This window comes from Rhodanobacter sp. MP7CTX1 (assembly GCF_014205795.1).
Classification (GTDB): Bacteria; Pseudomonadota; Gammaproteobacteria; order Xanthomonadales; family Rhodanobacteraceae; genus Rhodanobacter.
This window is the reverse complement of the sequence record NZ_JACHCN010000017.1, coordinates 1-57,147: the sequence shown is the minus strand read 5'-3', so window position 1 is coordinate 57,147 and position 57,147 is coordinate 1. Positions and strand designations below refer to the sequence as shown.

Annotated in this window: 53 protein-coding genes and 1 tRNA gene (1 of these 54 only partly in view); 25 read left to right on the top strand and 29 right to left on the bottom strand. The window is 62.9% G+C overall.

Translation table 11 applies throughout. The annotated features are described in order from the left end of the window. On the bottom strand, window positions 1-31 hold the 5' end (the start) of the coding sequence (locus HDE77_RS17380; protein WP_343206131.1) for an AraC family transcriptional regulator. The gene continues 680 nt to the left of window position 1, outside the view; the window shows 31 of its 711 coding nt (coding positions 1-31); the start codon lies at window positions 29-31; its stop codon lies off the left edge, out of view. A 394-nt stretch (window positions 32-425) separates the two neighbouring features. Between HDE77_RS17380 and HDE77_RS17375 the strand changes: the two genes are divergently transcribed. From HDE77_RS17375 to HDE77_RS17365, 3 genes are all read left to right on the top strand, one after another. Next, the gene (locus HDE77_RS17375) at window positions 426-1,853 is read left to right on the top strand and encodes an amidohydrolase family protein (protein ID WP_184419181.1); all 1,428 of its coding nucleotides are present in this window, start codon (window positions 426-428) and stop codon (window positions 1,851-1,853) included. 247 nt (window positions 1,854-2,100) lie between these two features. Further along, entirely contained in the window at window positions 2,101-3,528 is a 1,428-nt protein-coding gene (locus tag HDE77_RS17370) for a putative sulfate exporter family transporter (protein ID WP_184419180.1), read from the top strand. Further along, the gene (locus tag HDE77_RS17365) at window positions 3,525-3,773 is read left to right on the top strand and encodes a hypothetical protein (RefSeq protein ID WP_221444343.1); all 249 of its coding nucleotides are present in this window, start codon (window positions 3,525-3,527) and stop codon (window positions 3,771-3,773) included. The genes HDE77_RS17370 and HDE77_RS17365 overlap by 4 nt, the downstream gene beginning before the upstream one ends. 35 nt (window positions 3,774-3,808) lie before the next feature. Here HDE77_RS17365 and yjgA read toward each other — a convergent pair whose 3' ends face one another. Together yjgA and HDE77_RS17355 are read right to left on the bottom strand one after the other, a co-directional pair. After that, window positions 3,809-4,360, bottom strand: a complete 552-nt coding sequence (yjgA, locus tag HDE77_RS17360) for a ribosome biogenesis factor YjgA (protein ID WP_184419179.1) — start codon at window positions 4,358-4,360, stop codon at window positions 3,809-3,811. A gap of 28 nt (window positions 4,361-4,388) precedes the next feature. Then, on the bottom strand, window positions 4,389-4,628 hold the full coding sequence (locus HDE77_RS17355) for a DUF1653 domain-containing protein (protein WP_184419178.1): 240 nt from the start codon (window positions 4,626-4,628) through the stop codon (window positions 4,389-4,391). Window positions 4,629-4,781: 153 nt separating this feature from the next. Here HDE77_RS17355 and pmbA point away from each other — a divergent pair, with 153 nt between their 5' ends. Both pmbA and HDE77_RS17345 read left to right on the top strand, forming a co-directional pair. Beyond that, window positions 4,782-6,146: a metalloprotease PmbA gene (pmbA, locus tag HDE77_RS17350; RefSeq protein ID WP_184419227.1), complete on the top strand. Its 1,365-nt coding sequence runs from the start codon at window positions 4,782-4,784 to the stop codon at window positions 6,144-6,146. Window positions 6,147-6,265: 119 nt separating this feature from the next. Continuing rightward, window positions 6,266-6,703 carry a DUF4870 domain-containing protein gene (locus HDE77_RS17345; RefSeq protein ID WP_184419177.1) on the top strand — a complete coding sequence of 146 codons (438 nt, stop codon included), beginning with the start codon at window positions 6,266-6,268 and terminating at the stop codon, window positions 6,701-6,703. A 99-nt stretch (window positions 6,704-6,802) separates the two neighbouring features. Here HDE77_RS17345 and HDE77_RS17340 read toward each other — a convergent pair whose 3' ends face one another. The 5 genes from HDE77_RS17340 to HDE77_RS17320 all read right to left on the bottom strand — a co-directional run bounded on the left by HDE77_RS17340 (window position 6,803) and on the right by HDE77_RS17320 (window position 11,450). After that, window positions 6,803-7,702: a farnesyl diphosphate synthase gene (locus HDE77_RS17340; RefSeq protein ID WP_255482789.1), complete on the bottom strand. Its 900-nt coding sequence runs from the start codon at window positions 7,700-7,702 to the stop codon at window positions 6,803-6,805. Beyond that, window positions 7,686-7,943 (bottom strand): exodeoxyribonuclease VII small subunit, encoded by a 258-nt coding sequence (locus HDE77_RS17335; RefSeq protein WP_184419175.1) that lies wholly within the window; start codon window positions 7,941-7,943, stop codon window positions 7,686-7,688. The genes HDE77_RS17340 and HDE77_RS17335 overlap by 17 nt, the downstream gene beginning before the upstream one ends. A 326-nt stretch (window positions 7,944-8,269) precedes the next feature. Next, window positions 8,270-9,571, bottom strand: a complete 1,302-nt coding sequence (tilS, locus tag HDE77_RS17330) for a tRNA lysidine(34) synthetase TilS (RefSeq protein WP_184419174.1) — start codon at window positions 9,569-9,571, stop codon at window positions 8,270-8,272. After that, a complete protein-coding gene (locus HDE77_RS17325; protein WP_184419173.1) occupies window positions 9,568-10,311 on the bottom strand; it encodes an NYN domain-containing protein in 744 nt (247 codons plus the stop codon). The genes tilS and HDE77_RS17325 overlap by 4 nt, the downstream gene beginning before the upstream one ends. 182 nt (window positions 10,312-10,493) lie before the next feature. Next, on the bottom strand, window positions 10,494-11,450 hold the full coding sequence (locus tag HDE77_RS17320) for an acetyl-CoA carboxylase carboxyltransferase subunit alpha (RefSeq protein WP_184419172.1): 957 nt from the start codon (window positions 11,448-11,450) through the stop codon (window positions 10,494-10,496). Window positions 11,451-11,630: 180 nt separating this feature from the next. Here HDE77_RS17320 and HDE77_RS17315 point away from each other — a divergent pair, with 180 nt between their 5' ends. Beyond that, window positions 11,631-12,011, top strand: coding sequence for a YajD family HNH nuclease (locus HDE77_RS17315; protein ID WP_184419171.1), 381 nt, complete (start codon window positions 11,631-11,633; stop codon window positions 12,009-12,011). A gap of 118 nt (window positions 12,012-12,129) precedes the next feature. On the opposite strand, the gene dnaE is transcribed toward HDE77_RS17315, so the two are convergent. The 16 genes from dnaE to rpsB form a co-directional block, all read right to left on the bottom strand. After that, window positions 12,130-15,678 carry a DNA polymerase III subunit alpha gene (gene dnaE, locus HDE77_RS17310; RefSeq protein WP_184419226.1) on the bottom strand — a complete coding sequence of 1,183 codons (3,549 nt, stop codon included), beginning with the start codon at window positions 15,676-15,678 and terminating at the stop codon, window positions 12,130-12,132. A gap of 201 nt (window positions 15,679-15,879) precedes the next feature. Next, entirely contained in the window at window positions 15,880-16,086 is a 207-nt protein-coding gene (locus HDE77_RS17305; RefSeq protein WP_184419170.1) for a hypothetical protein, read from the bottom strand. A 351-nt stretch (window positions 16,087-16,437) separates the two neighbouring features. Then, the gene (gene rnhB, locus HDE77_RS17300) at window positions 16,438-17,100 is read right to left on the bottom strand and encodes a ribonuclease HII (protein WP_184419169.1); all 663 of its coding nucleotides are present in this window, start codon (window positions 17,098-17,100) and stop codon (window positions 16,438-16,440) included. Beyond that, on the bottom strand, window positions 17,087-18,304 hold the full coding sequence (lpxB, locus tag HDE77_RS17295; RefSeq protein WP_255482788.1) for a lipid-A-disaccharide synthase: 1,218 nt from the start codon (window positions 18,302-18,304) through the stop codon (window positions 17,087-17,089). Before lpxB ends, rnhB begins: the two co-directional genes overlap by 14 nt. A 74-nt stretch (window positions 18,305-18,378) precedes the next feature. Beyond that, entirely contained in the window at window positions 18,379-19,152 is a 774-nt protein-coding gene (gene lpxA, locus HDE77_RS17290; RefSeq protein ID WP_184419168.1) for an acyl-ACP--UDP-N-acetylglucosamine O-acyltransferase, read from the bottom strand. Next, complete coding sequence (fabZ, locus tag HDE77_RS17285; RefSeq protein ID WP_184419167.1) at window positions 19,149-19,622, bottom strand: 3-hydroxyacyl-ACP dehydratase FabZ; 474 nt, start codon at window positions 19,620-19,622, stop codon at window positions 19,149-19,151. Before fabZ ends, lpxA begins: the two co-directional genes overlap by 4 nt. Further along, the gene (gene lpxD / locus HDE77_RS17280) at window positions 19,615-20,661 is read right to left on the bottom strand and encodes a UDP-3-O-(3-hydroxymyristoyl)glucosamine N-acyltransferase (RefSeq protein ID WP_184419166.1); all 1,047 of its coding nucleotides are present in this window, start codon (window positions 20,659-20,661) and stop codon (window positions 19,615-19,617) included. Before lpxD ends, fabZ begins: the two co-directional genes overlap by 8 nt. Window positions 20,662-20,770: 109 nt before the next feature. After that, window positions 20,771-23,182, bottom strand: a complete 2,412-nt coding sequence (gene bamA, locus HDE77_RS17275; protein ID WP_184419165.1) for an outer membrane protein assembly factor BamA — start codon at window positions 23,180-23,182, stop codon at window positions 20,771-20,773. Between the two features lie 195 nt (window positions 23,183-23,377). Then, window positions 23,378-24,724: an RIP metalloprotease RseP gene (gene rseP, locus HDE77_RS17270; RefSeq protein WP_184419164.1), complete on the bottom strand. Its 1,347-nt coding sequence runs from the start codon at window positions 24,722-24,724 to the stop codon at window positions 23,378-23,380. Window positions 24,725-24,760: 36 nt separating this feature from the next. Next, a complete protein-coding gene (locus HDE77_RS17265; RefSeq protein WP_184419163.1) occupies window positions 24,761-25,948 on the bottom strand; it encodes a 1-deoxy-D-xylulose-5-phosphate reductoisomerase in 1,188 nt (395 codons plus the stop codon). 2 nt (window positions 25,949-25,950) lie between these two features. Then, window positions 25,951-26,769: a phosphatidate cytidylyltransferase gene (locus HDE77_RS17260; RefSeq protein ID WP_184419162.1), complete on the bottom strand. Its 819-nt coding sequence runs from the start codon at window positions 26,767-26,769 to the stop codon at window positions 25,951-25,953. Window positions 26,770-26,777: 8 nt separating this feature from the next. After that, entirely contained in the window at window positions 26,778-27,524 is a 747-nt protein-coding gene (gene uppS, locus HDE77_RS17255) for a polyprenyl diphosphate synthase (RefSeq protein WP_184419161.1), read from the bottom strand. A 145-nt stretch (window positions 27,525-27,669) separates the two neighbouring features. After that, entirely contained in the window at window positions 27,670-28,227 is a 558-nt protein-coding gene (frr, locus tag HDE77_RS17250) for a ribosome recycling factor (protein ID WP_184419160.1), read from the bottom strand. Between the two features lie 58 nt (window positions 28,228-28,285). Beyond that, window positions 28,286-29,008, bottom strand: coding sequence for a UMP kinase (gene pyrH, locus HDE77_RS17245; protein ID WP_184419159.1), 723 nt, complete (start codon window positions 29,006-29,008; stop codon window positions 28,286-28,288). A 251-nt stretch (window positions 29,009-29,259) separates the two neighbouring features. Beyond that, complete coding sequence (gene tsf, locus HDE77_RS17240; protein ID WP_184419158.1) at window positions 29,260-30,141, bottom strand: translation elongation factor Ts; 882 nt, start codon at window positions 30,139-30,141, stop codon at window positions 29,260-29,262. A gap of 65 nt (window positions 30,142-30,206) precedes the next feature. Then, on the bottom strand, window positions 30,207-31,094 hold the full coding sequence (gene rpsB, locus HDE77_RS17235) for a 30S ribosomal protein S2 (RefSeq protein WP_184419157.1): 888 nt from the start codon (window positions 31,092-31,094) through the stop codon (window positions 30,207-30,209). A gap of 350 nt (window positions 31,095-31,444) precedes the next feature. Here rpsB and map point away from each other — a divergent pair, with 350 nt between their 5' ends. The 12 genes from map to HDE77_RS17175 all read left to right on the top strand — a co-directional run bounded on the left by map (window position 31,445) and on the right by HDE77_RS17175 (window position 43,582). Beyond that, window positions 31,445-32,209 carry a type I methionyl aminopeptidase gene (map, locus tag HDE77_RS17230; protein ID WP_184419156.1) on the top strand — a complete coding sequence of 255 codons (765 nt, stop codon included), beginning with the start codon at window positions 31,445-31,447 and terminating at the stop codon, window positions 32,207-32,209. Between the two features lie 112 nt (window positions 32,210-32,321). Then, complete coding sequence (gene glnD / locus HDE77_RS17225) at window positions 32,322-34,970, top strand: [protein-PII] uridylyltransferase (protein ID WP_184419155.1); 2,649 nt, start codon at window positions 32,322-32,324, stop codon at window positions 34,968-34,970. Window positions 34,971-35,098: 128 nt separating this feature from the next. Then, window positions 35,099-35,548 (top strand): CopD family protein, encoded by a 450-nt coding sequence (locus HDE77_RS17220; protein ID WP_184419154.1) that lies wholly within the window; start codon window positions 35,099-35,101, stop codon window positions 35,546-35,548. A gap of 205 nt (window positions 35,549-35,753) precedes the next feature. After that, window positions 35,754-37,655: a threonine--tRNA ligase gene (gene thrS, locus HDE77_RS17215; RefSeq protein WP_184419153.1), complete on the top strand. Its 1,902-nt coding sequence runs from the start codon at window positions 35,754-35,756 to the stop codon at window positions 37,653-37,655. Window positions 37,656-37,684: 29 nt separating this feature from the next. Then, complete coding sequence (infC, locus tag HDE77_RS17210; protein WP_083743671.1) at window positions 37,685-38,227, top strand: translation initiation factor IF-3; 543 nt, start codon at window positions 37,685-37,687, stop codon at window positions 38,225-38,227. A gap of 401 nt (window positions 38,228-38,628) precedes the next feature. After that, window positions 38,629-38,826, top strand: a complete 198-nt coding sequence (rpmI, locus tag HDE77_RS17205) for a 50S ribosomal protein L35 (protein ID WP_077445148.1) — start codon at window positions 38,629-38,631, stop codon at window positions 38,824-38,826. Window positions 38,827-38,842: 16 nt separating this feature from the next. Then, entirely contained in the window at window positions 38,843-39,202 is a 360-nt protein-coding gene (gene rplT, locus HDE77_RS17200) for a 50S ribosomal protein L20 (RefSeq protein WP_072757645.1), read from the top strand. 127 nt (window positions 39,203-39,329) lie between these two features. After that, window positions 39,330-40,325 (top strand): phenylalanine--tRNA ligase subunit alpha, encoded by a 996-nt coding sequence (gene pheS, locus HDE77_RS17195; protein ID WP_184419152.1) that lies wholly within the window; start codon window positions 39,330-39,332, stop codon window positions 40,323-40,325. A 111-nt stretch (window positions 40,326-40,436) separates the two neighbouring features. Then, window positions 40,437-42,815 (top strand): phenylalanine--tRNA ligase subunit beta, encoded by a 2,379-nt coding sequence (gene pheT / locus HDE77_RS17190; protein ID WP_184419151.1) that lies wholly within the window; start codon window positions 40,437-40,439, stop codon window positions 42,813-42,815. A gap of 1 nt (window position 42,816) precedes the next feature. Further along, a complete protein-coding gene (gene ihfA / locus HDE77_RS17185; protein ID WP_184419150.1) occupies window positions 42,817-43,116 on the top strand; it encodes an integration host factor subunit alpha in 300 nt (99 codons plus the stop codon). After that, window positions 43,097-43,453, top strand: a complete 357-nt coding sequence (locus HDE77_RS17180) for a MerR family transcriptional regulator (RefSeq protein ID WP_184419149.1) — start codon at window positions 43,097-43,099, stop codon at window positions 43,451-43,453. Before ihfA ends, HDE77_RS17180 begins: the two co-directional genes overlap by 20 nt. A gap of 52 nt (window positions 43,454-43,505) precedes the next feature. Then, window positions 43,506-43,582 (top strand) — tRNA-Pro (locus HDE77_RS17175). 284 nt (window positions 43,583-43,866) lie between these two features. Here HDE77_RS17175 and HDE77_RS17170 read toward each other — a convergent pair. Continuing rightward, window positions 43,867-44,706 (bottom strand): EamA family transporter, encoded by an 840-nt coding sequence (locus HDE77_RS17170; RefSeq protein ID WP_255482787.1) that lies wholly within the window; start codon window positions 44,704-44,706, stop codon window positions 43,867-43,869. Between the two features lie 193 nt (window positions 44,707-44,899). Further along, on the bottom strand, window positions 44,900-46,132 hold the full coding sequence (serA, locus tag HDE77_RS17165; RefSeq protein WP_184419147.1) for a phosphoglycerate dehydrogenase: 1,233 nt from the start codon (window positions 46,130-46,132) through the stop codon (window positions 44,900-44,902). 131 nt (window positions 46,133-46,263) lie between these two features. On the opposite strand from serA, the gene HDE77_RS17160 reads away from it, so the two are divergent. After that, window positions 46,264-47,655 (top strand): FAD-binding oxidoreductase, encoded by a 1,392-nt coding sequence (locus HDE77_RS17160; protein WP_184419146.1) that lies wholly within the window; start codon window positions 46,264-46,266, stop codon window positions 47,653-47,655. 75 nt (window positions 47,656-47,730) lie between these two features. Continuing rightward, window positions 47,731-48,687, top strand: coding sequence for a prolyl aminopeptidase (gene pip / locus HDE77_RS17155; RefSeq protein WP_184419145.1), 957 nt, complete (start codon window positions 47,731-47,733; stop codon window positions 48,685-48,687). A 319-nt stretch (window positions 48,688-49,006) separates the two neighbouring features. On the opposite strand, the gene upp is transcribed toward pip, so the two are convergent. From upp to HDE77_RS17140, 3 genes are all read right to left on the bottom strand, one after another. After that, complete coding sequence (gene upp / locus HDE77_RS17150) at window positions 49,007-49,651, bottom strand: uracil phosphoribosyltransferase (RefSeq protein ID WP_184419144.1); 645 nt, start codon at window positions 49,649-49,651, stop codon at window positions 49,007-49,009. 115 nt (window positions 49,652-49,766) lie between these two features. After that, entirely contained in the window at window positions 49,767-50,102 is a 336-nt protein-coding gene (locus HDE77_RS17145; RefSeq protein ID WP_184419143.1) for a PsiF family protein, read from the bottom strand. A 163-nt stretch (window positions 50,103-50,265) separates the two neighbouring features. Next, on the bottom strand, window positions 50,266-51,762 hold the full coding sequence (locus HDE77_RS17140; RefSeq protein ID WP_184419142.1) for an aminotransferase class III-fold pyridoxal phosphate-dependent enzyme: 1,497 nt from the start codon (window positions 51,760-51,762) through the stop codon (window positions 50,266-50,268). Between the two features lie 284 nt (window positions 51,763-52,046). On the opposite strand from HDE77_RS17140, the gene HDE77_RS17135 reads away from it, so the two are divergent. The 5 genes from HDE77_RS17135 (at window position 52,047) to queA (ending at window position 56,851) form a co-directional block, all read left to right on the top strand. After that, window positions 52,047-52,976, top strand: a complete 930-nt coding sequence (locus HDE77_RS17135) for an ABC transporter ATP-binding protein (protein WP_184419141.1) — start codon at window positions 52,047-52,049, stop codon at window positions 52,974-52,976. Between the two features lie 13 nt (window positions 52,977-52,989). After that, window positions 52,990-53,769 carry an ABC transporter permease gene (locus HDE77_RS17130; protein ID WP_255482786.1) on the top strand — a complete coding sequence of 260 codons (780 nt, stop codon included), beginning with the start codon at window positions 52,990-52,992 and terminating at the stop codon, window positions 53,767-53,769. Between the two features lie 44 nt (window positions 53,770-53,813). Continuing rightward, window positions 53,814-55,040, top strand: a complete 1,227-nt coding sequence (locus tag HDE77_RS17125; RefSeq protein ID WP_184419140.1) for a sensor histidine kinase — start codon at window positions 53,814-53,816, stop codon at window positions 55,038-55,040. Window positions 55,041-55,116: 76 nt separating this feature from the next. Continuing rightward, window positions 55,117-55,719 carry a response regulator transcription factor gene (locus HDE77_RS17120; protein WP_184419139.1) on the top strand — a complete coding sequence of 201 codons (603 nt, stop codon included), beginning with the start codon at window positions 55,117-55,119 and terminating at the stop codon, window positions 55,717-55,719. A gap of 100 nt (window positions 55,720-55,819) precedes the next feature. Beyond that, entirely contained in the window at window positions 55,820-56,851 is a 1,032-nt protein-coding gene (queA, locus tag HDE77_RS17115) for a tRNA preQ1(34) S-adenosylmethionine ribosyltransferase-isomerase QueA (RefSeq protein ID WP_184419138.1), read from the top strand. The last annotated feature ends 296 nt before the right edge of the window (window positions 56,852-57,147 follow it).

The window sequence follows — 57,147 nt, the reverse complement described above, 5'->3', positions numbered from 1 at the left end:
GGCGCAGGTAAGTACCCCGGTAGGGAAACACGAGGTGAGTCTTGCTGGTGCACTCCTCGTCACTCCTGTGCCGACACGTCCCACTGCAATAAACGTCCCGGACCGTGACGGACGGCGTTTCAAGCAAGGTGCGGACAGTGAAATCAGGCATCTGGCCTCGATACGTGACCTTGCGCCGCCCACGGCAGCGTGCATTCACGTTCAGCAGTGATTTGAGCCGAGCATGCAGCTTAATGGAGCTATCAGCGACTACGCGAATTTATGTACTTGATGGAGGCGGGGAGGCTGAGCGAGATCGGCACGAATGGCCGCCACAGGTTTAGGGCGCCGTCGTAAGTGGACGCTATGGGTTTGCCATCTGGCCGTCCATCAAGACCGACGATAGTTTACGCTGGCTCGTATATCTCATGATCGAGGGGGCGGACATGCGTGCCGATGTCGCGAAGTGGATGGTGTCGCTGGTAACTCCGTGCATCCTGGCATGGTTGGCCTGCATGGCTGTCGCGCAAGCGATGCCGTTGCCTCAGCGGCAAACCATTGCCATCACCGAGGTCACCGTCATCGACGTTGAGCACGGACGTTCGATGGGGCCGCGAACGGTTCTAGTCGATGACGGTCGTATTGTCGCGATCGTTGCGCCACACGACGCGAATATTCCGGCGCCGGCTCGGCGTGTCGATGGACGCGGAAGGTTTCTGATTCCCGGCTTGGTGGACATGCATGTCCACCTGTTCAACCTCTCATCGCGTCGGCCGCCGAACGATTGGTCGTTTCCACTGTACGTTGCCAACGGCGTCACCGGGGTGCGGGAGATGCGTGGCGATGCGGCATCCATGCTGCTGGTAAAGCGCTGGCGCAAGGCCCTGGATGATGGCGAACTCGCCGCGCCGCGCATCCTTGCTGCCGGCATCGCCGTGTACGGCAGCTCGCCGGAGGATGCGGCCCACCAGGTCGACGCTGCGGCCGATGCCGGTGCCGATTTCATCAAGGTCTTCTCGGAGATACCGGCTTCGCATTGGCGTGCTGTCCTCGCTGCAGCGCAAGCGCGTTCTCTGCCAGTGGTCGGCCACGCGCCGGCAGGCGTGCCGCTGCTGGTAACGGCCGAGGCAGGTCAGCGCAGCAACGAGCACCTGATGCAGGCCTATGAGGCCTGTTCGTCGATCGAAGCGCCCCTGCTCGAAGAACGCCGCGGCCTCGTTGGCGACGCGTTGACTGCGCGACGTGATGCACAGGAGGCGCGGACGCTGGCTGCGTTCGATCTTGGCATCTGCCGAAACGTGGCCAAAGTAATCGCGGGCACCGGTCAGGTACAGGTTCCGACGCTCGTGCTTGCCGACGAAGACTCGCTGGCAAAAAATGGGTCGCCGAGGTCAGATCCCCGCTGGCGATATTTGCGCGCGGACGAACACACGCGTTGGGAGCGATTCCTTTCCGGCTACACAGCGGAGGACGCGGCGCTGGCGAAGCGTCGCTGGCCGATCGCCCATCAGATCGTGTCGGTCATGCACCAGGCCGGCGTGCCGATCATGGCGGGAACCGACTCGCCCATGCCCGGGGTTTATCCGGGCTTTGCCTTGCATGATGAGATGGAGATGCTGGTCGAGTCGGGTCTGACCCCACGCGAGGCGCTGTACTCGGCGACGCTTGAGCCGGCCAGATTCCTCGGCATGGCGGATACGCGCGGAACGGTGGAAGTCGGCAAACGGGCGGACCTGGTCTTGCTGGACGCCGATCCGACCAAGGACATCCACAACGCTCGGCGCATCAACGCCGTGCTGCTCGACGGCCGCCTGTTACGGCGCGCCGACCTCGATGCGCTACTTGATGAGGCGGCCAAAGCGCAGGCACGCTGACAGGAAAGGTGGGCGGCCAATACCTGAACGCGTCCAGCGGAACGCGGCTGTTCTCGCGTCTGCCTGGTCGTCGGGGTCGCGGCGTTTGGCTGCTTTTCGGGGGGCGACAATATTTTTACTGCGGTGCGCCCATCTATAGTGCCGCCATCGGGGATGGCCATATCGATAGAGCAAAAGGTCATTTCGCGCGCCGTCCGCGCGCATCAACACTTTAGCCGTGGCTGCTTTTAGCCTTTGGGGTGTGGCGATGAATGAATTGACGCGTGATCTTCCGCAGGACGTTCGGCCGTCCATATCCACCACGAACCGGACGGCACGCGGAGGCCTGTTCTTCAACGAGGACTGGTGGTCGGTGTGGATCGGCCTGCTGGTGGTCGTGGTGGCCTGGGTACTGTTCGCCTCGGGCGGCAGTATCAAGTGGCTCGCCACGGCACCAGCGAAATGGTCGAGCCTGTCGCAGGCCGGCCAGGACCTCGTTGCGCACTTGCCGAATTACGCGGCGCTATTCGTGGTGTTCGCGGCGCTGTTCGGCGGTGCGCTGTACGTACTCAAGCAGCGTCTTGCGCATTTCCTGCCGGCGTTCCTGATCCTGTTTGTCGTGTCGTTGCTGATCTTCCAGACGGCGGCGTGGAGCCAGGCATCGCACTACAACCTCGAGGCGCCGCTGCTGGCCTTGCTGTTGGGGCTGCTGGTGTCCAACCTGGTCCGTTTGCCCGAGTGGTTTCAGGTCGGTCTGCGCGTCGAGTTCTATATCAAGGTGGGCATTGTGCTGCTCGGCGCAACACTGCCATTCACCTTGCTGGTGTGGGCCGGTCCGGTGGCGGTCGGGCAGGCGACAGTGGTATCCCTGCTGACGTTCTTCGTGATCTTTCTCGTCGGCAAGGCTCTGGGGCTGGACCGGCGCTTTGCTGCCGTGCTCGGGGTCGGCGGTGCGGTATGCGGCGTGTCGGCGGCGATTGCGATTGCCGGCGCCGTGCGCGCGCGGCGCGAGCAGGCTTCGGTAGCGATCACGCTGGTCATACTATGGGCGATCGTGATGATCTTCGTGTTGCCGTTTGCGTCGCACGCACTCGGCTTGTCGACAGGGGTGGCCGGCGCCTGGATCGGGACCTCGGAGTTCGCCGATGCGGCGGGCATTGCCGCTGCCCAGACCTATGGCGACATCGCCCGACATGCCGGCGGTGCGATTGCCGGCGCGCCGGATGCCGCGGTGCAGAACTTCACGTTGATGAAAGTGGTGGGTCGGGATATCTGGATCGGTATCTGGGCCTTCTCGCTGGCCTGGGTGGCCACGACGCGCTGGGATGCGTTGGAGGATGGCGTGCAGGTTAAGAAGGCGGATGCCCGCGAGATCTGGGCACGCTTCCCGAAATTCGTGCTTGGATTCCTGCTGGCGTCGGCCCTGATCACGTGGCTCGCGAGTTCCTATTCGCTGGCGGACTACCGCAAGATCGTCACGCCGGAACTGGTCGCACCGATTAGCGCCTTGCGCACCTGGGTGTTCACGTTCTGCTTCCTCAGCATCGGGCTGACTACGCGTCTGCGTTCGCTTAGCGCGACCGGCTGGAAACCGTTTCTCGCGTTCACGGCCGGTGTCGTGGTCAACGTCATTGTTGGCTACGTGATGTCCGCCCATGTCTTTGCGACGTACTGGGACAGCCTGGGGCACGGATGAGCACGACAGGCGACGCCAGCAAGGCTGAGCCGACCACAAGTTGCCTCGAGCAGGTGGTCCAGCCGGGTTGCGCTGGCTGCCGCCATCGTCTGGACGATCGCCGCATGACCGAGCAGCGTGTCGCAGGACTGGCGGTGTTCGGCTCAGCTTATGGAGCCAGCATCGGCGGTAGCCGGCTTTGCGTCCTGCATGATCGCTGGGTATCGCCGAATGATTTCTGCGTGCGCTTCAGCACGCTCAGCTGATGGCTCCCGAGCTGCAAGGAGCCATCGCCACGGCGTCAGGCGTCGGGCTTGCTGTCGCTTGCAGCCAGATCCTTCAGTAGCTGAAATATTTCGCGGTACGCGCGCGGCGGCTTGTTCGCATCGCGTTCGGTGCGGGCCTGGCGGATCAATGAGCGCACATGCTGGCGATCGATCTGCGGGTGTTCTGTGATCAGTTCGGAGAGTGCCGTTTCGTCCTCGCTGATCAGACGATCGCGCATCGCTTCGAGGCGGTGCATCGCGGCGGTTTCCTGGCGCTGCTTCTCGCGGTTCTCGCCGAGTTCGCCACGCACCGAAGCAAAGTCCGCGTCGTCGTAGCGGCGCATGACCTTGGCGAGGAACGCGAGCTGGCGCTTGCGCGCGATATGCGCGGTGATGCGACGGGTGACGTCGATCTCGCGGCGCACGTCTTCAGGCAGTTCCAGTTTCGCCAGCCGGCTCGGCGGCAGCTCCATCAACTGGGCAGCCAGCGTCAGTACCGCGAGTGCTTCGCGACGCTGCTGGGTGCGACTGGGACCGTAGTCCTCTTCGTCGAGTTCGGTTTGATTGCGGCTGCGGCTCGGGCTCACGGTTTCAATTCCAGGGATGGGGCGATGGTCAGATGTGCGGGTCGTCGGTGCCGGGCTCGGCTTGCTCGAGCGCGAAGCGGGCGATCGGCTCGCCATCCAGCTCGATGGTTTCGGTGAACATGGTGGCTGGGCGTACCCATAGACCGTGGTCCCCGTAGAGCGCCTGATAAACCACCAGCGGCTCCAGCGTTTCGCTGTGATGCGCGGTACCCAGCACGCGGTAGCGCTGACCCTTGTAGTGACGATAGATGCCGGCGGTTGGTTGCATGGGCGTTCTCCCCAACTCTTTGCATTTCGCCGAGCCGACCCCATCTTGGGCACTGCACCCCATCGGGGTCGGTGGTCGCGAACCGACTATTCTACTCGTCAAACCTCCAGGAAGCCCAACGTGACCGAACGCGCCATCAGCCAGGACCGCCATTTGTCGGCTCACAGCGGTCCAGATCGGAGCGAGCAAGAGCTCGATCGACTGGCCGAACTGGCCGAGGATGTGATTCGTCGCGCTCGCGCCGCCGGCGCCAGCCAGGCCGAGGTCGCCGCCAGCATCGATAGCGGGCTGAGCGTCAACGTGCGCCTGGGTGAGGTGGAGACGGTCGAGCACACCCGCGATCGTGGTTTCGGGCTTACCGTGTACTTCGGCCAGCGAAAGGGCTCGGCCAGCACCGCCGACCTGCATCCGGACTCGATCCAGGCGACCCTGGACCAGGCCTGCGCGATCGCGCGCTATACCGAAGCTGATCCAGCGGCGGGTTTGGCCGATGCGGCGCGCATGGCGACGTCGTTTCCTGATCTGGACCTGTGGCATCCGTGGGATATCGACACGACCCGCGCGATTGAACTGGGCATCGAAATCGAGGACGCCGGACGCGCCCATGCCGGCATCAGCAATTCAGACGGTGCCAGCGTGCAGGCCGGGCAAGGTCTGTCGGTGTATGCGAACTCGCACGGCTTCGTCGGGCGTGAACGAGGCACGCGGCATTCGCTGTCGCTGGCACTGATTGCCGGCGACGAGGACGGCATGCAGCGCGACTACTGGTACGACAGCGTGCGTGCGGCCGGCGACTTCATGAGCGCAAAGGTGCTCGGCGACCGGGCAGCCGAGCGCACCCTTGCACGCATGGGCGCACGCAGCCTGTCGACGCGGCAGTGTCCGGTGCTGTTTGCGCCGGAGCTGGCCCGGGGGCTGATCGGACATTTGCTGGGAGCAGTCAGCGGCGGCGCCTTGTATCGCCAGGCCAGTTTCCTGCTCGACCACGTCGGCAAGCAGGTGATGCCGTCATGGCTGAACATCATGGAGTTGCCGCGGCTGTTGCGCGGTCAGGGCTCAGGCAGCTTCGACGCCGAGGGCGTGGCGACCCGCGACAGCGCCTTGATCGAGGGCGGCGTGCTGGCGCGCTATGTGCTGGGCAGCTATTCGGCGCGCAAGCTCGGGCTGGAATCGACCGGCAACGCGGGCGGCATCCATAACCTGATCGTGGAACCGGGCAGCGCGGACCATGCGAAGGACGACTTCGCCGCCATGCTGAAACGCATGGGTACCGGGCTGCTGGTCACCGAGGTGATGGGGCAGGGCGTATCCACCATCACCGGGGACTATTCGCGCGGTGCAGCCGGTTTCTGGGTCGAAAACGGGCAGATCGCCTATCCAGTGGAGGAGATCACGATCGCTGCGAACTTGCGCGAGATGTTCGCCGGCATCGTGGCGGTGGGAGCGGACGTCGATCCTCGCTCGCACATCCTGACCGGCTCGATCCTGCTGGAACGGATGACGGTAGCAGGCGAGTAGGAGGCCGCCGAAGTTGGCGCCTTGCGGTGCCGCAAGTCCCCTCGGCAAAGCGGGCGGGGCTTGCTAGCATCAGCGCAACCGGCAATGGGCCGGCGATTGTCGACGCTGAGGAGATACGCATGAGCGTTCCACCCGAGTCCGTCATTCCGCCTTCACCGAACGACCCGCCGCTAGTCGATGTCCCGTCGGCCGATCAGCGTCAGTGGGCGATGTTCGCGCATTTGTCCGCCCTGCTTGGCGCCATTCTCACCGGTGCTTTCGGTCATGGCTGGGGCTGTTTCATCGGCCCGCTGATCATCTGGCTGGTGAAGAAAGACACCATGCCCTTCGTCGATGACCAAGGCAAAGAGGCGCTGAATTTCAATATCACGGTGGCGATTGCTCTCCTGATCCTGCTGCTGATTTCGATCATGACCTTAGGTGTGGGCCTGATCATCGCGATTCCGCTGTGGATCATCATTGGTATCGGCTGGCTGGTATTCACCATCATCGCGGCTATCAAGGCGAATGAAGGTGTGCGCTACCGCTACCCGTTCACGCTGAGATTGATCAAGTAATCGAGGTCAGTTCACGCAATAAAAAAGCAGCCGTGAGGCTGCTTTTTTATTGCGTGATGGATGGCTATTGGCTACTTCGAATGTGCGTAAGTCGCCCTTTCAATGCGCACGATGGCCGGCGTAACGAGCCAGCTCGGCCAGCAGAGAGCCCTTGTTGCCTAGTGGTTCAATCGCCGCCAGCGCCGATTCGATCAGTTCCGCCAGTCGTGCGCGCGAGGCGTCAAGGCCAATGATCGAGGGGAAGGTGGGCTTGGCGGCGGCGGCATCCTTGCCGGCGGTCTTGCCGAGTACGGCCGATTCGCCTTCCACGTCGAGGATGTCATCGCGCACCTGGAACGCCAGGCCTACCGCGTGGGCGTAGCGATCCAGCGCTTGCAGCGCTTCGGCATCGGCACGCGCGACGAGCGCGCCCATCTGCACCGAGGCACGTATCAAGGCGCCGGTCTTGAGGGCGTGCATATGCTCCAGTTCGGCCAGCGTCAGCTGTTGGCCGACCGCCGCCAGGTCCAGCGACTGTCCGCCGGCCATGCCTTCGGCGCCGCAGGCACGGCTGAGCACACGCAGCATGGCGATGCCGGTGGTGGCGTCGGTCTGGTGCGCGGGGTCATCGGCCAGGATCTCGAAGGCCAGCGCCTGCAGCGCGTCGCCGGCGAGAATCGCCATCGCCTCGCCGAAGACGATATGGCAGGTCGGACGGCCGCGGCGCAGGGCATCGTCGTCCATCGCGGGCAGGTCGTCGTGAACCAGCGAATAGGCGTGGATCAGCTCCACCGCACAGGCGGCCGCATCGAGCTGCGGGTCGCTTTCGCCGAACGCATGAGCGGCGGCGTAAACCAGCAGCGGGCGCAGCCGCTTGCCGCCGCCAAGCACGGCGTAACGCATCGCGCGATGCAGCGCGGCAGGGGACTGTTCGGCGGGCGGCAGGCAGCGATCCAAGGCCTGTTCGGCACGAAGGATCAACGCTTGCAGGGTAGGGCCGAGCTTAGAGTTCGGGTTCAAACGGTTCGGCGCTGTCGGGGGCATCGGGATCAAGCAGCAGGCGCACACGCAGTTCGGCCAGTTCCAGCGACTGCTGACAATGACGGTACAGGCCGATGCCACGCTCGAACGAAGCGAGCGATTCATCCAGACTCAACTCGCCGCCTTCCATCCGCGCGACCAGTTGTTCCAGTTCGTCCAGGGAACGTTCAAAGTCGACCGGAGGCGGGGTTTTGACGGAAGCGGGAGCGGTCTTGGCCATGGGCCGCAACGCTAACGCAGGGCAGGCAGGGAATCAATCGGCATCGCTTCGGTGGGGACACATTTTTTTGCGCAGAAGAGCTTGGAAAACCGCTCCGGCTCGTCATTCCTGCGTAGGCAGGAATTCAGCATCCAGTGATCACGAAGAGCTCGAAGTCGCTGGGTGCCTGCCTTCGCGGGGATGACGAACAGGTCGCTCTCTAGCTCGTCATTCCGGCGAAAGCCGGAACCCAGTGCCCTTGATCTTCAGAAGCTTGAGAGCGCTGGGCGCCTGCCGCAGGGGGACGAGCGTGTTGCAGGTTATTCGAAGCGGCCCAAAGCACGACTTCAGCGCGCCACTTCCCAATGCGGACGGGCTCCGGTCGTCTGGAAAATCGCCTCGCCGCGAGCGCTGATCCAGCGATCGGCAACGGCGACCAACTCATCGCCGGCGTAGAGCAACGGACAGACGTTGCGCTGCCAGGGTGGAACCCGCTGCTTCTGGAACAAGTCGCGCAATTCGCGGGTGTGGGCGTCGCCCGCCGGCTTGATGTGCTCGCCACCGCGACGCAGGCGCACAAGGAGCGGTTCGGGCAGGCGTTTGTCGGTGTTGGTCAGTGCCAGCACGCCGCCATCAGGCAAGGTCAGCGGTTCTCCGCGCCAGTGCGCCTCCCAGTCAGCAGCGATCTCAAGGCGGGGCGACAACGCCCATAGCCGCCCGTTCCAGATGTACAGCTCCACGCCGGGCCAGCGGATGCACGGTAGCTGGCCGGCCCGTGAACCGCACTGGCGTTCGATCTGCTGGCGTTGCGCCGTGGTGGGCGCAGACAGGCCCAGCGCATGCAGCCAGTGATCCAGCAAGGGCTCACGCAGGGCAGGATCGAGCGCCCGCCAACCGGCGGCATCCAGGCTGTCCGTGGCGCGGTCATGCAGGGCCTCGAATTCAGCCAGCCACTGTGTCTGCAACGTATCGGCCGCGGCGCGGCTGAGCGCGGCGCTGTGCAGGATCGAATCGACGGCGTGCGGCCAATGCTGCATAAGCCGCGGCAGGATCTCGTGGCGCAGGTGGTTGCGCGCCAGTTTCGTGTCGGCGTTGGATGGGTCGTCGATGCAGTCCAGTTGGTGGGTCTTGAGGTAATCACGCAATTGCGCCCGCGACAGCGTCAGCAGCGGGCGCCACAACTGGCCATGCCCTAGCGGCCGCAACGCCCGCATGCCGCCTAGGCCCTCCGGACCGGCTCCGCGCAGCAGTTTCAGCAATACAGTCTCGGCCTGATCGTCGCGGTGATGGCCGAGTAGAAGGTACTCACCTTCACGCAGTTCGCTGGCGAAAGCAGCGTAGCGCGCGTGGCGCGCGGCGGCTTCCAGCCCGTTGCCCTTGCCGGTTTCGACTTGCACGCGCCGTACATCGCATGGCAGGTCAAGCGCGGCGCAGAAGTTCCGGCAGTGATCGGCCCACAGCGTGCTGTCCGGGTGCAGGCCGTGATCGATATGCAGCGCGCGCAGACCGCGTGCGCGCGCCGTGGGCAGTCGTGCCAGCGCATGCAATAGCGCGCTCGAATCCGGGCCGCCGCTGAACGCGACGCACAGCGGTGCGGCTGGCGTCGTCGCCAAGGCGGCAAGCAGGTGCTGGGACAGCGGGTCGCTCACTTCTTGCTGGCGCGGGGCCGCACGTAGATGTGCTTGCCATTGCCGATGTGCCGTTCTTCCGTCTCGAACAGGCCGATGCCATTGACCAGCCCGCTGAGCTTGGCGTAACCGTAGTTGCGCGAGTCGAAGTCGGGAGATTGCTTATTGATGATGCTGCCGATCGCGCCGAGCCCCGCCCAGCCGGTGTCGTCGGAGGCGGCCTCGATCGCGTTGCGCAGCAGGCTGAGCAAGTGCGTGTCGCCGCGCAGCTCCTTTGCCGAGCGCTGTTTCGGTGCGGCCTCGGCCTCGGTGGAGGCCGAGCCGAGGAGTACTTCGGTGTAGATGAATTTGTCGCATGCGGTACGGAATGGCTCAGGCGTCTTGCGCTCGCCGAAGCCGTACACGATGCGCCCGGACTCCCGCACGCGCGAGGCCAGTCGGGTGAAATCGCTGTCGCTGGAAACGATGCAGAAGCCGTCGAAACGCTCGGCGTAAAGCAGATCCATGGCGTCGATGATCATCGCCGAGTCGGTGGCGTTTTTGCCCACCGTGTAACGGAATTGCTGGATCGGCTGGATCGAGTGACGCAGCAGCACTTCCTTCCAGCCGTTGAGGTCGGGCTTGGTCCAGTCGCCGTAAATCCGCTTCACGTGCGCCGTGCCGTACTTGGCGATCTCCGCGAGCAGACCCTCGACGATGGCCGGGCGCGCATTGTCGGCGTCGATCAGTACGGCGAGTTTGTGCGTGGTGACGTTGGCCATGACGGATCCCGGCAGCAGGAAGGCAAAGCCGATGGTAACGCCCTAGAGACGCGGGTTGGATTATCGCCGGCAAACCAGCCATCTTGTGGGAGCGACTTCAGTCGCGATGCTCTTGATGCCAATGAAGGAAGCAAGAGCATCGCGACTGAAGTCGCTCCCACAGGCTGCCACCCGACCGTTGCTTATTCCTGATACGCGCCGTAGCTGCGCAGGCGCTTGTAGCGCCGTTCGAGCAGGTCACCGATCGGCATCGCTTCGAGTTCGTCGAGCTGGTTCAGCAGCACGGCTTTCAGGCGCACTGCCATCGACTGCGGATTGCGATGGGCGCCGCCCAGCGGCTCGCGGACCACCTTGTCGATCAGGCCGAGCTCCAGCAGGCGCGGTGCGGTCAGGCCGAGCGCTTCGGCGGCGTCCTTGGCTTTGTCGGCGCTCTTCCACAGGATCGAGGCGCAGCCTTCCGGCGAGATCACCGAATAGGTCGAGTACTGCAGCATCACCGTGCGGTCGCCCACGCCGATGGCCAGCGCACCACCGGAGCCGCCCTCACCGATCACGGTGCAGATGATCGGCACCTTCAGTTCGGCCATTTCCATCAGATTGCGTGCGATCGCCTCGCTCTGGCCGCGCTCCTCGGCGCCGACACCGGGGTAGGCTCCCGGGGTGTCGATCAGGGTCAGCAGCGGCAGCTTGAAGCGCTCGGCCATCTTCATCAGGCGCAGCGCCTTGCGATAACCCTCGGGGCGCGGCATGCCGAAGTTGCGGCGCACCTTGGTCTTGGTATCACGACCTTTCTGGTGGCCGATGATCACTACCGGCCGGCCGTTGATGCGGCCGAGGCCACCGACGATGGCAGCATCGTCGGCATAGGCGCGATCGCCAGCCAGTTCGTGGAATTCTTCGCAGATCACGCCAATGTAGTCGAGCGTATACGGCCGGCCCGGATGGCGCGACAGCTGGGTCATCTGCCATGAATTGAGGTTGCGGAAGATCTCGGCGGTCTTGATCTTCAGCTTCTCGCGCAGGCGCCCGACTTCGTCATCGATATTGAATGCCTGGCCATGGCTGGCATGGCGAAGCTCTTCGATCTTCGCGTCCAGTTCGGCAATGGGTTGTTCAAAATCGAGGAAGTTAGGGTTCATTCGCAACATTTCATGGCACAGAAGCGGCTCAGTATACCGTTACCCGGGAAAAGACGAGAACGGCGCCGTATGGGCGATGGGTGCCGCCGGACCTGTTGGCGGACCCGCCCGGGACCCTGCGAATGGCGGCCGATTGCGCTATCGTCCGCGCCAACGAATGTCTTACCGCTGGACCCGACCATGCCGACCAAACCACCCATCGACAACAACAAGCTCGACCGCATCGTGGCCGAGGCGCGGCGCAACGCCGAGCAGCGCGAACTGGGCTATCGCGAGCGCGCGCTGAAGATGTATCCGTGGATCTGCGGTCGCTGCGCGCGCGAGTTCACTCGCGAAAACTTGCAGGAGCTGACCGTGCATCACCGCAACCACGATCACGACTTCAACCCGCCCGACGGCAGCAACTGGGAGTTGCTGTGCGTGTACTGCCACGACAACGAACACTCGCGGCACATCGACCATGTGCGCGGCGGGGTCATGGAAGTGCAGGATGCGCCGGCGGCTACCGGCAATCCGTTCGCTGATCTGAAGGCGTTGATGGATCGGGGCGGCAAGAAGTAGAGCTCAGCCTTGCCCTGCCCCCTGCTTGCACGGGGAAGTTGCGAGGGGGTGCTTTTGATCCTCGGGCAAAAGAGCGACCCCACCCCAGCCCTCCCCTGCAAGCAGGGGAGGGAGTACATCAAGAGTCCTGCTGCTTGACGATGCGCAGGCGCGCGGCCTGCACGCCGGGCATGGCGCGCACGGCACGCAGCAAGGCGGGGATGGCGTCCACGCGCCACTCTTCGCCAAGCTCGAGGTCGGCCTGCGCATTGCGGTTGTGATAGCCGTGCAGCATCACGGTGGCGCGGCCACCGCGATAGCCGGTCAACGCATGCTGCAGTTGTTCGACGAAGCCGGGCCCGACGCCATTCAATTTCAGCTGTAGCAGTCGGGCGTGTTTACGGCAGGCGTCGGCCAGCGTGGTGGCGCTGCGGGCTCGCAACTGGAAGCCACCACCGGAGAAATCGTCAATGCGCAGACCACCGTCGACGATCAGCATCTCATCGCGGGTGAGCAGTGGCGCCACCTGCTGGTAAAGCTCACCGAAGAAGCTCACCTCGATGCTGCCGGTGCCATCCTCGATGCGTACGAACGCATCGCTGTCACCGCGCTTGCGCACGGCGGTGACCATGCCGGCGATCGTCCACGGCGTATCCGGGCCACGGCGGAAGCGGTTGCCGTCGTCGTTGTCGTTCTTGCGTGGTTTCGGCGGCTGGTAGCGATCGCCAATCTCGCCCAGCGGGCAGGTCGAGAGCTGGGCTAGTTCATCCTTCCATGGATCGGTGGGATGGCCGGACAGGTAATGTCCGAGCGTGTCGCGCTCGCCCTGCAGCTTCTGCTCCAGTGGCCACTCTGGCGCGGTCGGCAGGTCGATGTGCACCACCGGCGTCGTCGCGCCCATCGCCATCGCGGCGCCGAACATGTCGTTCTGGCCTGATTGCTTGTCGCGCAGATGCTGGTCGGCGGCCTTGATCGCATCGGGTAGCTGCAACATCAGGCTGGCGCGAGTCGGCGCCAGCGCATCGAGCGCACCGGACAGGATCAGCGCTTCCAGCACACGGCGGTTGAGCTTGGTCGGATCGACGCGCCGGCAGAAGTCCGCCAGGTTGGTGTACGGGCCGTGGCTGCGTTCGGCGACGATCGCCTCGCATGCACCCTGACCGACGCCCTTGATGGCGCCGAGGCCGTATTGGATCTTTTTTGGCTCGATCGCGACGAACATGTAGTCCGACGCGTTGACGTCCGGCGGCTGCACTGTGATGCCGATCGCACGCGATTCGTCGAGGAACGTTACCGCCTTGTCGGTGTTGTCCATGTCCGCGGAAATCGTCGCGGACATGAACTCGGCAGGGTAGTGCGCCTTCAACCACGCTGTCTGATAGCTGACCAGCGCATAGGCGGCCGCGTGCGACTTGTTAAAGCCGTAACCGGCGAACTTTTCCATCAAGTCGAAGATGGTGTCGGCCTTGTCGCCAGGCAGGCCATCTTTCGCGGCGCCCTCACGGAACTTGGCGCGCTCCTCGGCCATCTTCTTGACGTCTTTCTTGCCCATCGCGCGGCGTAGCAGGTCGGCGCCGCCGAGCGAGTAACCGCCGACGATCTGGGCCATCTGCATGACCTGTTCCTGATAGACCATGATGCCGTAGGTCTCTTGCAGGATCGGCTGGACGCGCGGATCGGGATACTCCACTTCCTCGCGGCCGTGCTTGCGCGCGATGAAGCTGGGAATCAGGTCCATCGGGCCGGGACGGTATAGCGCGACCAGCGCGATGATGTCCTCGAAGCGGTCGGGTTTGGCGTCTTTCAGCATGCGCTGCATGCCGGAGGATTCCAGCTGGAAGACCGCGACTGTCTGCGCCTTCTTCAGCAGCTGATACGGTTTGGGATCGTCCAGCGGCAGCTGCGAAATATCCAGCGGCGCTTCGCCGGCTTTCGCGCGCCGAACGTTGATCGCCTTCACTGCCCAGTCGATGATCGTCAGCGTGCGCAGGCCGAGGAAGTCGAACTTCACCAGGCCGACGGCTTCGACGTCGTCCTTGTCGTACTGGGTCACTACGCCGCCGCCACCCGCTTCGCAGTACAGCGGCGCGAAGTCGGTGAGTGCGGTCGGTGCGATCACCACGCCACCGGCGTGCTTGCCGGCGTTGCGGGTGAGGTTTTCGAGTTTCAGCGCCAGATCGATCAGCGCGCGGGCGTCCTCATCGTGCTCGTAAGCCTCGCAGAATTCCTTGACGACGCGATCGGTTTCTTTCTTCGATTTTTCGGACCGGCCGAGCGCATCGGACAGCGTGAGATCGAGCGGCCGTGGCGGAATCAGCTTGGCCAGCTTGTCGACCTGGCCGTAACCCATGCTGAGCACGCGGCCGGAGTCGCGCAGCACGGCCTTCGCCGCCATCGAGCCGTAGGTGATGATCTGACTCACCCGTTCGCGACCGTATTTCCGCGATACGTAGTCGATCACCTCGTCTCGGCGATCCATGCAGAAGTCGATGTCGAAGTCGGGCATCGACACGCGTTCGGGATTGAGGAATCGCTCGAACAGCAGGTTGAACTGCAGTGGATCCAGGTCGGTGATCTTCAGCCCCCACGCGACCAGCGAACCGGCGCCGGAACCGCGGCCTGGGCCGACCGGGATACCGTTTTGCTTGCCCCAGTTGATGAAGTCCGCAACGATCAGGAAGTAGCCGGGGAAGCCCATCTCGATGATGACGTCCAGCTCGCGTTCCAGTCGCGCTTCGTAGTCCTCCTGCGTACGGTCGGCCGCGAGCGGCGCGGCGGCGAGACGCTCTTTGAGGCCTTCACGCGACAGCTCACGGATATAGCTGGCGAGGTCGTGCCCTTCGGGGACCGGAAAGTCGGGTAGATAGTACTTGCCGAATTCCAGTTCCAGACTGCAGCGCCTGGCGAGCTCGACGGTGTTTTCCAGCGCCTCGGGCAGATCAGCGAACAGCGTCGCCATCTCCTCGGGTGATTTCAGGTATTGCTGATTGCTGTAGTCGCGTGGGCGCTTGAGATCAGCCAGCACGCGGCCCTGATTGATGCACACGCGTGCCTCATGCGCCTCGAAGTCGTCCTGCCGGAGAAATCGCACGTCATTGCTGGCCAGTACGGGCAGCGCGAGTTCGGTGCCCAGCGCAAGGGCGGCGGCGTTCCAGTTTTCCTCGCCCTCACGACCGCAACGGGTCAGCTCCAGATAAAGCCGATCCGGAAACAGTCGGGTGAGCGGCTGCAGCTTCGTCAGCGCTGTGTCGATGCCCTGATGCAGGGCGATGCGGCCGACTTCGCTGTCGCGTCCGAGCAGGGCGATCAGTCCGTGGGTGGCTTCGGCATGTAGCCAGCCAGCCTCGACCAGTGCACGGCCCCCATGCTGACCCTCACGCCAGGCGCGCGAGACCAGCCGTGACAGGTTGAGGTAACCCTCGCGGTTCTGACACAGCAGGGTCAACCGCCATGGTCGCGGATCATCCGGCGCCGAGATCCACAGGTCGCAGCCGCCGATCGGCTTGATGCCCGCCGCGCTGCAGGCCTTGTAGAACTTCACCAGCGCGAACATGTTGCATTCGTCGGTCAGCGCCACGGCGGGCATTCCGGCGCGCACGCAAGCTTCGACCAGCGCCTTGATGCGGATAGTCGAATCGACCAGCGAATATTCGCTGTGCAGGTGCAGATGGGTGTAGCGGACGGTCATGCTGGCTTGTGCAGTGAGTCCGTGCAGGCTACCCGGCACTTCGTCCAGCGGCAAGATTGACATCCGCCGTGGTTAGGCGAAACGTTGTGCACACTCCTGTGCCGGGTTCACTCGGATGCTGCGGTTGCAGGCCGCCGAGTAGAAAACGCCAGGTTAGCCCCGGAAAGCTGCCCGTCGTTGTCCCACACCCATCAAATACGATCAGCGAACATGGAAGCGTTCGTCGGCGAGATCATGCTCAATGTAGTGGTCGAGATGGCGTACCGTCAGCGGGTGCAGGTCGTAGTCGGTGTGCGAAGGGCATGGGTCGACTGTAGCGGGCGCTGCAGCGGCGACCGATGACGGCTTGGAGACAGTTGGCGACGGCGCCTGTTCGGTGACGAATGCGCGGTTGGTCGGAAATAACATGTACGACTCCTGCGGTTCTGATGGATGCGCAGATGACGGCTGGCAGGCGAATGCTTGCGCGGACAGCCGGTAAGACCGATGCGTCCATGCTGACTTTTGAGTCCTGTCAGCTATGGATGCATAGACGGCTGAAAAAGTTGCAGTGACTAATGGGCTATGCGCTGTTCAATCTGGCCCGATGCGCGATCGCAGGCAGCTGCATACGCTCGAATTTCCGGCGCGATGACAGCGTATGGTTGCCCATGACCAATGGGCTATGTGCTGTCTGTTCGCTCACAGGATCAGCATGCTTTCGGACGCCGGCTGCGTTGCCTGTGTGGCAGTGGCACTTCGCCAACTCAACAGGACGCCTTAAAATAGCGTGCCCTGATCAAGCAGCAACCTTACCGGCGCAAAACTGCGGCGGTGCTGTGCACAGGGGCCGAGTTGCTGGAGTGAGGCTAGATGCGCTGGCGTTGGGTAGCCCTTGTGCACAGCGAAGCCGTAGCCGGGGTAAACCTCGTGCATCGCCACCATCAAGCGGTCACGACTGACCTTGGCGAGGATCGAGGCGGCGCTGATCGCCGGCTCCAGCGCGTCGCCACCGACGATCGCGCGACCGGGGCAGGGCAGATCCCGCGGCAGCTTGTTGCCATCGATCAGCGCTTCATGGGCGGCCAGTGAGAGGCCGGCCACGGCGCGGCTCATGCCGGTCATGGTGGCCTGGAAAATGTTCAGGCGGTCGATCTCATCGGGCTCGATCAACACCACGCAGTAGGCCAGCGCGTATTCGATGATTTGCGGGTAAAGCGCTTCGCGTTTTGCTTCGCTGAGTTTTTTGGAATCGTCCAGGCCGGCGATCGGTCGGGTCGGATCGAGAATCACGGCGGCCACCGCCAAGGGACCGGCCAAGGGACCGCGACCAGCCTCGTCAACCCCCGCTACAAGAAAGCTCTTCGCATTCGCCTGCTCTCCCCTGTGGGGAGTGGATTGAGATGAGGAGCGGGTACTCGCCTTGAGCTCATCGACCAACATGCTTTTCTTCCATCAACTCGGCAATCGCCTCAGCCGCGCGATCCCCTGCGTGACCTTGCAGCCCACCGCGCAACGCCTGATGCAGTTGCTCGAATGCCGCGACGATACGGCCCCGGCGTTCGCTGTCGCGAAACAGCGCCAGCGTAGCGGAAGCAAGCTTCTCCGCCGTGCAATTGTCTTGCATCAGCTCAGGTACCAGCAACTCGTCACCGAGACCGCTGGCGCGCGCCAGGATGTTTGGCAACGCATACACGTCGGTTTTCAGCATTTTCATCGCGCGTGCGATGCGATAACTCAGCGGTGCGACGCGATAGCCGACCACCATCGGCCGCTTGGCCAGCATTGCCTCCAGCGTGGCGGTGCCGGAAGCCAGCAGCACCACGTCGGCGGCCAGCATCGCTTCGTGCGCGTTGCCTTCCAGCAGCAGTGGCACGGCTTCGTCGCGCGGACCCTTGGCGAGGATCGCCTTGAGCCTGGCATGTACCTGCGGATTCGCTGCCGGGATCACGATGCGCAGACCGGGCAGCGCAGCAGCGACCTGTGTCGCGGCGGCGATGAAAGTCTCGCCCATCCGGGCAAGCTCCGACAGTCGGCTGCCGGGCAGCACCGCCAGGATCGGAGCCTGCTGGGGCAGCTGCAGAAAATCACGCGCACCGACCCGATCGGAGACCAGCGCGAAACGGTCTGCCAGTGGGTGGCCGACGAAGCGCGCGTCGATGCCGTGCTTTGCGTAAATCGGCGGTTCCATCGGAAACAGGCACAGCACACGGCTGGCACTGCGGCCTATTTTTTCCGCACGTTTTTCGCGCCACGCCCAAACCGACGGGCTGACGTAATGCACCGTGAGCAAGCCGGCTTGTTTCAGGCGTTGCTCCACGCCGAGATTGAAATCCGGCGCATCAATGCCGATCACTACCGCGGGACGCGCCTTCAGAAGCCGGGCCACCAGGGCCTTGCGCAACTTCAGCAACCGCGGCAGATGCCTGATCACTTCGCTGAAACCGAACAGCGAGAGCTCATGAATGTCGTACCAGGATTCGAAGCCCTGAGCCTGCATGCGGGCGCCACCGATGCCGACGAACCGCGCCTGCGGGTAACGCTCGCGCAGCGCGACGATCAGGTCGGCGCCGAGCTGGTCGCCGGAATCTTCGCCGGAGAGGATGGCGATGAGTGGGGTTTGCGAACCGGGTTCAGCCATCTGCATGTCTTGTAACTCCCGCAGAGCGAAGCCAGGTGTTTGATTTGCTGATATGGGCTACGCCCATATCAGCGCACATATCAACGGGCGAGTGTTCGCTCGCTGCTTTCGAGAAACTCGATCATCGCGCGCACGTCGTCGCTAGCCTGCGCTTGTGTAATCAGTTGTTCGCGTGCTTCAGGTAGCGACAGGCCAGCCATGTACAAGGTCCGATAGGCTCGCTTGATCGCAGAGATGCGCGTTGCATCGAAACCGCGGCGCTTGAGCCCCTCGCTGTTGATCCCGCGTGGACGACCGTGCTGTTCGTTCGCCATCATCACGAATGGCGGAACATCCGACCCCACCAGGCATCCCATGCCGATGAAGGCGTGCGCGCCGACTTTGCAGAACTGGTGCACACCGGAATAGCCCGACAGAATGGTCCAGTCGCCAACCTCCACATGGCCGGCCAGTGCGGCATAGTTGGAGAACACCACGTGATTGCCGATTTTGCAGTCATGCGCGACATGCACGTAGGCGAGCAGCCAGTTGTCGTTACCGATCCGGGTGATGCCGCCGCCGTCGCCGGTGCCACGATTGATGGTGGCGAATTCGCGAATCAGATTGCGATCGCCGATCACCAGTTCGGTGTGCTCGCCCGCAAATTTCTTGTCCTGCGGTGTACCGCCGAGCGAGGCGAACTGGGTGATGCGGTTGTCGCGCCCAATCTTTGTCGGCCCTTCGATCACCACATGAGGGCCGATCTGCGTACCGTCGCCGATTTCCACCTCGGCGCCGATCACGCTGTAGGCACCGATGCTGACATTCGCACCGATGACGGCAGAGGGATCGATCAGCGCGGTGGGGTGAATCATTTCTCGGACCTCGCGGCGCACATCAGTTCGCAGCTGGCCACTTCCTTGCCCTCGACCAGGGTGCGCGCCACGAACAGGCCCATGCCACGCATCAGGCGCTTCTGGCTTACTTCCAGGCGCAACTGATCACCCGGAACGACCGGTGCGTTGAAGCGTGCGTTGTCGATCTTGACCAGATAGAACAGCGGGCTGCCGGTGTTGCCCTTCATGCGGCTGCTGATCTGGGTCAGCAGGCCGGCGGTCTGCGCCATCGCCTCGATGATCAGCACGCCGGGCATGACCGGATGGCCGGGGAAGTGACCCTGAAAGAATGGCTCGTTGATGGTCACGTTTTTCAACGCGACCACGCTGACGTCGGGCACGATTTCGATCACGCGATCCACCAGCAGGAAGGGGTAGCGATGCGGCAGCAATTGCTGGATCTGCTCCACGTTTGCCGGCAGAGTTATTCCCGTGGTTTTGTCATTCATGGGTCTTGTCCTTTTCCAGCGCCGACAGTCGGCGCGCGTACTCGTCCAGATGTTTGAAGCGGGCCGCGTTTTTCCGCCACTGGCGGTTGTCCTGCAGCGGCACGCCTGATGAGTATTCGCCCGGCTCGCGTATCGAATGCGTAACCAGGCTCTTGGCCGTAATGGTAACCCGGTCGGCCAGTTCAAGATGCCCCAACACGCCGGCATTGCCGCCGATCATGCAGTAACGGCCGATCCTGGCGCTACCGGCTACGGCCGCGCAACCGGCCATCGCGGTGTGTGCGCCGACGTAAACGTTGTGGGCGATCTGGATCTGGTTGTCCAGTCGCACGTCTTCTTCCAGTACGGTGTCGTCCAGTGCGCCGCGGTCGATCGTGGTGTTGGCGCCGATTTCGCAGTCGTCGCCGATGCGCACGCCGCCGAGCTGCGGCAGCTTGATCCAGCCGCCGTGGTCGAATGCGCTGGGATCGAACGCAAGGCCGAAGCCGTCCGAGCCGATCACCGCGCCGGGATGTACCAGCACCCGTTTACCCAGCGTGACCCGGGTCACCAGTGTGACCCGCGCAACCAGTCGCGATTGCGCACCGACCGTGCAATCTGTGCCAATGACGCAATGCGGACCCAGCACGGCGCCGTCCTCGATGACGGCACCATCCTCGATGACGCAACAGGGGCCGATGCTGGCGCTGGAACTGATGCGTGCACCAGGGGCGATCACGGCGCTGGGGTGGATGCCAGGCGGCGCGGCCGGCAACCGTTCAAACAGCGTGGCGATCCTGGCGTAGGCGATGTAGGGATCTTTGGCGATCAGCGCAGCGGTCGGGCAGTCGGCGAGGTTCTCTTCGCGCAACAGTACGACGCCAGCGCGGGTGGCTGTCAGTTGGCCGGTGTATTTGCTATTGGAGAGAAAACTCAGCTGGCTGGGGGCAGCCCCCGCCAGCGTGCCGACGCCATCGATCAGGCGCGCGCCGTCGCCATGTAGCGACAGTTGAAAGCGTTCGGCCAGTTCGCTCAGAGAATAAGAGCCGTTCACGCCCACGTGCTTTCTCCAGGACACTCAGGTGATTCCAAGACGCTATGTCCGTGCAGGCACGGACATACCAAAAGGCAGCGCGGCTGGCCGCGCTCCCATCACATTTTGCGTCGATTTAGAACGTGCTGCCAAACGTGAACTGGATGCGCTCCTCATAGAAGCCGTCATCGGGCTGGGTGCGGAACGGCAACGCGAAGCTGATGATCAGCGGGCCGATCGGCGCCTGCCAGTGCAACGACAGACCTGTCGAGGCACGCAGGGTGCTTGCATTGAAGCTCTGGATGTTCTGGTAAGCGTTGCCGGTATCGACGAACCAGGACACTCGCGCTGTATTGACGTCCTTCAGGAACGGCAGCGGCAGATACAGTTCCGCCTTGCCGAGCACCTTGAACGCGCCGCCGATCGGTTCGGCATGACTGCCGTCCGGGCAGAGGCCGCCTGTCGTCGGCTGGGCGTTGGCGGCGATACATATACGTGGTCCCAGCGTGTTGTCCTGGAAGCCGCGCACGTCCTGCACACCACCAGAGAAGAAGTTCTGGAAGAACGGGAACTGCTCGCGCATATCCACGAGGGTGTGGTCGGTGACTTGACTTTCCAGCGCCTTGTAAGACGCATCGTCGATGCCGTTCTTGCCGTACGTCTGACCATCGCCGACCTGGCCATCCAGGAACAGCACAAATCCCTTGCCGATCGGCCAGTAGTGATTCGCTTCCGCTGTCACTTTCCAGTACTGCACGGTGGAGCCGGGCAGCGCAACATCCGCTGACACGGAGAGCTTGCCACCTCGTGTCGGCGCCCAGTAACCGTTACGGGTATCGTGGGTCCAGCCAAAGGTGCCGGTCCACGTATGGACAGTGTCGTGGCCAATTTCATTTTGATAGTCGATCAGCACCTGCGGGGTGAAACCCGGAATCGTATTGACCTTGTTGCTGCTCAGGCCCAAGCCCAGGCGCAGACCATCGGTCTCGGTGATGGGTATGCCCAGGTAACTGGAGAAACTCTTGGCACTGGTGGAGTAATCGGCGAACTCGCTGATGTCGCCGTAGTTCGTCTTCGACAAACTGGCGTTGTAGCCAATGCCGATACCGCTGTCGGTCAGATACGGGTTGTAGTAGTTGACGCTGTATAGCGTGCTGTACGTGCTGCGTTGGCCGCTGAGGGACACGCTGTCGCCGCTGCCGAACAGGTTGTTCTGCGTCACCGAGGCGGACAGGATCAGGCCGGAGTACTGCGAATAGCCGATACCGAACTGCAGGCTGCCGGCGGATTGCTCCTCGACCTTGACCGAGACGTCGACTTGATCCTGCGTGCCAGGCACCAGCTTCTTGTCGATATCGATTTTCTTGAAGTAACCCAGCCGCTGCAAACGGATCTTGGAGCGGTCGATCGCGGCCTGCGAGTAGAAGGAACCTTCAAGCTGACGCATCTCGCGCCGCAACACATTGTCTTCGGTACGCGTATTACCCGAGAAAACGACCCTGCGCACATACACGCGCTGACCCGGTTCAATGTAGAGGGTCAGGTCGACCGTGTGCTTTTCCTTGTCCAGCTTGGGGATCGGAGTGACGTTGGCGAACGCATAACCGATATTGGCCAGCACCGCTTTGATACCCTTGGAGCTGGCCTCGATCGCGGCGCGATTGAACATGTCGCCCTGCTTGATGAACACCCAGCGGCGCAAGTTGGACTCCGGCAGAATCAGTGTGCCGAGTAGCTTGACGTCGGACACCGTATAGACGTCGCCTTCCTTCACACTGGTGTCGATATACATCGAGCGACGGTCCGGCGCGATTGACACCTGGGTGGAATCGATACCGAAGTCGGCGTAGCCGCGGTTCATGTAATAGGCCTGAACCTTGTCCAGGTCACCGGAGAGCTTCTCGCGCGAGTACTGGTCATCTTTCGAATACCAGGACATCAGATTGGGAGTGTTCGACTCGAAACCCGTGCGGATATCCTTGTCGGCGAATGCATGATTGCCGAGGATGTTGATTTCCTTGATCGTTGCAGCCTTGCCTTCGCGCACCTCGATGTCGATGGCAACGCGATTGCGTTCCAGCTCGGTCACGTGCGGGATGATCGACACGTTGTACTTGCCGCGGTTGTGATACTGCCGGATCAGTTCCTGCTGCACGTTGTCCAGTGCCAGGCGATCGAAGGTCTCGCCTTCGGCAAGGCCGATCTGCTTCAGGCCTTTCTTCAGGTCATCGGTCTTGATGTCCTTGTTGCCGCGCAGGGTCAGCTTGGCGACCGACGGGCGCTCGACCACCTTGATCACCAGGATGCTGCCGTCGCGATCGAATTCCACATCGCTGAAGAACTTGGTCTGGTACAACGCGCGAATGGCCCGCTGGGCCTCGTCGTTGGTCAGCCGGTCGCCTTTGTTCACCGGCAGGTAGTTGTATACCGTGCCAGCGGAAATGCGGCTGAGTCCGTCGATGCGAATGTCGGACACCACGAACGGGTCGAACGCAAACGCATTGGCGGAGAGGGAGGCAAGCAGGATCAGCGCGGCGATACGCTTCATCGTCGGTTCCGTTGGGTTATTTCGATGGGACGGCCAGCGCGGCCGCCCCGATCAACGCATGAAACAGGGACTGGCCCTGTCTCGAAAGAGAGTCCGCACTCCGCAGGAGTGCATCATGTAAAACGCCACCGCGTTGTACAGCGGAAGGCGCAAGCAAGTGGGTCGCCGATAGGCCGCGATCGCTGGTCATGGACATCACGACAGCAACATGCGGTGGATATCGTTGTAGAACGCCAGCCCCATCAGGGTGAACAGCAACGCCAGCCCGATGTACTGGCCGACGACCATTGCCTGTTCGCTGACCGGGCTGCCTTTGATCAACTCCACAAGATAATACAGTAGGTGCCCGCCATCCAGGACAGGAATCGGCAGCAGGTTGAGGATGGCCAGGCTCAGCGAGACGAGCGCCAGAAACTGCAGGAACCAGGCCGGGCCCATGCTGGCCGATGCATTGGCGACCTGAGCGATGCCGATGACTCCGGACAGGTTCCGGGTCGACGCTTGGCCGCTCAGCATATTGCCGAGCATGCTGAAGGTCTGTGCGGCGTTGTGCCAGGTGGTTTGCAGCGATGCGCCGAGTGCCTTGATCGGGCCGTAGTGGACGGTGACCTGTTCGGCCATCGGCGGGCCGACGCCGATCACCCATTTCAGCGGCTGACCTTCCAGCGACGCCCATCTGGCGATGACGTTCAGCGTGAGTGGTCGGCCGGCGCGTTCGACGGCGATCACCAGCTTGGGCGATTTTGTCGCCTGGGCCTGTACCAGATCACCGAACGCCAAGAAGTCACTTACCGGCTGCCCGTTGACACTGATCAGGCGATCACCGCCCTGCATGCCGGCCAGTGCGGCGGGCTGGTCTGCCATGACGGTGGCGGCCAGCGCGAGCGGCGGCATCGATTGCAGGCCCAGCTGATCCAGGTATTGGTCAACCGCCTGTCCGGGTGGCAGCTGGTTCAATGGCACTACAAGCTGGCGCGAGCGGCCATCGCTGCCACGCACGGTAAGCGGCATCGGCTTGCGCCCGAGCAGTGCATTCGCGATGGCGTCCATCGAGTCGCTCCAGGTCGCCACCGCCTGACCATCGACGCTCAGGATGCGATCGCCCGGCTGGATACCCGCTTCGGCGGCGATGCTATGCGGTTTGGCGGTCACCAGCGGTGCGACGTCCGGACGACCCAGCATGAACATCAGCCAGAACGCGGCCAGCGTAAAGATCAGGTTGAAGCCCGGGCCGGCGGCCACGATGGCGATCCGCTTCCACACCGACTTTCCGGTGAACTCCTGGTCGCGCAGGGCAGGGTCGACCTCGCCCTCGCGCGCGTCGAGCATCTTTACATAGCCACCCAGCGGGATCGCGGCAATCTGGTATTCAGTGCCGTCGCGGCCCACACGCTTCCAGATCGCATTGCCGAAACCGACGGAGAAGCGCAACACCTTGACGCCACAGCGGCGCGCGACCCAGTAATGGCCAAATTCATGAAAGGTCACCAGCACGCCAAGCGTGACCAGCAACCAGAATACCGAGCCGAAAAAGGAAGTCATCAAGTGCCGTTGAGGGGAGTCATCAGTGCAAGAATATCAGCAAGCATTGCGCAGAACGCGACGGGCCGCCTCTCGGGCAACCCGGTCGCGTTCACAAAGCGTCGGGATATCGACCACGGCTTGCGCCGGCAGTTCCGCAAGTACCGCCTCCACGACATCCGCGATGGACAGGAACGGCAGTGCGCCAGCCAGGAAAGCTTCCACCGCGATCTCGTTGGCGGCATTCAGCACGGCCGGGGCATCGCCGCCGGCGCGCAGTGCCTGAAACGCCAGCGCCAGGCAGCGGAAGGTCACCAGATCCGGCGCTTCGAACGCCAACGGCGCGCAAGCGGCCAGGTTCAAGGGGGCTACACCGGTCTCGACCCGCTCCGGCCACGCCAGGGCATGGCCAATCGCCGTGCGCATGTCCGGATTGCCCAGTTGGGCCAGCACTGAGCCGTCCACGTATTCGACTAGCGAATGCACCAGGCTTTGCGGATGCACCACGACCTCGATCGCGTCGGCTGGCGCCGCGAACAGATGATGCGCCTCGATCACTTCGAGGCCCTTGTTCATAAGAGTGGCCGAATCGACCGAGATTTTGCGCCCCATCACCCAGTTCGGGTGCTTGCAGGCCTGATCCGGCGTGATGTTGGCCAGTTGCGCCCGCGTGTGGCCGCGGAATGGGCCGCCAGACGCGGTGAGGATCAGCCGCCGGACGCCGCCCGCCCGTAAATCCGGTTGTCCCGGCAGGCACTGGGCCGGCAGGCATTGAAATAGTGCGTTGTGTTCGGAATCGACCGGAATCAAAGCGCCACCACCGGCGGCTACTGCTTCAAGCAGCAGCGGCCCGGCCATCACGATGGCTTCTTTGTTGGCCAGCAGCAGGCGCTTGCCGGCTCGCGCGGCAGCCAGTGTGGAGTCCAGCCCGGCGGCGCCCACGATGGCTGCTACCACCGTATCGCACAGTTCACTGGCCGCGGCGGCGGCAAGCGCGGCCTGGCCGCTGGCTACTTCACAGCGTACGCCGGCGGCGGCGAGTCGACGCGACAGTTCCGCTTCCAGCGCCGGATCCGCGATGACGGCCAGGTCTGGCCGGTGCCGCACGCACAATTCGGCCAGTGCCTCCACCTGGCGGTGAGCGGTCAGCACGGTTGCGCGAAAACGTTCCGGGTGACGTGCGATGACGTCCAGCGTGTTGCCGCCAATGGAACCCGTCGCGCCAAGAACGGCTACTTTTTTCATCGTCACAGACCCAGCAGCAACAAGCCGGCGGCGAACACCGGCAGTGCGGCAAACACGCTGTCCATGCGATCCATCAAGCCGCCGTGGCCGGGAAAGAGGGTGCCCGAATCCTTCACTTGGGCGTGCCGCTTCATCAGGCTTTCGATCAAGTCGCCGACGATCGAAATACTGACCGTGACCACGGCCAGCAGAGCCAGACCCAGCAACTGGGCGCCGCGGACATCAAGCAGCCAGCCGCCGATCGTGGTGACCAGCACGCCAGCCACCATCGCGCCATAGGCGCCGGCCCAGGTCTTGCCGGGGCTGATCTGCGGCGCCAGCTTGCGCTTGCCAAACGCGCGCCCGCTGAAATAGGCACCGATGTCGGCCGCCCAGACAATCAGCAGGGCGAACAGAGTCCAGCCGTGGCCGTGGGGTACGCGTTCGTGAATGCTCACGATCGCCACCCATGCCGGAAAAATCACGAATACGCCGGCCACCAATTTCAGCGCGAGGTTTTCGCGCGTCGGCGCGGCGCCGAACGCGAAGTTGCGCAGCCACAGGCAGGCCAGCAGCCACCAGGCCACGCCCGCCGCCAGCATCAAAGGTGTCAATGCGGTGGTGCGAGCGCACCAGAGCAAGGCGAATACGATCGCGCCCACGACCAGGCTCGTGATGCGCCACGAAGCACTCTTCAGGCCGCTCAGTTGAGTCCATTCCCACCAGGCGGCCAGAAACGCCACGGCGGCGACGGTCGCAAAGACGCCTGCCGGTGCAAACAGGATGATCAGGATCACCAGTGGCGCGAGCAGCAGGGCGGTGAGGGTGCGCTGGAGCAGCATCGGAATCCTTAGGAAGAAGTGGCGGCGACCTGCTCGCCGGTGCGGCCGTAACGGCGCTCGCGGCGGGCAAAGTCTTCGATGGCCCGACGCAGGCAGGCCTGGTCGAAATCGGGCCACAAGGTATCGGTAAAATATAGTTCGGCGTACGCGACCTGCCATAGCAGGAAGTTGCTGATGCGACATTCGCCGCCGGTGCGGATGAACAGATCCAGCGGCGGCAGTTCGGCCAGGCTCGTCCACTGATTCAACCGGGCCTCGTCGATTTCGTCAGCGCGCAGCTCACCGCGCGCGACCGCTTCGGCAGCCTGCCGGCTAGCCTGCACGATATCCCAGCGGCCACCGTAGTTCACCGCAATGTTGACGTGCAGCTTGTCGTTGCCGGCAGTGCGCACCATTGCCGCCTTCATGCGCTCGCGCAGCGGCTCGTCAAATGCGCTCAAGTCACCGATGAAACGCAGGCGCACGCCATAGCCGTGCAGTTCGTCCACTTCCTTGTCGAGTGCGCGCAGGAACAAACCCATCAAAGCGCCGACCTCATCCTCCGGGCGCTTCCAGTTCTCACTGGAGAATGCGAACAGGGTCAATGCCTGCACGCCCTCGCGCAGGCACGATTCCACCACTTCGCGCACGGCCTTGCGGCCGGCGTTGTGGCCGAAACTGCGTGGGCGATGACGCGCCTTCGCCCAGCGGCCGTTGCCATCCATGACGATGGCGATATGGCGCGGAACCTTGTCGGCCTCGGTCTTGATGGTCATGCCGTTTGGTCACTGATGGTGCACGGCAAGCGGGTCCCCTCACTCCAACTCTCTCCCCGCAGGGGAGGGAGGGTAAGCGTGCCGTGCGGGTTCGCCACGATGAGCGGCGCGGAACGGTGCGCGGCGGTGGCTCCCGACGTCGTCATCAAAGGGCCATCAGCTCCTCTTCCTTCGCTTTCACCACCGCGTCGACATCCTTGACCGCACGATCGGTGAGCTTCTGGATCTCGTCGTCGACGCGGCGTTCTTCGTCTTCGGTGATCAGCTTTTCCTTGAGTAGATCCTTGACCTGCCCCAACACATCGCGGCGCACGTTGCGGATCGCGATCTTCGCGTTCTCGCCTTCATGACCAACGTGCTTGGCCAGTTCCCGGCGACGCTCTTCGGTGAGCGGCGGCATGTTCAGGCGGATCACGGTGCCGGCGGTGGTCGGCGTAATGCCGAGATCGGAGGCCATCAAGGCCTTCTCGATCGGCGCCACCATGTTCTTTTCCCACGGTGTGACGATGATCGTGCGCGAGTCGGCCAGCGATACCGAGGCGACCTGCGTCAGCGGCATGTCCGCGCCGTAGTAGGGCACCTTGATGTTGTCCACCAGCGAGGTGCTGGCGCGGCCGGTACGGATCCGCGTCAGGTCGTGCTTGAGTGAGTCGATGCTCTTGCCCATGCGGGTCTGGGCATCGTTCTTGATGTCGTTGAGCATGTGGAGTTTCCCGGTGAATCTGGCAAGACAAAGAATTATATAGCAGTGAGACTGCGCTTCAGTCAGCGCAGACCAGCGTACCGATCGGCTCGCCGTGCATGATCCGCATCAGATTGCCAGGTACAGTCATGTCGTAGATGCGCATCGGCATACGGTCGTCGCGGCACAAGGCGATCGCGGCGGTGTCCATCACCGCCAGCTTGCGCTCGATCACTTCGTCGTAGGTCAGTCGGTCGTAGCGTACTGCGTCGCTGTGCTTGGTCGGGTCAGCGGTGTAGATGCCATCGACCTTGGTCGCCTTCAGCAGCAGATCCGCACCTACTTCGACCGCGCGCAGGGCTGCGGCGGAATCCGTGGTGAAGAACGGGTTGCCGATGCCGGCGGCAAACAGCACGATGCGACCTTTTTCGATATGACGGATCGCGCGACGGCGGATGAAATCCTCGGCCACGTCGTGGATCTGAATGGCGCTCATCACGCGGGCGAAGCCGCCGCGTTTCTCGATCGCATCCTGCATCGCCAAGGCGTTCATCACCGTGGCCAGCATGCCCATGTGGTCGCCGGTGACCCGATCCATCCCTGCAGCGGCAAGCCCGGCGCCGCGGAAGATATTGCCACCGCCGATCACCACGCCGATCTGGATGCCGGCTCGCTGCACCTCGATGATCTCGTCGGCGAGCCGACCGATCACCTTCGGGTCGATGCCATAGTCGGCCTCACCCATCAATGCCTCGCCGGAGAGTTTGAGCATGATGCGGTGGAACTTAGGCTGGTCGCTCATGGAATCTCCGGATTGTGTGTGGCAAAACAGATGCATTGTAGCGGAGAGCGGGGGCGGGGGACGAGAGGCGAGTAGCGAGGGCGACATGTCATACCCCAAGTCGGCTTGTAAGCCCACGATTGCAACACCATCCGGTTTTCGCGCCCTCGCTACTCGTCCCTCGCCCCTGGCTACTCGTCCTTCGCGCTACAGCCCCAACGAAAAAGGCCACGGTTTCCCGTGGCCTTCCGGAACAAGCGGAACGAGGCGTTTTACGCCAGACCAGCCTGCTTCATCACTTCGGCGTGGAAATCCTCTTCCACTTTCTCGATGCCTTCGCCGACGGCCAGACGGGCCACCGAGATGACGTCGGCGCCTTCCTTCTTCAGTGCATCGGCCACCGTGACATTGGTGTCGAGCACGTAGGGCTGACCGAGCAGGGTGACTTCGGACACGATCTTGTGGACCTTGCCGGAGATGATCTTCTCGAGGATTTCGGCCGGCTTGGCCTTTTCCTTGTCGGACATCTGGCTCAGCGCGATTTCTTTTTCCTTGGCCAGGAATTCGGCGGGGACGTCCTCGGCGCGGATATGCGCCGGGTTCATCGCTGCCACGTGCATCGCGATGCCCTTGGCCAGCTCCTCGGAACCACCCTTGAGCGCCACCAGCACGCCGATGCGGCCGCCATGGATATAGCTGCCGATGGTGCCGGCATTTTCCACGCGGGCCATGCGGCGCACGTCGATCTTCTCGCCGATCGTGGCGATCAGCGTCTTGGCGGCTTCTTCGACATTGCTGTGGCCCGGGTAGGCGGCGGCCTTCAGTGCGGCCACGTCGGTGACGCCGGAGTTCAGGGCGATATCGGCGACGGCGTCGCTGAACTTCAGGAAGCTGGCGTCCTTGGCGACGAAGTCGGTCTCGCAGTTGATCTCGACCAGCACGGCCTTGCCGGTGGTCTGGGCAGCAACGATGCGGCCTTCGGCGGCAACGCGGCTGGCCTTCTTGTCAGCCTTGGCCAGGCCGGACTTGCGCAGCCATTCCATCGCGATTTCGATGTCGGCGTTGTTCTCGACCAGGGCCTTCTTGCATTCCATCATGCCGGCGCCGGACCGCTCGCGCAGTTCCTTGACCAGTTGGGCGGAAATATTGCTCATGGTAAACCTCTGAATGCTTTGGATACGCCGTGGCGGCTCAGCCACCACGGCGACACGGTCATGACTTACTTGGCTGCGGGCGCGCCGTCATTGCGCGGGCCACGGCCGCCATCACGGCCACCGTCGCGACCACCTTCACGGCGCGGGGCGCCCTTCTTGGGGGCGGCATCACGGCGCGGCGGTGCCGGCTTGCGGTCGACCTTGGCGACCGGGTTGCCTTCTTCGTCCAGTTCGACGAAGTCGTTCGCGTCGCCCTGGGCGGCAGCCGGCGCAGCAGCCTTGCCTTCGAGGATCGAGTCGGCAGCGGCACGGGCGTACAGCTGGATCGCGCGGATGGCGTCGTCATTGCCCGGGATGGCGTAGTCGACCAGTTCCGGGTTGTAGTTGGTGTCGACGACGGCGATCACCGGGATACCAAGCTTCTTGGCTTCCTGCACGGCGATGTCTTCGTGGCCGATATCGATCACGAACAAGGCGTCAGGCAGGCGATTCATGTCCTTGATGCCGCCCAGCGAGGCCTGCAGCTTGTCGCGCTCGCGACGACGGGCCAGCACTTCGTGCTTGACCAGCTTCTCGAAGCTGCCGTCGGTCTCGGCCGCTTCCAGCTCTTTCAGGCGCGACACGGACTGCTTGACGGTGCGGAAGTTGGTCAGCATGCCGCCGAGCCAGCGCGAGGTGACGAACGGCATGCCGGCGCGTGCGGCTTCCTCGGCCAACGGCTCACGGGCCGAACGCTTGGTGCCGACGAACAGCACGGTGCCGCGCTTCTGCGCCAGACCCGACAGGAAATTCATCGCGTCGGTGAACAGCGGCAGGGTCTTTTCGAGATTGATGATGTGGATCTTGCCGCGCGCGCCGAAGATGTACGGAGCCATCTTGGGGTTCCAGTAACGGGTCTGGTGACCGAAATGGACGCCGGCTTCGAGCATCTGACGCATGGTGACTTGTGCCATGGGTGTAACTCCTTGCATTGGCCTTTATAGGCCTGGGGGTTGGGACCTCCACGCATCCCCGGCTTCGACCGCGGCTTGCCCGGTGCAGTCATTGAACTGCGTGATGGGCGAGTCGCAGCACCCCGAAGGCGGTGCCGATACGTGTGTGGCGTTGGTTGGGCGTTGTACCGCGGGGCGGTTACAATCCCGGTTCGCTTTGCGCTGTGACGACCGTTTGAATGGTCGTGTCAGATCAGCAAAACTCCGAAATTATAGCCGGTACGCCGGCGAGGCGGCAAGTTGCGGGCTGATTCAACATTGAACAGCCCTGTTGCTGTCGCCATTTAGGCAAGATCCATTTAGGCGTGACCATGGCCATTACCCTGAAAACCCCGGAAGACCTCCAAGGCATGCGCGTTGCCGGCAAGCTGGCCGCCGAAGTGCTGGCCATGCTCAAGGATCATGTCAAGCCCGGCGTTACCACCGAGGAGCTGGATCGGCTCGCTTACGAGCACATCGTCAATGTGCAGCAGGCGATTCCGGCCAATGTCGGCTATCACGGCTTTCCCAAGACGCTGTGCAGCTCGGTCAACCACGTGATCTGCCACGGCATCCCCAGCCCCGGCAAGGTGCTGAAGGACGGCGACATCGTCAATCTGGACGTCACCGTGATCAAGGACGGCTGGCACGGCGACACCAGCCGCATGTATTTCGTCGGCACGCCCGGTGTACTGGCCAAACGGCTGGTCGACACCACGTTCGAGGCGATGATGCACGGCATCAAGGCCGTGCGTCCGGGTGCCACGCTGGGCGATGTCGGTCACGCGATCCAGCAGCATGCCGAGGCGGCCGGCTTCAGCGTGGTCAGGGAATATTGTGGTCACGGTATCGGCAAGGTCTACCACGACGAGCCGCAGGTGCTGCATTACGGCAAACCCGGCACCGGGGTGGAGCTGAAGAAAGGCATGACCTTTACCATCGAACCGATGATCAACGCCGGCAAGCCGCAAACCAAGCAGCTGCCGGATGGCTGGACGGTGGTGACCAAGGACCATTCGTTGTCCGCGCAGTGGGAGCACACCATCGCGGTAACCGACAATGGTTACGAGATACTCACGGCGTGGCCGGACGCCTGAGCTGACGTGACACCTCTGTAGGAGCGCACCCTGTGCGCGATCGGTTGGCGGAAATTCGCGCACAGGGTGCGCTCCTACAGGGAAATCTGGCGCATTCGGAGCTTCGTCTGGCATGTCGGTGACACTCAGTTCCGTTCCGCTGCCAGCTCTGCCCCGCTTGCCGGTGGCCGTGCCACGCTCCGGTGTTTCGGTCGAGGCGCGCCGCGCCTTGCGCCAGTTGCTGGGCGACGTCGACCGCATGCTTGCCACCGCGTTCCGTGATGGTGCCGATGCCAGCGTGCTGGCTCGGCGGCGCGGCGAGTCGGTCGAGCGGGTGGTGGCGCATGTGTGGATGGCTTGCCTCGGCGAGGTAAGCGGAACGACGCTGTATGCGGTCGGTGGCTTCGGTCGTGGCCTGCTGTTTCCGTATTCGGATGTGGATTTGCTGGCCTTGGTGGAGGCGCCCCAGCCGGCCCGGTTGCGCGCGCTGGAGCAGTTCTTCGCCACGCTGTGGGATGTCGGTTTGAAGGTGGGTCACGCCGTGCGCGACCCGACGCAATGTCGTGCGTTGGCGGCACAGGACGCCAGTGTGTTCACCAGTCTGCTGGATGCACGCCGGCTAGCCGGTGATTCGGCGATGGACGTCAGGTTGGCCGCCATCGTCGATGACCCCGAACTGTGGCCTCCGCGCGAGTATCTGGCTGCACGGCTGGCCGAGCGCAATGCACGGCATGCCCGCTTCGACGACACGGCCTACAACCTCGAGCCGAACCTCAAGGACGGTCCCGGCGGACTGCGTACGCTCGATTCGCTGCGCTGGCTGGGGTGGCGTTTGGCACATGCGGCTGACCTGGCTGGCATGGTGGTCGAGGGGGTGCTCGAACCCGCCGAGCAGGCTGCGCTGGAACAGTCCGAAGTCACGTTGCGCCGCTATCGCTATGCCTTGCATCTGGAGGCGGGGCGGGCCGAGGAGCGGCTACTGTTTGACTACCAGCGCGCCCTCGCCGCGCGCCTGGGTTTCGAGGATGAACACGAGAAGAATCTCGGCGTGGAGCAATTCATGCAGGGCTATTACCGTGCGGCGAGCCAGGTCGAACGACTCGGCATGCAGGTGGCCGAACGCTTCGAGGAGATGCTCGAGCCGCCCGGCGAAGCGTTGCCGGTGGGCGCGGATTTCGTGCGTTACGGCAAGCGTCTGGCGGCGCGTGACCTGCAATTGTTCCTGCAGCGGCCGGCTGCCCTGGTGGAGATTTTCATCGCCCGGCTGGATCAGCCGGGCGTGATGGGCTTCAGCGCCGACACCATGCGGCGCATCCACCAGGCCACGGCCTTGCACGGCGATGCGCTGGCGCATGACCCCGACGTCCTGGCGGCTTTTCTGCGACTGCTTCGACGTGGAGCGCCGGCGGTGGAAGCGTTGTGGCGGATGAATCGGCACGGCCTGCTGGCGGCGATCTTGCCCGCGTTCGGCAAGGTATTCGGCCGCATGCAGTACGACCTGTTTCATGTCTATACGGTGGACGAACATACCTTGCGCGTGTTGCGCAACATGGCGCGCTTTGCCGATCCGGCGGCGCAGCGTGAATTTCCTCTGGGCTGCGAAATCTGGCCGACATTACCCAAGCCCGAGTTGCTGCTGTTGGCGGCACTGTTTCACGACATCGCGAAAGGTCGCGGCGGTGATCATTCGATGCTGGGCGAGGAAGATGCGCGCGTGTTCTGTGCGCGACTCGGCCTGCCCCCCAGCGACATCGAGCGGGTCGCCTGGCTGGTGCGCTGGCATCTGCTGATGAGCACCACCGCGCAGCGCCAGGACATTACCGACCCGGATGTGGTGCACCATTTTGCGGAACTCGTTGGACACCGCGAACGTCTGGGCCAGCTGTACATGCTGACGATTGCCGACATCATCGGAACCAGTCCGCGGCTATGGAACGGATGGAAGGATCGACTGCTGTCCGACTTGTATACAGCCACCCGCTATGCCTTGCGCAGCGATGTGGAACTGCCGCGCGATGCCGGTGTGCGTGTGCGTGAGTGCAGCGAGTACGCGTTGGCGCTGCTGATGAATGAAGGCTACGCCGAAGCCGATGCCCTGCGCGTGTGGGCCGATTTCCCCACGCTCAGTTTCCTGCGTCATCGACCTGAGCAGATCGCCTGGCAGACCGGTGCGATCCTGCGCGCGCAAGGTGTCGTGCCGATGGTCGCGGCGCATCCGCTGTCGGTGCGTGGCAGTACCGAGTTGTTTGTTTACACGCCTGATCGCGACGGCCTGTTTGCCACCATCACCGCGATGCTGGATCGATTGCGCTTCTCGGTGGTGGAGTCACGCATCCTCAGCTCGCCGACCGGCATGGCGCTGGATACGTTCCTGCTGCTGGAAGCGGATAGTCAGCAGCCGGCCAGTGCTGATCGCACACAGGAACTGCAACAGCGTCTGCAGCGTGCACTGGTGCAATCCACCGGTGTGGAGCCGGGCAAGCGCAGCATGTCGCGGCATCAGAAGCACTTCCAGATGCCGCCGCAGATCAGTTTCCACGCCGCTGGCGACCGCACGCAGCTGGCGCTGATCTGCACCGATCGGCCAGGACTACTGGCCGCAGTGGCGCAAGTCATGCTGCACACCGAAGTACGTGTGCACGACGCACGCATCGCGACATTTGGCGAGCGTGTCGAGGATTTTTTCCAGTTGACCGATCGCCACAACGCGCCGCTCGGTGCCGCACAGCAGGAGCGCTTGTTGCAGGCATTGCTGCTGCGTATCGCGCCCGTGCGGGACTGATCGACTCTCCGAGGGCCTCGCACGCTGCAGATCAGTAGTACGCCACTCCGTCAGACACATCGTGATCCAGCAGGTCGGGCGCTATCATCGCGTCCACTGCGCGCTGCAGTGTCCACCTGCCGGTTGCCATGACCTACCTGTTGATCAAGACCTTTCACATGCTGTTTGTCATCGCCTGGATGGCCACAGTGTTCTATCTGCCGCGCATCCTGGTGAACCTGGCCGAGACGGCGAACGAGCCGGCGGTGCAGGCGCGACTGCAGCTGATGGGGCGGCGGTTGTACAAGTTTGGGCACAGCATGTTCGGACTCGCGTTCCTGTTCGGACTGATCCTGTGGCAGGGCTGGCGGGTGTTTCCCGCGACGTTGCCGAACGTGACCGGCGCGATGCACTGGATCGACGCCAAGTTGACCCTGGTGGCGCTGTTGCTGGTCTATTTCATCTGGGCTGGGCGCCTGCTCAAGGGCCTTGCTACAGGCCATGCATTGCCGTCGTCGCGGGCGCTGCGCTGGATCAACGAATTGCCGGTGCTGCTGCTACTGGGCGTGATCTATCTGGTGCTGGCCAAGCCGTTCTGAGCAGGGCTTTGGTGCCGAGGATTGACAGCGGATTTCAGCTAAACTAGCGTTTCGGCATTATCCATAAAACGAAGGTGGCCCGCGCTTCGCGCTGGCCGAGTGTGCGACATGGCAACTACGTGGTTCCAGCGCTGACATCCACCACGCCTTCGCGTTTCCTAGAAAGGGCGTTACGCCCTTTTTTGCTTTTCAGAGAATGGTTTTCATGATTGAGATCACGCTACCCGACGGCAGCAAGCGGCCGTTCGATCATCCCGTTTCCGTGCAAGAAGTGGCCGCCTCCATCGGCGCCGGTCTTGCCAAGGCAACTCTGGCCGGCAAGGTCGATGGCCAGCTGGTGGATGCCAGTTTCCAGATCGAGCACGACGCCAGCCTGCAGATCGTCACTGACAAGAGTCCCGAAGCGCTGGACATCCTTCGTCACTCCACCGCGCATCTGATGGGGCAGGCCGTACAGCGGCTGTACCCGGGCGCGCAGGTCACGATTGGCCCGGTGATCGACAACGGCTTCTTCTACGACTTCGCCTATGAGCGCCCGTTCACGCCTGATGATCTGCCGAAGATCGAGGCGGAGATGGAAAAGATCGTCGCCGAACAGTTGCCGGTGACGCGCAGCGTGAAGTCACGCGACGAGGCAGTGCAGTTCTTCCGCGGCATGGGCGAGAACTACAAGGCCGAGATCATCGAATCGATTCCGTCCGACGAGCCGCTTTCGCTGTATTCGCAGGGCGAATTCACCGACCTGTGCCGCGGCCCGCATGTGCCGAACACCGGCAAGCTGCGCGCGTTCAAGCTGATGAAGGTGGCGGGCGCTTACTGGCGCGGCGATTCCAACAACGCGATGCTCACGCGCATCTATGGCACCGCGTGGTTGAACGACAAGGATCTGAAGGCCTACCTGAACCAGCTGGAGGAGGCCGAGAAGCGCGATCACCGCAAGATCGGCAAGGCGCTGGATCTCTTCCATCAGCAGGAAGAAAGCCCGGGCATGGTGTTCTGGCACCCGAACGGCTGGGCCATCTGGCAGGCCGTGGAGCAGTACATGCGCGGCGTATACAAGCGCAGCGGCTACCAGGAAGTGCGCTGCCCGATGGTGCTCGACGTGTCGCTGTGGAAGAAGTCCGGGCATTGGGACAACTACGCCGAGAACATGTTCTTCACCGAGTCGGAGAAGCACACCTACGCGCTGAAGCCGATGAATTGCCCTGGCCATGTGCAGGTGTTCAACACCGGTCTGCACAGCTATCGCGAGCTGCCGATCCGTTACGGCGAATTCGGTGGCTGCCATCGCAATGAGCCGTCCGGTGCGCTGCACGGCATCATGCGCGTGCGCGCGTTCACCCAGGACGACGGTCATATCTTTTGCACGCCGGAACAGGTCGAACGGGAAGTCACTGCCTTCCATCTGCAGGCCATGAAGGTCTACGCGGATTTCGGTTTCACCGACGTGGCGATCAAGCTCGCGCTGCGGCCGGACAAGCGCATCGGTTCCGATGAATTCTGGGATCGCACCGAGGAAATGCTGCGCAATGCGTTGCGTGCTGCAGGGGTGGAATGGACCGAGCTGCCGGGTGAGGGCGCGTTCTACGCTCCGAAGATCGAGTATCACCTGAAGGACTCGATCGGCCGCGCCTGGCAGGTCGGCACCATGCAGGTGGATTTCATGATGCCCGAGCGCCTGGGCGCCGAATATGTGGACGAACACTCCCAGAAACTGCATCCGGTGATGCTGCACCGGGCCATCGTGGGCTCGATGGAGCGTTTCATCGGCATCCTGATCGAACACCACGCCGGAGCGCTGCCGCCCTGGCTGGCCCCCGTACAGGCGGTGGTGCTCAATATCACTGATGCGCAGGGGGATTATGTCCAGCAAGTAACGCAAACCCTTGTCGACAAAGGTTTCCGAGTACAATCGGATTTGCGCAACGAAAAAGTCGGCTATAAAATCCGCGAGCACACGTTGCAGAAAGTGCCCTATCTCCTGGTGGTCGGTGACCGCGAAAAAGAAACTGGCACTGTTTCCGTGCGTACCCGCTCAGGTGAAGATCTGGGCAGCGTGCCGCTGGCCGACTTCGTTGAGCGACTGGTGACCGAAACCCGGCGCTGAGCGCCGAACGGTCAGTTTTATTACTTCTTCTGGAGGATCGTGGTATCGCTACCACCGACAACAAGGGCAATCGTCGTAACCTGGAAATCCGCGTTCCGCGGGTCCGTGTGATTGGTGCCGAAGCTGAACAGCTCGGTATCCTGACCCGTGACGAGGCACTGGCGCTGGCGCAGGAAGCCGGCATGGATCTGGTCGAGATCCAGCCGAACGGCGACCCGCCGGTCTGCCGCATCATGGATTACGGCAAGTTCAAGTTCGAAGCGCAGAAGAAGGCGCAGGCCGCCAAGAAGAAGCAGAAGCAGGTCGAGATCAAGGAAGTGAAGTTCCGTCCGGTCACGGACGTGGGCGACTACCAGATCAAGCTGCGCAACATGCTTCGATTCCTCGAGGAGGGCGACAAGGTCAAGGTCACCATCCGTTTCCGTGGTCGCGAAATGTCGCACCAGGACCTGGGCCAGAATCTGGCCAAGAAGATCCAGGAAGACGTCGGCGAGAACGGCCAGATCGAGTCGTTCCCGCGTCTGGAAGGCCGTCAGATGGTCATGATGATCGGGCCGAAGAAGAAGCAGTAACGCTGCTTTTGCCCTCGCTTCTGCCCCTCTCCCTTTGGGAAAGCGGTGGGGTGAGGGTTCGAGGCTCGCCTCAAGCCCCAACAGGCCTCGCTTCTACCCCCTCTCCCCTTGGGAGAGGGCTGGGGTGAGGGTTCGGGGCTTGCCTCGAGCCCCAAGAACAAGTGTTTCGTGCCAGCCCCGCACCCTCACCTCAATCCTCTCCCGAGGGGAAAGGAGGCGAAAGTCAGCACTGCGCGCTGGCATTGAGCTTCATGAACCCGTATGATTACGGGTTCGACCCACACGGACGGGTCGTGAACCGATCGTGGCAGGACGGAAAGCGTGATCTAAAGGATCACCGCCAGATCAGTCAGAAACCGGAGCTGCCTTATGACGGCAAGCCCCAAGCAGGGATCATTATCATGCCCAAGATCAAGACCAACCGGGCGGCGGCGAAGCGTTTTCGCAAGACCGCGTCGGGTAAAATCAAGTGCGGCCACGCCTTCAAGTCACACATCCTGACCAAGAAGTCGACCAAGCGTAAGCGTGGTCTGCGTGCACCGAATCATCTGAAAGCGTGCGACACCAAGGGTGTAGCGCGCATGTTGCCGTACTTGTAAGACGAGGAGATAAACCATGGCTCGTGTAAAGCGTGGCGTTACCGCCCGTCGTCGTCACAAAAAAGTTATCGGTCGTGCCAAGGGCTATTACAACGCCCGCCGCAAGGTCTTCCGCGTTGCCAACCAGGCCGTCATCAAGGCTGGCCAGTACGCCTACATCGGCCGCAAGCAGCGCAAGCGTCAGTTCCGCGCTCTGTGGATCGTCCGTATCAACGCCGCTGCGCGCATGTTCGGTCTGTCCTATAGCCGCCTGATCAATGGTCTGAGCAAGGCCGGCATCACGGTTGACCGCAAGGTTCTTGCCGATATCGCCGTGCATGACATCAAGGCGTTTGAAGTGATCGCCGAGAAGGCCAAGGCCAGTCTGGCCGCTTGATCGTCGGGCGCTCGCGCCAGCACGATATGATGTAAAGCAAGCGGGGAGGAGGCCACAGCCTCCTCCCCGTTTTGCGTTGGGGCATTCGTCAATCCGTTCAATCAGGCAGCAAGTCGGAGTCGCATCGATGGACGACCTGGAAAGCCGCGCTGCACAGGCGCTGGCCGAAGTCGAAAAGGCAGATACGCTGGAGGCGCTCGACGCGCTGCGCGTGGGTCTGTTGGGCAAGAGCGGCATCATCACTGCTGCGCTGAAGGCGCTCGGTGCGCTGGCGCCGGATGAGCGCAAGGCGCGCGGAGCCGAGGTCAATCGGGTCAAGGATCGTCTGGCCGATGCACTGGCCGTGCGCAAGCAGACCCTTGAGCAGGCCGAGCTGGATCGCCGGCTGGCTTCCGAGAAGCTCGACATCAGCCTGCCCGGGCGCGACGGCGAGCGCGGTGGCATCCATCCGATCACCCGCGCGCTCGAGCGCATCGCTTCGATCTTTGCGCGCCTCGGCTACCAGCGCGCAGACGGTCCAGAGATCGAGGACGACTGGCACAACTTCGAGGCACTGAATTTTCCGCCGCACCACCCGGCGCGCGCGATGCACGACACGTTCTATTTCGGCGATGGCCGGCTGTTGCGCACACATACGTCGCCGGTGCAGATTCGCGCGATGCAGGGCCGCCAGCCGCCGATCCGCATCATTGCGCCGGGCAAGGTCTATCGCAGCGATTCCGATCAGACCCACTCGCCGATGTTCCATCAGATCGAGGGCTTGCTGGTCGATGAGACCTCGAGTTTCGCCGACCTGAAAGGCACGCTCGCCGAGTTCATCCGCGCGTTCTTCGAGCGCGATTTCGAGATGCGTTTCCGCCCCAGCTATTTCCCCTTCACCGAGCCATCGGCCGAAGTGGATATCCGCTGGGATGCGGAGGATGGCAGCACGCGCTGGCTCGAAGTACTCGGCTGCGGCATGGTGCACCCGAACGTGCTGGCGAACTGCGGCATCGATCCGGAGCGCTATACCGGCTTCGCGTTCGGCCTGGGTGTAGAGCGCTTCGCGATGCTGCGCTACGGCGTGTCCGATCTGCGTGCGTTCTTCGAGAACGATTTGCGCTTCTTGAAGCAGTTTGCATGAGAGCAGGGATGAGGGGCGAGTAGCGAGGGCGCAAGCCCGCAGGTTAAAGCGAACATCGATTTTGGCGCCCTCGCTACTCGTCCCTCGCCCCTCGAACAAAGTGAGTACACGATGAAATTCTCCGAAAACTGGCTACGTGAACTGGTCGAGATCAAGGCTGATCGCGCCGCGCTGGCCCACGCGTTGACGATGGCGGGGCTGGAAGTGGAAGAACTGACCGTGCTGGGCGAAGGCCTGGCCGGTGTGGTGGTGGCCGAGATTGTCGCCGCCGAAAAGCATCCCGAAGCCGATCGCCTGCAGGTCTGCAAGGTCGACGCGGGGCAGGGCGAGCTGCTGCAGATCGTCTGTGGCGCGCCGAACGCACGCGTAGGCATCAAGGTGCCGTTGGCGACGGTGGGTGCAAGCCTGCCCGGCGGCATGGCGATCAAGGCGGCCAAGCTGCGCGGTGTCGAGTCGTTCGGCATGCTGTGCTCGGCGAAGGAGTTGGGTGTGGATGCCGATGCTTCGGGCCTGCTCGAGCTGCCACTGGATGCGCCAGTCGGCCAGTCGCTGGCTGAGTACCTGGGCTTGCCAGATGCCAGCATCGAATTGAAGCTCACGCCGAACCGTCCCGATTGCCTGGGTCTGATAGGCCTCGCACACGATGTCGCTGCACTGTTCGGCAGCGCGGTGAAAGTGCCCGTGCAGGCTGCCGCGCCGGTAACGGTGCAGGCGAAGCGCGGCATTCGGTTGCAGGCAGGCAAGGACGCACCACGCTACCTTGGCCGCATGGTCGAAGGTATCGATCCTGCGGCGCGCACCCCGCTGTGGCTGACCGAGCGCCTGCGTCGCGCCGGCCTGCGCCCGATCAGCGCTGTCGTGGACATCACCAACTACGTCATGCTGGAACTGGGTCAGCCGCTGCACGCGTTCGACAACGATGCGCTGCAGGGCGATATCGTGGTGCGCCACGCGGGTGCCGGTGAAACTCTGAAGTTGCTCGACGGCAGCGAGGCCAAGCTCGACGAAGGCTTCATGCTGATCGCCGACGAGCACAAGGCACTCGCGGTGGCTGGAGTGATGGGCGGCTTCGATTCGCGGGTCACCGACGCCACCCGGAATATCTTTCTTGAATCCGCGCACTTCGCGCCCGCCGCGATCATGGGCCGTGCGCGCAAGCTCGGCATGCACACCGACGCATCGCATCGCTTCGAGCGTGGTGTCGACCCAGAACTGCCGCGTCGCGCACTGGAGCGCGCCACCGAGCTGTTGCTGTCGATTGCCGGCGGCCATGCGGGGCCGGTACTGGTCGCGGAAAATCTCGCCGACCTGCCGAAGCCGGCCGCTGTGAAACTGCGCCGTGCACGCCTCAAGCGCGTACTGGGCGTGGATGTCGCCGACGCCGAAGTGGCCCGCATCTTCACCGCGCTGGGCATGCAGGTCGAAACCCATGCCGACGGCTGGCAGATCACTGCACCGAGCAGCCGTTTCGATATCGAGCGTGAGGAAGACCTGATCGAGGAAGTCGCGCGCATCTTCGGTTACGACAACATCCCCACCCGCACGCCGACCGGTGCACTCACGCTTACGATCGAGCCAGAGGGGCGCATCAACGAGTTGGCATTGCGCGAACAGCTGGCCGCACGCGGCTACTACGAGGCAGTGAATCTGTCCTTTGTGGCCGCCGAACTGCTGACGCGCTGGAATTTCACCGAGCGTTTGGTGCCGCTGGCCAATCCGCTATCGGCTGACCTTGCCGTGATGCGACCGTCGTTGTTGCCGGGGCTGATCGAGGCGCTGCGCCATAATCGCGCCCGCCAGCAGGAGCGGATACGCCTGTTCGAAGTGGCGAGAGTCTTTGCGGAGGGCAATCCGCCGGTCGAGACGCCGAGCCTGGCGATCGTCGCCTGCGGCAATGCGCATGCCGAACAGTGGGGCGAAGCGTCCCGCGCCCTGGATTTCCACGACATCAAGGGCGATTTCGATGCCCTGATCGCCTGGGGTGGCGAGCCGCAGCGCTGGTCGGTGCACTCCGATGGCTTGCCGGGGTGGCTGCATCCTGGCCGCGGTGCGCGAGTGGCGCGCGATGGCGAAACGGTGGGTTACCTGGGCGCGCTGCACCCGCAGCTGGCCAAGGCGCTGGATCTGGGCGCCGATGTGCACGTGCTGGAAATAGCGCTGGAGCCGCTGCTGGCGCGTCGCCTGCCGCAGGCCCAGGCGGTTCCGCGTTTCCCCATGGTGCGTCGCGACATCGCGATGGACCTGCCGGAAGAGGTCAGCTGGTCACAGGTTGAGCAAACTGTCCGCGATAGCCTTGGTGACCGACTGAAAGAACTGCAGCTGTTCGACCGTTATAGCGGCAAGGGGGTCGAAGTGGGCCGAAAAAGTCTCGCTATGGGCTTGATTTTACAGGACGCTTCACGCACCCTTACTGACGACGACGCGGATAGATGCGTACGAGAAGCAATCGCTGCGTTGGAGCAGACATGCAAGGCAAAGCTGCGAGGATGAGATGGCGCTGACCAAGGCGGAAATGGCCGAGCGGCTTTTCCTCGACGTGGGTCTCAACAAGCGTGAGGCCAAGGAATTCGTGGACGCCTATTTTGAGGTGGTTCGCGAGGCGTTGGAAAACGGGGAACAGGTCAAGCTCTCCGGTTTCGGAAATTTTGATCTGCGGCTGAAAAGCCAGCGACCGGGGCGTAACCCGAAAACCGGTGAGGAGATTCCCATCTCCGCACGGCGCGTGGTGACGTTCCGACCAGGACAAAAACTCAAGGTAAGAGTCGAGGGTTATGCTGGACCAAGGGAATAACACCGAACTGTCCGCCATTCCGGCCAAGCGCTACTTCACCATTGGTGAAGTCGGCGAGTTGTGCGGTGTAAAGCCCCACGTGCTGCGCTACTGGGAGCAGGAGTTTCCCGCGCTCAATCCAGTGAAGCGCCGTGGCAACCGTCGCTACTACCAGCGCCACGATGTGTTGATGATCCGGCAGATCCGTTCGCTGCTGTACGACGAGGGTTTCACCATCACCGGCGCGCGTGCGCGGCTGGAAGGCCCGCAGGCAAGGATGGAAGCCAGCATGTCGCACCAGATCGTGCGCCAGGTCCGGATGGAGCTGGAAGAAGTACTGACGCTGCTGCGTCGTTGAACGCTTCCGGCACACGTGCCGAAGCTGCTAGAATTACGGGTTCACGAATCGTCGGGGCGTAGCGCAGCCTGGTAGCGCATCTGCCTGGGGGGCAGAGGGTCGTGGGTTCGAATCCCGCCGCCCCGACCAATTCGTAAAGTAACGACTGAAGCGGCGCCCTTGGGCGCCGTTTTTGTTTGGTGGGCGAGCGACTCGGCGGCCACGTGCGCTTTCATGCGTGCGTCTAAACCGTTCATCCGGAGCGCAGCGGAGTGGAAGGGCATGCGGAAACTGTTTTCGGGCCGTGTGGATATCAAGGCGAGGCAAACAGCAGCGCGTGTGGACCAAACGCAGTCACCGTCAAGTACGGGGCATCCTGGAAGATGCCGAGTACCCACGAGGACTTCACTGCGGCGTCGGTTGGTTGATGGCTCTCAGTTCGCCAGCGGCTCGGCGAGCATGGGCTGTTGTACGCTCAACGCGGTACCAGCCGCGGCCACGATGATCGTCGCGATAGCCACCCACTGCAGCAGGGTGAGTCGTTCGTCCAGCAACGCCACGCCAGCCAGGGCCGCGATGGCAGGCTCAAGGCTCAACAAGGTGCTGAACGTGCGCGCTGGCAGGCGCGTCAGCGCGACCATCTCCAGCGAATACGGCAGGGCCGAACTGAGCACTGCCACGCCCAGGGCATACGGCAACAGCGTTGGCGACAGCAGTGCGCTGCCGGCATGCGCAATACCGAAAGGTATCGCCAGCAGGGCGCCGATCGAGGTGCCCAGCGTCACGGCGTCTGCGCCGTAAGCCACGCCCGCTTTCTTACCCAGCACGATGTACAGCGCCCAGCCCACGCCGGCGGCCAAGGCGTACATCACGCCAACCGGATCGAGCGCCTGCATCTGTCCGCGTAGCGGCAGCAGCAGGGCGAGTCCAGCCACCACCAACGCAATCCAGACGAAGTCGAGCCATCGGCGCGAGCCGAACAGCGCCAACGCCAGCGGCCCGGTGAATTCCAATGCCACCGCGATGCCCAGCGGGATCGTGCGCAGCGACATGTAGAACACCATGTTCATCGCACCCATCGAAAGGCCATAGCCCCAAAGCACGCGCCAGTTGCGCTGCTTGCCCAAACGGCGCCACGGCCGCCGCCACAGCAGCAGCATCAGCGCGCTGAGCCCCAGCCGAAAGGCGGTAGCACCCTGTGCGCCAACCTGTGGGAACAAGTGCTTGGCCAGCGACGCACCGCATTGGTACGAGACCATGCTGATCAACAGCATGCCGACTGCGAGCACTATGGGACCAAGGTTGGTTCGTGATGACATGAGCGCAGCCGCGATAGAGCAGTCTGTTCATGATGCCCGCAGACCGGGACGAAACCCACTATCCAGAGCGTCTCAGGACCGTCATTGCTGTCAGGATCTGACAGCAATGACGGTGCGTGATCGCCAACATCGGCGTTGCAAATCGTCGTCAATAAAGTACGCGAGTGCGCAAAGTGCCCGGAATCGCGGCGAGCTTTTCCTTCAGCGCCGTTGCCTGTGTCGCGTCGGCGGTAACGTCGATCACGACGTAGCCCACTTCTGTATCGGTTTGCAGAAACTGCGCGTCGATATTGATGTTGCCGGCCGAGAACAATTCGTTGATGCGTGACAGCATGCCAGGCACGTTGCGATGGATGTGCAGCAGGCGACGACTGTGCGGGTGTTCGGGCAGGGTGGCTTCGGGGAAGTTCACCGCTGACAGGGTTGAGCCGTTGTCGCTATAACGGATCAGCTTGCTGGCGACCTCGATGCCGATGTTGTCCTGCGCCTCCAGCGTGCTGCCACCGATGTGCGGCGTGAGGATCACATTGTCCATGCCGAGCAGTGGCGAGACGAACGCGTCGTCGTTGCCCTTTGGTTCCACAGGGAAAACATCCACGGCGGCACCGGCCAGATGGCCATCGCGCAGTGCCGCGGCCAGCGCGTCGATATCCACCACGCTGCCGCGCGAAGCGTTGATCAGCATGGCGCCGGCGCGCATCTTCGCCAGCTGCTCGCGTTTGATCATCATCTGCGTGGCGGGAGTTTCCGGTACATGCAGCGTGACCACATCCGCACGTTCCAGCAGCTCATCCAGGCTGGAAACGGCGCGCGCATTGCCCAGCGACAGCTTGGTTTCGACATCGTGGAAGATCACCCGCATGCCGAGGCCCTCAGCCAGCACGCCGACCTGGGTGCCGATATGGCCGTAGCCGACGATGCCAAGCACTTTGTCGCGCGTCTCGTAGCTGCCACTCGCCGATTTCGTCCAGCCGCCGCGATGGCACAACGCATTCTTCTGCGGGATGCCCCGTAGCAGCATGATCGCCTCGGCAATCACCAGCTCGGCGACGCTGCGCGTATTGGAGTAGGGCGCGTTGAACACCGGTACGCCGAGTTTCCTGGCGGCCGTCAGATCCACTTGATTGGTGCCGATGCAGAAACAGCCCACGGCAATTAACCGCTTGGCCTGTGCCAGCACGTCCTCACTGAGCTGCGTGCGGGAGCGGATGCCGACGATGTGTGCGTCGGCAATGCGGGCCTTGAGCTCGTCCTGCGGCAATGCCGTCGCATGCAGCTCGACATGGCTGTAGCCGGCACGCTGAAAACTCTCGACCGCGCTGGCACTGACGCCTTCCAGCAGCAATACCTTGATGTCTTGGCGGGGATAAGAGGTCTGCATGCGGTGGCCTGGAATGAGGGGTCTGATTGAAGTGGTCTAACTATGCCAGAGCTGGCGACAATTTGCGGCGCTGCAGCACTGGACTCGGCGGCAAGCGACTGGCAGGCTGCGTGAACCTCCTGGAGCCCATCATGCTCGACGCGCGTCTTGCCGAACTGACCCGATGCCTGCCCGACCTGCGGCTGCTCACCGCGCCTGGCGATCTGGAGCACTACGGCCGCGACTGGACCCGCCGCTGGACACCGGCACCCTTGGCGATCGCCCTGCCGGCCAGCATCGCAGAAGCGCAGGCGATCGTTCGCTGGGCCAACGAACACCGTGTGGCGATCGTGCCGTCGGGCGGTCGTACCGGGTTGTCCGGCGGCGCCGTAGCTGCCAACGGCGAGCTGGTGTTGAGCCTGGAACGGATGAACCGCGTGCTGGATTTCAACGCGATAGACCGCACACTCAGCGTGCAGGCAGGCATCAGCCTGCAAGCAGTCCATGACGCTGCACGCGGGCACGGGTTGCTCTATCCCGTCGATTTCGCCGCGCGCGGTTCGTGTTCGATCGGCGGCAATATCGCGACGAATGCAGGCGGCATCCGGGTGATTCGCTACGGCAATACGCGCGAGTGGATCGCCGGCTTGAAGGTAGTGGCTGGCAACGGCGAACTGCTTGAGCTCAATCGCGCGCTGATCAAGAACTCCAGCGGCTACGATTTCCGTCAGCTGATGATTGGTTCGGAAGGGACACTGGGCATCGTGGTGGAGGCGACGCTGAAACTCACCGATCCGCCGCCGCCGTCGCAGGTGATGCTGCTGGCGTTGCCGGACATGGACGCGCTGATGCACGTGTTTGCACTGTTCCGCGCGCGGCTGGCTTTGCAGGCGTTCGAGTTCTTCACCGATCATGCGCTCAAGCACGTTCTCGCGCATGGCGCGCAGCGGGCTATCGACGGGGACTATCCGTACTACGTGGTGACCGAGTTCGATGCGACCGACGAGCGGGTGCAGGAAGTCGCCCTGGCGGCGTTCGAGCATGCATTGGAGCAAGGCTGGGTAAGTGACGGCGTCATTGCGCAAAGCGAAGCACAGGCGACGGCGCTATGGCGCCTGCGCGACGGCATTACCGAAAGCCTTGCACCGCGGCGGCCCTACAAGAATGATGTGTCGGTGCGCATCAGCGCCGTGCCGTCCTTCCTGCACGAGATGCGCGCCTTGCTTATGCGCGAATATCCGCATATCGAAGTGGTCTGGTTTGGCCATATCGGCGACGGCAATCTGCACATCAATGTGCTGCGCCCCGATGGGCTGGCCGAAGAGGATTTCATTACCCAATGCGAACATGTCACCAAGCTGCTGGCAGCGACCTTGCAGCGTCATGGCGGCAGCATCTCGGCTGAACACGGCATTGGTCTGGTCAAGCGGGCGTATCTGGAAAGCACTCGCAGCGCGGCGGAAATTGCATTGATGCATGGTGTGCGAAAAGTGTTCGACCCGAACGGCATTCTCAATCCAGGCAAGCTGTTTGTGAGCGACTGAGGGCAAGCGGCAGGGGCCCGGAAAGCTGCCGCGTGCTAGCCTAATGGGCTTGTCCGTTCGCTTAGAGAAGCCGTCATGTCGCCGCAACTTCGTTCGCTGTATCCCGAGATCGAGCCTTTCGACAGCGGCTTTCTCAAGGTCTCCGCGCTGCACACGCTGTACTACGAGCAGAGTGGCAACCCGAACGGCAAACCGGTGGTCTTTCTGCATGGCGGCCCGGGTGGCGGCACCAATGCGAAGTGCCGGCGCTTCTTCGATCCGGCCGTCTATCGCATCGTGCTTTTCGATCAGCGCGGCTGTGGCAAATCCACGCCCCACGCGGAACTGACCGACAACACCACCTGGGATCTGGTCGCGGATATCGAACGTCTGCGTGAGCAGTTGGCAATCGATCGCTGGCAGGTGTTCGGCGGTTCGTGGGGCTCCACGCTGGCGCTCGCCTATGCGCAGAAACATCCAGACCAGGTGACCGAGCTGGTGCTGCGCGGCATCTTCATGCTGCGGCGCTGGGAGCTGGAGTGGTTCTACCAGAAAGGCTGCGACGCGCTGTACCCGGACGCGTGGGAGACCTATCTCAATGCGATTCCGGAGGCGGAGCAGGGCGATCTGATGAGCGCCTACTACCGCCGCCTCACCGGTGACGACGCGCAAGCGCGCAGTGACGCCGCACGCGCCTGGTCAGTATGGGAAGGCGCCACCAGTTTTCTGTGGCAGGACACCTCGCATATCGCGTCCAGTGCCGAGGACGAATTTGCGCTGGCCTTCGCGCGCATCGAATGCCACTACTTCGTCAATGGCGGCTTCTTCGAACACGACGACCAACTGCTGCGCAACGTGGATCGCATCCGCGCGATTCCCACGGTGATCGTGCAAGGTCGTTACGACGTGGTCTGTCCGATGCGCAGCGCGTGGGATCTGCATCGTGCGTGGCCCGAAGCTGATCTGCGCATCGTGCAGGATGCGGGTCATTCGGCGTTCGAGCCGGGGATCATGCATGAGTTGCTGGAGGCGACCGATCGCTTCAGTCGCTAGATCAGGTTTTGCTGTTCGCGGGACCGCTAATTCCTCGTCACCCCGGCGCAGGCCGGGGCCCAGGGCCCTTGTCCGTGATCTGTCGCTGCTCTTGCTGCTTTTGTAGGAGCGCACCCTATGCGCGATGGCTCTTGTGGGAGCGACTTCAGTCGCGATGCTCTAGCTCGGTTTGTTGTCTTTTGGAGTAGAGCTTTTCGTCCTCCAGCGGAGGCGAAAGCCTTTAAGCTCTGAAGCAAGCGAAACAGCAGACTCAAACCAGAGCATCGCGACTGAAGTCGCTCCCACAAGAGCGGGCCTCGGCTTCGATCGGTCGACGGCTTCAATCGGTCGACGGCAGCAGCTTCGTACCGAAGATCTTGTCGCCGGCATCGCCGAGGCCGGGCAGGATATAGCCGTGTTCGTTCAGGCGTTCGTCAATCGCGGCGGTATAGATCTCGATATCCGGATGCGCTGCTTCGATGCGCTTCAGGCCTTCCGGCGCGGCCACCAGGAACAACCCCTTGATGCGTTTGCAGCCGGCGGCTTTCAACATGTCGACGGCGGCGATCAGGGTGCCGGCGGTGGCGAGCATCGGGTCGACGATCAGGGCGATGCGCTCGTCCATGCGGCCGCTGAGTTTTTCATAGTAGGCGATCGCTTGCAGCGTTTTTTCATCGCGCTGCACGCCAACCACGCTGACCTTGGCCGACGGGATCATGTCGAGTACGCCGGGCAACATGCCCAGACCCGCCCGCAGGATCGGGACGATGGTGATCTTCTTGCCCTTGATCCGATGTACCTGCAGCGGGCCGGCCCAGCCGTTGATCTGCTCCTCGACGGTTTCCAGATCCTTGGTCGCTTCGTAAGTGAGTAGCGCGGCGACCTCGGAGGCCAGCTCGCGAAATTCCTTGGTGCTGATGCCGGCGCGGCGCATCAGGCCGAGCTTGTGCTGGATCAGCGGATGACGGACTTCAATGATCTTCATGGCTGCCTGCCGAGTGGGCTGTCATCAGCATAGCCGCAAAAGAAAAGGGCGCCGCCCGGTTAGGCGACGCCCCGCGTGCGCAAGATTTTGAATCGTTGATCCGGTGGCAACCGGATCAGTGGGTCTTCATGCAGGCGCTGACGGCGTTCTTGTAATCGTCGCCTTTCTTGCCGGCGTTCTGATGATTGCAGTCGGCCATGCGCTGCTGCGACGGGGTCAGCGTCTTGGTCGGGGCAGCGGCGGTGTCGCCCTTCATGCAGGCACTGACGGCATTTTTGTAGTCGTCGCCTTTCTTGCCGGCGTTTTGATGGCTGCAGTCGGCCATGTGCTGTTGCGACGGAGTGAGTGTCTTGGCCGGGGCGGTCGTACTGGCCTGCGGCGTTGCCGCAAAGGCGGTGCCGGCAAATGCGAAAGCGGCACTGATGGCAAGCAGACGTAATGACATCGACATCGTTGAACCCTCCCATGGTGACCGGCAGCTGCCGGCGGCGCCAGTCTATGCTGCCGGGTGGCCGTCGTGGGGAGGTGCGAAAGTGTCGTGCAAGTCGTATTCATCTACGGCAACGCCGCATGGGCCGCGTTGCCGTCGATGGGTCAGTTCGAACCCGGGGTGCTCAGGCCGCCTCGGCCTTGGCTTTGCGTGGGCCTTCCAGCAGCGCCTTGCGCAGGTTCGCCACCACCAGATCCACTTCGGCGCTGGTGACGTTGAAGTGCGGGGTGAAGCGCAGCGAGTTGACACCGCCATGGATCACGCCGACGCCGCGTTCACGCATGTACTCTTCGGTCGAGTCGGCGCCGTAGCACTTGTACTCCGGCGCCAGCTCACAGGAGAACAACAGGCCGGTGCCTTGCACCTTGGTGATCAGGCCGCCCAGTTCGTTCTTCAGCGCGTTGAGCTTGTCGACGAATTCCTTGCCGCGCTCACGGATGTTGTTGCGGACGGCGTCGGTCAGCTGATCCATCGTGACCAGTGCCACGTCCAGCGCGCGCGGGTTGGCGGTCATGGTGTTGCCGTAGATGCCCTTGCGGTACAGCCCGGCGGTGCGTGCGCTGACCGCCAGCACCGACAACGGATACTGGCCACCGTTGAGCGCCTTGGAGAAGGTTTCCATGTCCGGTGCCGGCAGCTTCTCGAAGCCCGGATAATCGGTGACCGACAGCACGCCATGCGCGCGCAGGCCGGCCTGGATCGAGTCGATCAACAGCAAGGTGCCATGCGCTTCGGTCAGCGCACGTGCCGCCTTGTAGAACTCCGGCGTCACCGCGCGGCCCGGGTCACCTTCGCCCATCACCGGCTCCAGGAACATCGCCTCGATGAACCAGCCATGTTTGTCGGCATCGGCAAACACTGCTTCGAGCTGCGCGATGTCATAAGGTGCCACGGTGAGCAGGGTGTCTTCGTGCCGATAGCTGGCGAGGTGCTGCTGATAGGTCTTGCGGCTGGAGTCCGAATACAGCGCGGGCTTGTCGGTGCGACCGTGAAACGCACCCTTCACCGCGAGGCGCTTGATCGAGCGACCGGCATAGCGGCCACCGACGTCGGTCATCATCTTCGCGTTGACGTCCGCGATGCGGCAGGCCAGCGAGACCGACTCGGAGCCCGAGTTCAGGCACAGATAACGGGTATACGGGCTGCCACCACGGGTGTGGCCCAGTTCCTTGTTCAGCGCGCGGCTGAAGCGCAATTGGGAGATGCTGGGCGACATGACGTTGGCCATCACTTGCGGGCGACTCAGCACGTCGAGAATCGCCGGGTCGTTGTGACCGAATCCGAGCATGCCGTAGCCGCCGTTGTCGTGCACCACGGCGCCCTTCAGCGTGATGACCCACGGTCCGCGCGCGGCAGCCGACAGGTACGGATTGATCGCGTCGTCGGGGTAGAAATTGACGAAACCGGCTTGAGCCTGGGCAAGTTGCTCGACTTCATCCAGCTTGAGGAAATCTGCCAGGTCGGCGCGCAGCTCGCGATGGCGCGCCACGGCTTCGCCGATCGCCTGAACCAGCAAGGTGTCGTTGGCCGCCATGCGCTCGATGCTGGCATCGTCCAGACCCGTGGTCCGGGGCTTGCCGCCGAATTCGCGCAGTTCGCGCAACTGATTGATCACGCCCATGATGGCTTCTCCGTGGATCCGACGGCCGGCATCTATTGCCGGGCTTGCGGAAGGTAGTGAATGTGTAGCTGGAAACGCGAGACGATCCGGCGCTTCCTCAATGTTTTCAGATGCTTCGAGCCGCCGCAGGCAGCCGTATCCCTCACAGGATACCTTGCGGCACGCGCCGCCGTAACCCCGTGCCAGGGCGCCAGATGACGGCTGTCACCCCCGATGACTGACGTCGGCGACTCCCCGAATGCCCTTGCACAACGCAGGATAAGCAGCATGCAAGGAGGTTCCCCATGACGCTTTCCAGCCCAGCCGTCGCCCGTCTCGACCGTGCCGTCAAGCGCTACGGTCGACTTACTGCACTGGATGGCGCCGATCTCGTCGTGCGGCGTGGCGAGCTGCTCGCATTGCTGGGGCCCAATGGCGCCGGCAAAACCACGGCAATTGGCTTGTTGCTGGGGCTGATCCGCGCCGATGCTGGCACGGTTGAGCTTTTCGGACAGGATCCTCAGCAGATTCAGGCACGTCGGCGCATCGGCGTCATGCTGCAGGACGCCGCATTGCCGCCGACACTGCGAGTGGGTGAACTGCTGCGGCTGACCGCCAGTTATTACCCGAACCCACGCCAGCTGGCCGAAACGGCGGCGCTGGCCGGTGTCACCGATTTGCTCAAACGGCCCTACGCGAAACTATCCGGTGGCCAGCAACGTCGGGTGCAGTTTGCGCTGGCGCTGTGTGGCCGGCCCGAGCTGCTGTTTCTGGATGAGCCCACCGTGGGCATGGATATCGAGGCGCGGCAGAAATTGTGGGTGGCGATTCGCCAGCTGCTCGCCGAGGGCTGTTCCGTGCTGTTGACCACGCACTATCTGGAAGAAGCCGAAGCGCTGGCCGACCGCGTCTGCGTGATGTCGCGCGGTCGGATGATTCACGAAGGCACGGTCGAAGCTCTGCGTACGCGGGTAGCGCTGAAGCGCATTCGCTGCCTCAGTGCATTGACGGTCGACACTCTGCGCGGCTGGCCTGAAGTCAGTGAGGTCTGGCAGGAAAGCGAACGACTGCATATCACGACGGCCGATGCCGAAATCGTGGTGCGCCGCCTGCTGGATGCCGATGCGCAGCTACGCGAGCTTGAAGTGCAGCGTGCCGGCCTGGCCGAGGCATTCACTGAACTCACCCGTGATGCTGACGAAGCATCGGATACCGATCAACGCGAGGCAGCCTGAGATGGAAACCGCCATGTCTTTCGCCCAACGGGAAGCGACCAGCGACATGCCGCCACGTCGCCTGCTTGGTGCCTACCTGGAGGAGGCCCGCACCGAATGCCTGCGCTACATGCGTGCTCCCGGTTTCATGTTGCCGATCATGCTGTTTCCCGCGATGTTCTATCTGCTGTTTGGCGTGCTGATGGCCAAGTCGGAGGGCGTCGACGCGGGGCGCTTTCTGCTCGCCAGCTACGGCGTATTCGGCGTGATGAGTCCTGGCTTGTTCGGCTTCGGTGTGTCGCTGGCGCTCGAGCGCGATGGTGGATTGCTGACGTTCAAGCGTGCGCTACCGATGCCGCCGGGGGCGTATCTGCTGGGCAAGATGCTGATGGCGATGGCTGCCGCCACCGTGGTCATTCTGTTGCTGCTGATGTTGGCGTTGTCGTTGGGACATGTTGTGCTGACCCCGGTTCAGATGGTTGCTCTGTTGCTGACGGGCGCGTTGGGTGTGTTGCCATTCTGCGCGTTGGGCATGTTCGTCGGCACGTTGATCAAGGGTCAGGGCGCACCGGGCATGCTGCAGTTGATCTACCTGCCGATGTCGTTCATGTCCGGTCTGTGGTTTCCGTTGCCGATGCTGCCGAAGTTCCTGCAGAAGATTGCGCCGGTATGGCCTAGCTATCATCTCGACCAGCTGGCACTGGCTGCTGTGGGCCTGCGGCAGGGAGTGCTATGGCCGCATATGCTCGTGTTGCTCGGGTTCGCAGTAGCGTTCTTGCTGCTGGCGACGCGCCGCCTGCGCAGGGCTGGTTGAAGTAGCATGCTGTGCACATCGATCCTTTTGCGAAAAGCCGCGCCATGATCCCTGACTTCATTGCCCGATGGTTTACGCCGGCACCGGATTCCGGTGTGGCCGACGACATCCGGCACGGCAAGTCGCCGTGGGCCGACAGCGTGCACTTGCTGTGGTTGATGTGGATCTTTGTCACGCCGCTGTTCGACCATGGAGTCGCTGGCTATACGCGGAGCTGGTTGCTGTTCACGCTGGGCTCCCTGCCGGTGTTTCTGCTGCTGTTCGCCAAGATGCAGCTGGCGCCACGACGCATGGTGCAGTTCTATCCGCTGGGCATGGCTGCATTGAGCCTGGGGCTGCTGCCCTGGTATGGGAGCGGTCTGAGCTACTTCGTCTACGGATGTGTGATGTTGCGTTTCTGCAACGCGCCCTTCCGCGTGTATGTAGTGAAGCTGCTGCTGATGAACGCCGCATTCGTCGCGCTGGCTTGGTGGATCGGCTATCCGCCCTCACTGCTGGTAATCATTCCCGCCACTGCATTGGTCGTCAGCACCATCACCGCGGTTGAACACATGAGCAAGGAGAAGGACGCAGCACTTCGGCTGTCGCATGACGAAGTGCGCCGACTCGCTGCGACCGCCGAGCGCGAGCGCATCGGCCGTGATCTGCACGACTTGCTCGGCCATACGCTGTCACTGATCACGCTCAAACTCGAGCTCTCGCGCAAGCTGTTCGATCGCGATACCGAAGCGGCCCGACGCGAAGTGGAAGACACCGAAAAGGTGGCGCGACACGCACTGGCTGAAGTGCGCAGTGCCGTAACCGGTATCCGCGCCACCGATATTGCTGCCGAACTGGCGTCGGCGCGATTGCTGCTGGAATCGTCGTGGGTGCATCTCGACTACGGTCGACCGCCCGCCGACCTGCCTGGCGATATCGAGCGCGGCCTCTCGTTGATACTGCGCGAGGCAGTGACCAATATTGCGCGCCACGCCGGTGCCGGTTCCGCGAAGATCGACATCGTTCGCGAACGCACCAGCGTGTGCATGCAGATCAGCGACGACGGTCGCGGCGGCATTGACCGTGATGGCAATGGCTTATGCGGCATCGGCGAGCGCGTGCGTGCGCTGGGTGGCACGCTATCGATCGAGTCGCCTCGCGGCCAGGGAACACGTCTGCGGGTGGTGGTTCCGGTGCCGATTCTGCGTCTGGTTGAAGCGTCGCGATCTGCACCGGACACGCCCATCAGCGAGCCTCTGACGAACACAGCTCCCGGTCAACCCGCCGCATGAGCCCATCCGTGTTACCTATGCCCATCCAGGGTATGACATCCTCCATCGGCTCCGGTCGATACAACGGGAAGATCACATGATTCGCGTCCTGCTAGCCGAGGACCAGGCGATGGTGCGCGGTGCACTGTATGCGCTGCTCAATCTCGAATCGGACATCGAGTTGCTTGGCTCGGCAGCCGATGGCGAGATCGCGTGGCGCGAGCTGCAACGGCTGAAACCCGACGTGCTGGTTACCGATATCGAAATGCCTGGCCTGACCGGGCTGGAACTGGCGCAGCGCATTCAGCGTCAGGAATTGCCGATCAAGGTGGTTATCGTCACCACGTTCGCGCGGCCCGGGTTTCTGCGGCGCGCATTGGATGCCGGTGTGTCGGGTTATCTGCTCAAAGATGCGCCAGCGGAGAATCTCGCCGAAGCGCTGCGCACCGTGCATCGCGGTGGCCGCGCGATCGATCCACAGTTGGCGCTGGAAGCGTGGTCGGAAGCCGATCCGCTGAATGATCGCGAACGGCAGGTATTGCGCTTGGCCGGCGAGGGTCAATCGGCTGGTGACATCGCCACGCAGTTGAATCTTTCGCATGGCACCGTGCGCAATTACCTGTCCGAAGCGATCGGCAAGCTCGGCGTCGCGAACCGCATCGAGGCGTATCGCATGGCGCGACAGAAGGGCTGGCTGTAAACCCGCGCCTTGGCCAGAACGGACCTGCACATGCTGGCTGGCGCCCGCTGCGGGATAATGCGCCGTTTTCCGTCGCCCCCGGGCGCTAGCCGAGCCGATCTTGAAGAAGTCCGATTTCGATTTTGAACTGCCGCCCGAACTGATCGCGCAGGTGCCGTTACCCGAGCGGTCGGCCAGCCGCCTGCTCGTGCTCGACGTGGCCGCGCACACGCAACAGGACCGGCTATTCCGTGAGCTGCCCGAATTCCTACGGCCGGGTGACCTGCTGGTATTCAACGACACGCGTGTCTTGCCTGCGCGGTTGTACGGCCGCAAGAGTACGGGCGGGGCGGTGGAGATCCTGATCGAGCGCGTTACCGGTGCGCACGAGGCCATCGTGCAGCTCGGTGTCAGCAAGAAGCCCAAGGAGGGCGGGCGGATCGAGCTGGCCGATGGCAGCCATGCCGTCGTGCTGGGGCGAGATGAAGGCTTTTTCCGATTGCGTTTCGACGCACCTGAGCCGCTGGAAAAGCTGTTGCTCAAGCTCGGCGAAATGCCCTTGCCGCCGTATATCGAGCGGCATGCCGATGCCGGCGACATGGAGCGCTACCAGACCGTGTTCGCGCGTGAGCCCGGCGCCGTCGCCGCACCCACCGCCGGTCTGCATTTCGATGAGGCGATGCTGGCCGATCTGCGCGAGCGGGGAGTCGATTTCGGTTACATCACGTTGCACGTCGGTGCGGGCACGTTCCAGCCGGTGCGTGCGGATGATCTGAAAGATCACCAGATGCACCGCGAGTGGCTCAATGTCGGCGCCAGTCTGATCGAACAGATTCGCCGCACTCGCGCTGCTGGCGGTCGCGTGATCGCGGTGGGTACCACGGTGGTGCGTGCGCTGGAAAGCGCCAGCAAAGACGGCGAGCTGCATCCGTTCGCTGGCGAAACTCAGATCTTCATCTTTCCTGGCTATCGTTTCAGCAGCATCGACGGCCTACTCACTAACTTCCACCTGCCGCAATCGACGTTGCTGATGCTGGTGTCGGCGCTGGCGGGGCGCGAATTCATGCTGGACGCGTATCGCCATGCGGTCGAGCAGCGGTATCGCTTCTTCTCTTATGGCGATGCGATGTTGATCCTGCCGCAGGGGCAGTGAGGCGGCGCGGCTTCGCCTGACCTGTTGTTGATCTTGTGGGAGCGACTTCAGTCGCGATGCTCTGGGTTTGCTGTTTGGCTTTCTTCAGAGCTCAAGAGCTCAAGAGCTCAAGAGCTCAAGAGCTCAAGAGCTCAAGAGCTCAAGAGCTCAAGAGCTCAAGAGCTCAAGAGCTCAAGAGCTCAAGAGCGTTTCGTCCTCCTTCGGAGGGCGAGTCACTTTTCTCTTGCGTGGCCAAGAGAAAAGTAACCAAAAGAAATGGAATGGACGCCTCCCACCTCGCTTCGTCAGCGGTGCTG

Coding starts and splice junctions, on each gene's coding strand:
- bamA (WP_184419165.1), bottom strand. CDS start 23,182: ATGAAGCGTATCGCCGCGCTGATCCTGCTTGCCTCCCTCTCCGCCAAT.
- HDE77_RS17135 (WP_184419141.1), top strand. CDS start 52,047: ATGACGCTTTCCAGCCCAGCCGTCGCCCGTCTCGACCGTGCCGTCAAG.
- HDE77_RS17320 (WP_184419172.1), bottom strand. CDS start 11,450: ATGAACCCTAACTTCCTCGATTTTGAACAACCCATTGCCGAACTGGAC.
- HDE77_RS17130 (WP_255482786.1), top strand. CDS start 52,990: ATGTCTTTCGCCCAACGGGAAGCGACCAGCGACATGCCGCCACGTCGC.
- HDE77_RS17335 (WP_184419175.1), bottom strand. CDS start 7,943: ATGGCCAAGACCGCTCCCGCTTCCGTCAAAACCCCGCCTCCGGTCGAC.
- HDE77_RS17265 (WP_184419163.1), bottom strand. CDS start 25,948: ATGAAAAAAGTAGCCGTTCTTGGCGCGACGGGTTCCATTGGCGGCAAC.
- HDE77_RS17375 (WP_184419181.1), top strand. CDS start 426: ATGCGTGCCGATGTCGCGAAGTGGATGGTGTCGCTGGTAACTCCGTGC.
- rplT (WP_072757645.1), top strand. CDS start 38,843: ATGGCTCGTGTAAAGCGTGGCGTTACCGCCCGTCGTCGTCACAAAAAA.
- pheT (WP_184419151.1), top strand. CDS start 40,437: ATGAAATTCTCCGAAAACTGGCTACGTGAACTGGTCGAGATCAAGGCT.
- HDE77_RS17145 (WP_184419143.1), bottom strand. CDS start 50,102: ATGTCGATGTCATTACGTCTGCTTGCCATCAGTGCCGCTTTCGCATTT.
- HDE77_RS17160 (WP_184419146.1), top strand. CDS start 46,264: ATGCTCGACGCGCGTCTTGCCGAACTGACCCGATGCCTGCCCGACCTG.
- HDE77_RS17355 (WP_184419178.1), bottom strand. CDS start 4,628: ATGCAACCAACCGCCGGCATCTATCGTCACTACAAGGGTCAGCGCTAC.
- HDE77_RS17260 (WP_184419162.1), bottom strand. CDS start 26,769: ATGCTGCTCCAGCGCACCCTCACCGCCCTGCTGCTCGCGCCACTGGTG.
- HDE77_RS17370 (WP_184419180.1), top strand. CDS start 2,101: ATGAATGAATTGACGCGTGATCTTCCGCAGGACGTTCGGCCGTCCATA.
- HDE77_RS17170 (WP_255482787.1), bottom strand. CDS start 44,706: ATGCTGTTGATCAGCATGGTCTCGTACCAATGCGGTGCGTCGCTGGCC.
- HDE77_RS17365 (WP_221444343.1), top strand. CDS start 3,525: ATGAGCACGACAGGCGACGCCAGCAAGGCTGAGCCGACCACAAGTTGC.
- rpmI (WP_077445148.1), top strand. CDS start 38,629: ATGCCCAAGATCAAGACCAACCGGGCGGCGGCGAAGCGTTTTCGCAAG.
- HDE77_RS17125 (WP_184419140.1), top strand. CDS start 53,814: ATGATCCCTGACTTCATTGCCCGATGGTTTACGCCGGCACCGGATTCC.
- HDE77_RS17305 (WP_184419170.1), bottom strand. CDS start 16,086: ATGTTATTTCCGACCAACCGCGCATTCGTCACCGAACAGGCGCCGTCG.
- HDE77_RS17315 (WP_184419171.1), top strand. CDS start 11,631: ATGCCGACCAAACCACCCATCGACAACAACAAGCTCGACCGCATCGTG.
- fabZ (WP_184419167.1), bottom strand. CDS start 19,622: ATGAATGACAAAACCACGGGAATAACTCTGCCGGCAAACGTGGAGCAG.
- serA (WP_184419147.1), bottom strand. CDS start 46,132: ATGCAGACCTCTTATCCCCGCCAAGACATCAAGGTATTGCTGCTGGAA.
- HDE77_RS17180 (WP_184419149.1), top strand. CDS start 43,097: ATGCTGGACCAAGGGAATAACACCGAACTGTCCGCCATTCCGGCCAAG.
- HDE77_RS17120 (WP_184419139.1), top strand. CDS start 55,117: ATGATTCGCGTCCTGCTAGCCGAGGACCAGGCGATGGTGCGCGGTGCA.
- rnhB (WP_184419169.1), bottom strand. CDS start 17,100: ATGTTGGTCGATGAGCTCAAGGCGAGTACCCGCTCCTCATCTCAATCC.
- rpsB (WP_184419157.1), bottom strand. CDS start 31,094: ATGGCACAAGTCACCATGCGTCAGATGCTCGAAGCCGGCGTCCATTTC.
- map (WP_184419156.1), top strand. CDS start 31,445: ATGGCCATTACCCTGAAAACCCCGGAAGACCTCCAAGGCATGCGCGTT.
- dnaE (WP_184419226.1), bottom strand. CDS start 15,678: ATGACCGTCCGCTACACCCATCTGCACCTGCACAGCGAATATTCGCTG.
- pyrH (WP_184419159.1), bottom strand. CDS start 29,008: ATGAGCGACCAGCCTAAGTTCCACCGCATCATGCTCAAACTCTCCGGC.
- HDE77_RS17345 (WP_184419177.1), top strand. CDS start 6,266: ATGAGCGTTCCACCCGAGTCCGTCATTCCGCCTTCACCGAACGACCCG.
- HDE77_RS17220 (WP_184419154.1), top strand. CDS start 35,099: ATGACCTACCTGTTGATCAAGACCTTTCACATGCTGTTTGTCATCGCC.
- ihfA (WP_184419150.1), top strand. CDS start 42,817: ATGGCGCTGACCAAGGCGGAAATGGCCGAGCGGCTTTTCCTCGACGTG.
- rseP (WP_184419164.1), bottom strand. CDS start 24,724: ATGACTTCCTTTTTCGGCTCGGTATTCTGGTTGCTGGTCACGCTTGGC.
- pheS (WP_184419152.1), top strand. CDS start 39,330: ATGGACGACCTGGAAAGCCGCGCTGCACAGGCGCTGGCCGAAGTCGAA.
- upp (WP_184419144.1), bottom strand. CDS start 49,651: ATGAAGATCATTGAAGTCCGTCATCCGCTGATCCAGCACAAGCTCGGC.
- frr (WP_184419160.1), bottom strand. CDS start 28,227: ATGCTCAACGACATCAAGAACGATGCCCAGACCCGCATGGGCAAGAGC.
- lpxA (WP_184419168.1), bottom strand. CDS start 19,152: ATGATTCACCCCACCGCGCTGATCGATCCCTCTGCCGTCATCGGTGCG.
- uppS (WP_184419161.1), bottom strand. CDS start 27,524: ATGACCATCAAGACCGAGGCCGACAAGGTTCCGCGCCATATCGCCATC.
- lpxB (WP_255482788.1), bottom strand. CDS start 18,304: ATGCAGATGGCTGAACCCGGTTCGCAAACCCCACTCATCGCCATCCTC.
- HDE77_RS17140 (WP_184419142.1), bottom strand. CDS start 51,762: ATGGGCGTGATCAATCAGTTGCGCGAACTGCGCGAATTCGGCGGCAAG.
- glnD (WP_184419155.1), top strand. CDS start 32,322: ATGTCGGTGACACTCAGTTCCGTTCCGCTGCCAGCTCTGCCCCGCTTG.
- tsf (WP_184419158.1), bottom strand. CDS start 30,141: ATGAGCAATATTTCCGCCCAACTGGTCAAGGAACTGCGCGAGCGGTCC.
- HDE77_RS17325 (WP_184419173.1), bottom strand. CDS start 10,311: ATGGCCAACGTCACCACGCACAAACTCGCCGTACTGATCGACGCCGAC.
- thrS (WP_184419153.1), top strand. CDS start 35,754: ATGATTGAGATCACGCTACCCGACGGCAGCAAGCGGCCGTTCGATCAT.
- pip (WP_184419145.1), top strand. CDS start 47,731: ATGTCGCCGCAACTTCGTTCGCTGTATCCCGAGATCGAGCCTTTCGAC.